52 protein-coding genes (1 of these 52 running past the window's edge) are annotated in these 56,582 nt (G+C 69.0%); 39 read left to right on the top strand and 13 right to left on the bottom strand.

Annotated features, from left to right (window positions below; translation table 11 throughout):
- Positions 1–81 precede the first annotated feature (81 nt).
- From C1926_RS11140 to C1926_RS11125, 4 genes are all read left to right on the top strand, one after another.
- Positions 82–1,629, top strand: coding sequence for a VWA domain-containing protein (locus C1926_RS11140; RefSeq protein WP_108759232.1), 1,548 nt, complete (start codon positions 82–84; stop codon positions 1,627–1,629).
- Between the two features lie 516 nt (positions 1,630–2,145).
- The gene (locus C1926_RS11135; RefSeq protein WP_079224263.1) at positions 2,146–3,372 is read left to right on the top strand and encodes an RtcB family protein; all 1,227 of its coding nucleotides are present in this window, start codon (positions 2,146–2,148) and stop codon (positions 3,370–3,372) included.
- A gap of 83 nt (positions 3,373–3,455) precedes the next feature.
- Positions 3,456–4,472: an RNA 3'-terminal phosphate cyclase gene (rtcA, locus tag C1926_RS11130; protein ID WP_108759231.1), complete on the top strand. Its 1,017-nt coding sequence runs from the start codon at positions 3,456–3,458 to the stop codon at positions 4,470–4,472.
- Positions 4,473–4,615: 143 nt separating this feature from the next.
- Positions 4,616–5,062, top strand: a complete 447-nt coding sequence (locus tag C1926_RS11125; RefSeq protein WP_079224261.1) for a universal stress protein — start codon at positions 4,616–4,618, stop codon at positions 5,060–5,062.
- 102 nt (positions 5,063–5,164) lie between these two features.
- Here the strand turns inward: C1926_RS11125 and C1926_RS11120 are convergent, their stop codons facing one another.
- Both C1926_RS11120 and C1926_RS11115 read right to left on the bottom strand, forming a co-directional pair.
- Positions 5,165–5,608 carry an AraC family transcriptional regulator gene (locus C1926_RS11120; RefSeq protein ID WP_079224260.1) on the bottom strand — a complete coding sequence of 148 codons (444 nt, stop codon included), beginning with the start codon at positions 5,606–5,608 and terminating at the stop codon, positions 5,165–5,167.
- A 109-nt stretch (positions 5,609–5,717) separates the two neighbouring features.
- The gene (locus C1926_RS11115) at positions 5,718–6,002 is read right to left on the bottom strand and encodes a DUF2782 domain-containing protein (protein ID WP_079224259.1); all 285 of its coding nucleotides are present in this window, start codon (positions 6,000–6,002) and stop codon (positions 5,718–5,720) included.
- 97 nt (positions 6,003–6,099) lie between these two features.
- On the opposite strand from C1926_RS11115, the gene polA reads away from it, so the two are divergent.
- Together polA and C1926_RS11100 are read left to right on the top strand one after the other, a co-directional pair.
- Positions 6,100–8,874 (top strand): DNA polymerase I, encoded by a 2,775-nt coding sequence (polA, locus tag C1926_RS11110; RefSeq protein ID WP_108759230.1) that lies wholly within the window; start codon positions 6,100–6,102, stop codon positions 8,872–8,874.
- Between the two features lie 369 nt (positions 8,875–9,243).
- A complete protein-coding gene (locus C1926_RS11100; RefSeq protein WP_108759228.1) occupies positions 9,244–9,726 on the top strand; it encodes a YetF domain-containing protein in 483 nt (160 codons plus the stop codon).
- A 39-nt stretch (positions 9,727–9,765) separates the two neighbouring features.
- On the opposite strand, the gene C1926_RS11095 is transcribed toward C1926_RS11100, so the two are convergent.
- The 6 genes from C1926_RS11095 to C1926_RS11070 all read right to left on the bottom strand — a co-directional run bounded on the left by C1926_RS11095 (position 9,766) and on the right by C1926_RS11070 (position 17,143).
- A complete protein-coding gene (locus tag C1926_RS11095) occupies positions 9,766–10,929 on the bottom strand; it encodes a hypothetical protein (protein WP_108759227.1) in 1,164 nt (387 codons plus the stop codon).
- A gap of 95 nt (positions 10,930–11,024) precedes the next feature.
- Complete coding sequence (hemF, locus tag C1926_RS11090; RefSeq protein ID WP_108759226.1) at positions 11,025–11,921, bottom strand: oxygen-dependent coproporphyrinogen oxidase; 897 nt, start codon at positions 11,919–11,921, stop codon at positions 11,025–11,027.
- A gap of 123 nt (positions 11,922–12,044) precedes the next feature.
- Complete coding sequence (locus C1926_RS11085) at positions 12,045–13,610, bottom strand: hypothetical protein (RefSeq protein ID WP_108759225.1); 1,566 nt, start codon at positions 13,608–13,610, stop codon at positions 12,045–12,047.
- A 142-nt stretch (positions 13,611–13,752) separates the two neighbouring features.
- On the bottom strand, positions 13,753–14,316 hold the full coding sequence (locus C1926_RS11080) for a hypothetical protein (protein WP_108759224.1): 564 nt from the start codon (positions 14,314–14,316) through the stop codon (positions 13,753–13,755).
- A gap of 30 nt (positions 14,317–14,346) precedes the next feature.
- Positions 14,347–14,766, bottom strand: a complete 420-nt coding sequence (locus C1926_RS11075; RefSeq protein WP_108759223.1) for an NUDIX domain-containing protein — start codon at positions 14,764–14,766, stop codon at positions 14,347–14,349.
- Between the two features lie 10 nt (positions 14,767–14,776).
- Positions 14,777–17,143, bottom strand: coding sequence for a S9 family peptidase (locus tag C1926_RS11070; RefSeq protein WP_108759222.1), 2,367 nt, complete (start codon positions 17,141–17,143; stop codon positions 14,777–14,779).
- Between the two features lie 150 nt (positions 17,144–17,293).
- Between C1926_RS11070 and C1926_RS11065 the strand changes: the two genes are divergently transcribed.
- The 27 genes from C1926_RS11065 (at position 17,294) to C1926_RS10935 (ending at position 42,527) form a co-directional block, all read left to right on the top strand.
- Complete coding sequence (locus C1926_RS11065; protein ID WP_108759221.1) at positions 17,294–17,740, top strand: hypothetical protein; 447 nt, start codon at positions 17,294–17,296, stop codon at positions 17,738–17,740.
- A 79-nt stretch (positions 17,741–17,819) separates the two neighbouring features.
- Positions 17,820–18,149 carry a hypothetical protein gene (locus C1926_RS11060; protein WP_079224246.1) on the top strand — a complete coding sequence of 110 codons (330 nt, stop codon included), beginning with the start codon at positions 17,820–17,822 and terminating at the stop codon, positions 18,147–18,149.
- A gap of 36 nt (positions 18,150–18,185) precedes the next feature.
- The gene (locus C1926_RS11055; protein ID WP_108759220.1) at positions 18,186–18,830 is read left to right on the top strand and encodes a sigma-70 family RNA polymerase sigma factor; all 645 of its coding nucleotides are present in this window, start codon (positions 18,186–18,188) and stop codon (positions 18,828–18,830) included.
- Positions 18,827–19,042 carry a hypothetical protein gene (locus C1926_RS11050; protein ID WP_108759219.1) on the top strand — a complete coding sequence of 72 codons (216 nt, stop codon included), beginning with the start codon at positions 18,827–18,829 and terminating at the stop codon, positions 19,040–19,042. Before C1926_RS11055 ends, C1926_RS11050 begins: the two co-directional genes overlap by 4 nt.
- Before the next feature lie 183 nt (positions 19,043–19,225).
- Entirely contained in the window at positions 19,226–20,623 is a 1,398-nt protein-coding gene (locus tag C1926_RS11045; protein WP_108747673.1) for a cytochrome ubiquinol oxidase subunit I, read from the top strand.
- Between the two features lies 1 nt (position 20,624).
- Positions 20,625–21,638: a cytochrome d ubiquinol oxidase subunit II gene (cydB, locus tag C1926_RS11040; RefSeq protein WP_108759218.1), complete on the top strand. Its 1,014-nt coding sequence runs from the start codon at positions 20,625–20,627 to the stop codon at positions 21,636–21,638.
- A 218-nt stretch (positions 21,639–21,856) separates the two neighbouring features.
- The gene (locus tag C1926_RS11035) at positions 21,857–22,600 is read left to right on the top strand and encodes a beta-ketoacyl synthase chain length factor (RefSeq protein WP_108759217.1); all 744 of its coding nucleotides are present in this window, start codon (positions 21,857–21,859) and stop codon (positions 22,598–22,600) included.
- Positions 22,593–23,390 carry a lysophospholipid acyltransferase family protein gene (locus tag C1926_RS11030; RefSeq protein WP_108759216.1) on the top strand — a complete coding sequence of 266 codons (798 nt, stop codon included), beginning with the start codon at positions 22,593–22,595 and terminating at the stop codon, positions 23,388–23,390. Before C1926_RS11035 ends, C1926_RS11030 begins: the two co-directional genes overlap by 8 nt.
- Positions 23,377–23,634, top strand: coding sequence for a phosphopantetheine-binding protein (locus C1926_RS11025; protein ID WP_005411610.1), 258 nt, complete (start codon positions 23,377–23,379; stop codon positions 23,632–23,634). Before C1926_RS11030 ends, C1926_RS11025 begins: the two co-directional genes overlap by 14 nt.
- 16 nt (positions 23,635–23,650) lie before the next feature.
- A complete protein-coding gene (locus C1926_RS11020; RefSeq protein ID WP_025878014.1) occupies positions 23,651–23,908 on the top strand; it encodes an acyl carrier protein in 258 nt (85 codons plus the stop codon).
- A 22-nt stretch (positions 23,909–23,930) separates the two neighbouring features.
- A complete protein-coding gene (locus C1926_RS11015) occupies positions 23,931–24,482 on the top strand; it encodes a hypothetical protein (protein ID WP_108759215.1) in 552 nt (183 codons plus the stop codon).
- The gene (locus tag C1926_RS11010) at positions 24,475–26,160 is read left to right on the top strand and encodes an AMP-binding protein (protein WP_108759214.1); all 1,686 of its coding nucleotides are present in this window, start codon (positions 24,475–24,477) and stop codon (positions 26,158–26,160) included. Before C1926_RS11015 ends, C1926_RS11010 begins: the two co-directional genes overlap by 8 nt.
- On the top strand, positions 26,150–26,920 hold the full coding sequence (locus C1926_RS11005; RefSeq protein ID WP_108759213.1) for a glycosyltransferase family 2 protein: 771 nt from the start codon (positions 26,150–26,152) through the stop codon (positions 26,918–26,920). The genes C1926_RS11010 and C1926_RS11005 overlap by 11 nt, the downstream gene beginning before the upstream one ends.
- 1 nt (position 26,921) lies before the next feature.
- Positions 26,922–27,863: an acyltransferase gene (locus C1926_RS11000; protein WP_079224227.1), complete on the top strand. Its 942-nt coding sequence runs from the start codon at positions 26,922–26,924 to the stop codon at positions 27,861–27,863.
- Positions 27,853–29,403: an aromatic amino acid ammonia-lyase gene (locus tag C1926_RS10995; RefSeq protein ID WP_079224225.1), complete on the top strand. Its 1,551-nt coding sequence runs from the start codon at positions 27,853–27,855 to the stop codon at positions 29,401–29,403. Before C1926_RS11000 ends, C1926_RS10995 begins: the two co-directional genes overlap by 11 nt.
- A complete protein-coding gene (locus C1926_RS10990; protein WP_079224223.1) occupies positions 29,390–29,821 on the top strand; it encodes an acyl-CoA thioesterase in 432 nt (143 codons plus the stop codon). The genes C1926_RS10995 and C1926_RS10990 overlap by 14 nt, the downstream gene beginning before the upstream one ends.
- Positions 29,818–30,447 (top strand): outer membrane lipoprotein carrier protein LolA, encoded by a 630-nt coding sequence (locus C1926_RS10985; RefSeq protein WP_108759212.1) that lies wholly within the window; start codon positions 29,818–29,820, stop codon positions 30,445–30,447. Before C1926_RS10990 ends, C1926_RS10985 begins: the two co-directional genes overlap by 4 nt.
- A gap of 1 nt (position 30,448) precedes the next feature.
- The gene (locus C1926_RS10980) at positions 30,449–32,803 is read left to right on the top strand and encodes a hypothetical protein (protein ID WP_108759211.1); all 2,355 of its coding nucleotides are present in this window, start codon (positions 30,449–30,451) and stop codon (positions 32,801–32,803) included.
- A 56-nt stretch (positions 32,804–32,859) separates the two neighbouring features.
- Positions 32,860–34,128 (top strand): NAD(P)/FAD-dependent oxidoreductase, encoded by a 1,269-nt coding sequence (locus tag C1926_RS10975; RefSeq protein ID WP_108759210.1) that lies wholly within the window; start codon positions 32,860–32,862, stop codon positions 34,126–34,128.
- Positions 34,116–34,673: a DUF3261 domain-containing protein gene (locus C1926_RS10970; RefSeq protein ID WP_108759209.1), complete on the top strand. Its 558-nt coding sequence runs from the start codon at positions 34,116–34,118 to the stop codon at positions 34,671–34,673. Before C1926_RS10975 ends, C1926_RS10970 begins: the two co-directional genes overlap by 13 nt.
- The gene (locus C1926_RS10965) at positions 34,670–35,860 is read left to right on the top strand and encodes a beta-ketoacyl-[acyl-carrier-protein] synthase family protein (RefSeq protein ID WP_108759208.1); all 1,191 of its coding nucleotides are present in this window, start codon (positions 34,670–34,672) and stop codon (positions 35,858–35,860) included. Before C1926_RS10970 ends, C1926_RS10965 begins: the two co-directional genes overlap by 4 nt.
- Positions 35,857–36,315, top strand: coding sequence for a hotdog family protein (locus tag C1926_RS10960; protein ID WP_079224217.1), 459 nt, complete (start codon positions 35,857–35,859; stop codon positions 36,313–36,315). The genes C1926_RS10965 and C1926_RS10960 overlap by 4 nt, the downstream gene beginning before the upstream one ends.
- On the top strand, positions 36,312–37,043 hold the full coding sequence (locus C1926_RS10955; RefSeq protein ID WP_079224216.1) for a 3-ketoacyl-ACP reductase FabG2: 732 nt from the start codon (positions 36,312–36,314) through the stop codon (positions 37,041–37,043). Before C1926_RS10960 ends, C1926_RS10955 begins: the two co-directional genes overlap by 4 nt.
- Positions 37,043–38,281 carry a beta-ketoacyl-ACP synthase gene (locus C1926_RS10950; protein ID WP_079224215.1) on the top strand — a complete coding sequence of 413 codons (1,239 nt, stop codon included), beginning with the start codon at positions 37,043–37,045 and terminating at the stop codon, positions 38,279–38,281. Before C1926_RS10955 ends, C1926_RS10950 begins: the two co-directional genes overlap by 1 nt.
- Before the next feature lie 54 nt (positions 38,282–38,335).
- Positions 38,336–38,776: an excinuclease ATPase subunit gene (locus C1926_RS10945; RefSeq protein WP_079224214.1), complete on the top strand. Its 441-nt coding sequence runs from the start codon at positions 38,336–38,338 to the stop codon at positions 38,774–38,776.
- 159 nt (positions 38,777–38,935) lie between these two features.
- Positions 38,936–39,196 (top strand): YcgL domain-containing protein, encoded by a 261-nt coding sequence (locus C1926_RS10940; RefSeq protein ID WP_108759207.1) that lies wholly within the window; start codon positions 38,936–38,938, stop codon positions 39,194–39,196.
- Positions 39,189–42,527, top strand: coding sequence for an ankyrin repeat domain-containing protein (locus C1926_RS10935; protein WP_108759206.1), 3,339 nt, complete (start codon positions 39,189–39,191; stop codon positions 42,525–42,527). Before C1926_RS10940 ends, C1926_RS10935 begins: the two co-directional genes overlap by 8 nt.
- A 107-nt stretch (positions 42,528–42,634) precedes the next feature.
- Here C1926_RS10935 and C1926_RS10930 read toward each other — a convergent pair whose 3' ends face one another.
- A complete protein-coding gene (locus C1926_RS10930) occupies positions 42,635–44,413 on the bottom strand; it encodes a monovalent cation:proton antiporter-2 (CPA2) family protein (protein WP_108759205.1) in 1,779 nt (592 codons plus the stop codon).
- A gap of 406 nt (positions 44,414–44,819) precedes the next feature.
- Between C1926_RS10930 and mgtE the strand changes: the two genes are divergently transcribed.
- A complete protein-coding gene (mgtE, locus tag C1926_RS10920; RefSeq protein ID WP_108759203.1) occupies positions 44,820–46,190 on the top strand; it encodes a magnesium transporter in 1,371 nt (456 codons plus the stop codon).
- A gap of 157 nt (positions 46,191–46,347) precedes the next feature.
- Positions 46,348–49,074 (top strand): bifunctional acetate--CoA ligase family protein/GNAT family N-acetyltransferase, encoded by a 2,727-nt coding sequence (locus tag C1926_RS10915; protein ID WP_108759202.1) that lies wholly within the window; start codon positions 46,348–46,350, stop codon positions 49,072–49,074.
- A 48-nt stretch (positions 49,075–49,122) separates the two neighbouring features.
- On the opposite strand, the gene C1926_RS10910 is transcribed toward C1926_RS10915, so the two are convergent.
- Positions 49,123–49,503 (bottom strand): YbjQ family protein, encoded by a 381-nt coding sequence (locus tag C1926_RS10910; protein ID WP_079224204.1) that lies wholly within the window; start codon positions 49,501–49,503, stop codon positions 49,123–49,125.
- Positions 49,504–49,685: 182 nt separating this feature from the next.
- Between C1926_RS10910 and C1926_RS10905 the strand changes: the two genes are divergently transcribed.
- Complete coding sequence (locus C1926_RS10905) at positions 49,686–50,393, top strand: alpha/beta hydrolase (protein ID WP_108760678.1); 708 nt, start codon at positions 49,686–49,688, stop codon at positions 50,391–50,393.
- A gap of 116 nt (positions 50,394–50,509) precedes the next feature.
- Here the strand turns inward: C1926_RS10905 and dkgB are convergent, their stop codons facing one another.
- Together dkgB and C1926_RS10895 are read right to left on the bottom strand one after the other, a co-directional pair.
- The gene (dkgB, locus tag C1926_RS10900; protein ID WP_079224202.1) at positions 50,510–51,319 is read right to left on the bottom strand and encodes a 2,5-didehydrogluconate reductase DkgB; all 810 of its coding nucleotides are present in this window, start codon (positions 51,317–51,319) and stop codon (positions 50,510–50,512) included.
- Between the two features lie 88 nt (positions 51,320–51,407).
- Positions 51,408–52,622 (bottom strand): MFS transporter, encoded by a 1,215-nt coding sequence (locus C1926_RS10895; protein WP_079224200.1) that lies wholly within the window; start codon positions 52,620–52,622, stop codon positions 51,408–51,410.
- 105 nt (positions 52,623–52,727) lie between these two features.
- On the opposite strand from C1926_RS10895, the gene C1926_RS10890 reads away from it, so the two are divergent.
- Entirely contained in the window at positions 52,728–53,630 is a 903-nt protein-coding gene (locus C1926_RS10890) for a LysR family transcriptional regulator (RefSeq protein WP_108747659.1), read from the top strand.
- Positions 53,631–53,782: 152 nt separating this feature from the next.
- Here the strand turns inward: C1926_RS10890 and C1926_RS10885 are convergent, their stop codons facing one another.
- The gene (locus C1926_RS10885; protein ID WP_108759201.1) at positions 53,783–55,903 is read right to left on the bottom strand and encodes a methyl-accepting chemotaxis protein; all 2,121 of its coding nucleotides are present in this window, start codon (positions 55,901–55,903) and stop codon (positions 53,783–53,785) included.
- A 183-nt stretch (positions 55,904–56,086) separates the two neighbouring features.
- Here C1926_RS10885 and C1926_RS10880 point away from each other — a divergent pair, with 183 nt between their 5' ends.
- A complete protein-coding gene (locus tag C1926_RS10880) occupies positions 56,087–56,542 on the top strand; it encodes an Rrf2 family transcriptional regulator (RefSeq protein ID WP_108759200.1) in 456 nt (151 codons plus the stop codon).
- Positions 56,532–56,582, top strand: the 5' portion of a protein-coding gene (locus C1926_RS10875) for an NAD(P)/FAD-dependent oxidoreductase (RefSeq protein WP_079224192.1). 855 nt of this gene lie beyond the right edge of the window; the window shows 51 of its 906 coding nt (coding positions 1–51); the start codon lies at positions 56,532–56,534; the stop codon falls past the right edge of the window. Before C1926_RS10880 ends, C1926_RS10875 begins: the two co-directional genes overlap by 11 nt.

Genomic DNA, 56,582 nt, shown 5'->3' with positions numbered 1-56,582 from the left:
CGTCATGGAAAAAGTTGGCACGGCCATTGCTCTATTCCTCCCAAGACACGAAGCGGGGCCGTTCCCGCCGAGGACACCACGATGGCCAACCTGACGCTCTTCTCCACCCCGCGTGCCCCGGCACTGCCGCCGGCCACCACCGTCAATGAAGCCGGTGGCCTGGCCTACCGCCGCGACCCGCGCGCTGCCCTGGCCCTGTATGCGGCCACCGGCTGCCTCAACAACACGTTCTACAGCGCTGCCGACGCACAGCTGCAGCAGGTGCTGGCGCTGACCGCGCAGGTCGAGCCGCGCTTCATTGCCCGCACGGCGGTCTATGCCCGCCAGGTGGCGCATATGAAGGACATGCCGGCGCTGCTGCTGGCCGTGCTCAGCCTGCGCGACCCGGAGGCTTTCGCCCAGGTGTTCCCGCGGGTGGTCGACAACGGCCGCCAGCTGCGCACCTTCGTGCAGATCATGCGCAGCGGCCAGGTCGGCCGCCGGTCGCTGGGGTCGCTGCCGAAGCGCCTGGTACGCGAGTGGATCCAGCAGGCATCGGCGGAAACCCTGGTGCGTGCGGCCATCGGCCAGCAGCCGTCGCTGGCCGACCTGATCCGCATGGTGCACCCGAAGCCGGCCGATGCCGAGCGCAAGGCGCTGTATGCGTGGATCGTCGGTCGCCCGTACGAAGAGGCGCAGCTGCCGGCGCTGGTGCAGGCCTACGAGGCGTTCAAGCGTGACCCGCGTGGACTGCCGCCGGACCTGCCGTTCCAGTACTTCAGCACGCTGCCGCTGGATGCGGCGCAGTGGTCGGCGCTGGCGCGCAGTGCGTCGTGGCAGTCGATGCGGATGAACCTCAACACGTTCGCCCGCAACGGCGTGTTCGATGACCCTGCGATGGTGTCGGTGATCGCAGCGCGGCTGCGTGATCCGGCCCAGGTGCGCCGCGCCCGGGTGATGCCGTACCAGCTGCTGATGGCCTACCAGGCCAGCGCCAGCCTGCCGCAGCAGATTCCGGAGGCGTTGCAGGACGCGATGGAAACGGCCACGGCGCAGGTGCCGGTGCTGCCAGGCCGGGTGGTGGTGGCGGTGGACGTGTCCGGTTCCATGCAGTGGCCGGTGACCGGCTACCGCAAGGGCGCCAGCTCGGCGGTGCGCTGCGTGGACGTAGCGGCGCTGATCGCGGCCTGCGTGCTGCGCGGCCAGCCGCTGGCCACCGTGCTGCCGTTCGATACCGAGGTGCGCCCGGTGCGGTTGAACCCGCGCGACAGCGTGATGACGCTGGCAGCGCAGTTGGCGATCAATGGCGGTGGTACCTCGGTCAGTGCACCGCTGGAACACCTCAACCGTCGCCGCGAGCAGGTGGACCTGGTGGTGCTGGTGTCGGACAACGAGAGCTGGCGTGACACCCGCAGGGGCGGCGCGACGGCCACGATGCAGGCCTGGGACGTGCTGAAGCAGCGTTGCCCGCAGGCACGGCTGGTCTGCATCGACCTGCAGCCGGTAGCCAGCAGCCAGACCGTGCAGCGCGAGGACGTGCTGCACATCGGCGGCTTCAGCGATGCGGTGTTCGACCTGCTGGCGCAGTTCGCGCAGGCACCGCGCGATGGTAGCGGCTGGGCCGAGCGCATCGAGGACATGCCGCTGTAAACACGATGTTGGACGGCGGCAAGGATGTCGCCAGGGACCGCCCGGCTGGCAATGGGGCCAGCCGGGCAGGACCAGGAATTCACGTTTTTCGCGGTGAATGCTGGTGGAACTACATGGGTTGTCCCTTCGGGGTCGGGTTCGAATCCCGCGTGTCCTGCCGGTTGTGGGGAGACGATGTTCCACCCCTCTTTGTCACCGCACCTGTTTCAACGCCGGCACTGCGAATGCCGGAGGAACTACAGCCTTCTAAGCTCCGGGTCGCGGGTTCGAGCCCCGCCCGCTGTGGCAACACAGCGGTAGCTCAGTGGTAGAGCAGGATGTTCCTCCACCCCTCGTCGTGCTGCCGGCACCTTCGCTTTCGTTGCGCGGGGAATGCAGGCCGAACTACATCGGTAGCCCTTCAGGGTCGGGTTCAAGTCCCGGCCGCCTGCCACGGCAACGTGGCAGGCGGAATGTTCGGCCATCGTTGTCACCGCACCTTTTTTGTTTTTGTATTGGATGAAAGGAAACATCACCATGACCACCTTGAACCATGACGTGATCCAGCAGCCGGGCGCTGCACCCATCAAGCTGTGGACGCGCGGCGTGCCGCTGGAAGACCAGGCACGCGAGCAGCTGCAGAACATCGCCAGGCTGCCGTTCATCCACAAGTGGATTGCGGTGATGCCCGACGTGCACCTGGGCAAGGGGGCAACCGTGGGCTCGGTGGTGCCGACCGTCGGCGCCATCATTCCGGCTGCGGTGGGCGTGGACATCGGCTGCGGCATGATGGCCGTGCGCACCACGCTGGATGCCAGCGACCTGCCGGACAACCTGTCGGCGGTGCGCAGCGCGATCGAGCGGGCCGTGCCGCATGGCCGCAGCGTGACCCGTGGCGGCCGTGACAAGGGCAGCTGGGACACCCCGCCGGAGCTGGCCATCGAAGGCTGGAAGCAGCTGGTCGATGACTTCGCGCTGATCTGCGAGCGCCACCCGCGCCTGAAGAACACCAACAACCTCAAGCACCTGGGCACCCTCGGCACCGGCAACCACTTCGTTGAAGTGTGCCTGGACCAGGACCAGCGCGTGTGGTTCATGCTGCACTCCGGTTCGCGTGGCGTGGGCAATGCCATCGGCACCTACTTCATCGAACTGGCCAAGCAGGAAATGCGCCGCTGGATGATCAACCTGCCCGACCAGGACCTGGCGTACCTGCCCGAGGGCAGCCAGCACTACGGTGACTATGTGTTCGCGGTGGAATGGGCACAGCGCTTCGCACGCATGAACCGCGAGGTGATGATGCGCAACGTGGTGGCGGCCGTGCGTACGGTCATCAGCAAGCCCTTCGAGGCCCAGGCCGAGGCGGTGAACTGCCACCACAACTACGTCAACCGCGAAGTGCACTTCGGCAAGGAAGTGATGCTGACCCGCAAGGGCGCGGTGAGTGCGCGCAAGGGCGAGCTGGGCATCATCCCGGGCAGCATGGGCGCCAAGAGCTTCATCGTGCGCGGGCTGGGCAACGAGGACAGCTTCCACAGCTGCAGCCACGGTGCCGGGCGCGTGATGAGCCGCACCCAGGCGCGCAAGCTGATCACCGTGGATGAGCACGCCAAGGCCACCGCGCACGTGGAATGCCGCAAGGATGCGGAGGTGGTGGATGAATCGCCGGCGGCCTACAAGCCGATCGAGGCGGTGATGGAGGCCCAGCGCGATCTGGTCGAGATCGTGCACACGCTGCGCCAGGTGGTGTGCGTGAAGGGATGAAGCGGGCCGCGCGCGGCGTACAGTGCGCCGCGCGCGGCAGGACGACCTGCAGACGAAACCGCAGGCATGGAGGAACAGAACAGATGGACATGATCGAACTTGATGGCGGGCATGGCGGCGGACAGCTGCTGCGTTCGGCGCTGACCCTGAGCCTGTGCACCGGCATCGGCTTCACCCTGCAGAACATCCGCGCGATCCGCCGCAAGCCCGGGCTGATGCGCCAGCACCTGACCGCGGTGAATGCCGCGGCGCGGGTCGGCAACGCCTGCACGCACGGTGCCACGCTGGGCGCGACCTCGCTGCGCTTCGAGCCGGGCGTGGTGAGCGCGGGCGACTACCACTTCGCCACCGGCAGTGCCGGCTCGGCCACCCTGGTGCTGCAGACCGTGCTGCCGGCGCTGTGGCGCGCGCAGGGGCCGTCGCGGCTGCGCCTGGAAGGCGGCACCCACAATCCGCTGGCGCCCAGCGCTGATTTCATCGCCGACAGCTACCTGCCGTCACTGGCGCGGATGGGCGTGCAGGCCTCGCTGCAGCTGCTGCAGCACGGCTTCCACCCGGCCGGCGGCGGCGTGATCGAGCTGCAGGTGCAGCCGTGCGACACGTTGCAGGTGCCGTGCATGGAGCAGCGCCCGGCACTGGATTCGATGCAGGCCCAGGTGGTGATGTCCGGCCTGTCCAGCAGCATCGGCCTGCGCGAACTGCAGGTGCTGGCCGATGAGCTCGGCGTCGACCCGCACCCGCGCCACGTGCAGTCGGTGCGGCCGGCACTGGGCCCCGGCAACGTGGCGATGGTGCGCGTGCGCCACGGCGACCACGTGGAAGTGTTCGATGGGCATGGCGAGCGCGGCGTGTCGGCCGAGCAGGTGGGCGCGCGCCTGGCTGGCCAGGTACGCACTTACCTCAGCGGTGGCGCGTGGGTCGGCGAGTACCTGTCCGACCAGCTGCTGTTGCCGATGGCCCTGGCCGGGGGCGGCAGCTTCACCACCCACGTCATCAGCGACCACCTGGCCAGCAACGCACGCCTGATCGAGAAATTCCTGCCGGTGGAGTTCGACTGGCAGCCGCATGCAGGGGGCTGGCGGGTCACCGTCGAGGCGTGAACACACCGCCGGGCATGGCCCGGCGCTGCCGATGGGCACGGGCATCAATCCCGCGCCAGGATTGATCCTGCTCAAGGCGCGGCGTGCACATCCGGTGTGCAATGGTGATGTTCCCAACTGGCACCCCGCCAAGGAGGCCCACCATGTACACCCGCATCCTGATCGCCACCGACGGCTCCGAGCTGTCCGACAAGGGCCTGGCCAAGGGCCTGGAGCTGGCGAAGGATCTCAACGCCGAGGTCGATATCGTGACGGTCTCCGAGCCGTGGGCGGTGGGCATGTACGACGCCATGGGCTGGAGCGTGGGCTACATGAACAGCCCCGAATACAAGGCCGACCGCGAGGAAGGTGCGCAGAAGGTGCTGCAGCCGGCGCTGGCCAAGGCCGCCGAGCAGGGCATCCGCGCCAACCCCATCCATGTGCTGGACCGCTACGCCGCCGACGGCATCATCGAGACGGCCGGCGAGCGCAACAGCGACCTGATCGTGATGACCTCGCACGGTCGCCGCGGGGTGACCCGCGTGCTGCTGGGCAGCCAGACGGCCGAAGTGCTGGCACGCAGCACCCTGCCGGTGCTGGTCATCCGCTGATCAACATCCACTGATCCGCGCGTTCCCGGGGAGGGGACCTGGTGCCGGTACGCAGGATGCGTGCCGGCACCAACTTCCTCCAGGCCGTCCCAGCGGGTCCGCTCAGGACAGCAGCGAGCCCCGTGCGCGCTGCCGGCAGGCCTGCCGCCAGTCGGCCGGCGACATGCCGAACTGCGCCAGGAACGCGCGCTGGAACTGGCGCTCGGACGCGAAGCCGACTTCATAGAGCAGCCAGGTCAGGCGGCAGCCCGGCTCCCGGGCCAGGTGGCGGTGCGCCAGCCAGGCCCGGCATTCACGGATGTAGCGCGCCACCCCGCCGTGGGCCTGGAACAGCCGGTAGACCGTGGAGCGGGACATCGCGAACGCGTCGCAGATCATCTGCTCGCCCAGCTCGCAGTCGCCCAGGTGGGCATCGATGTAATCGACGATGCGCAGCAGGCGCGGGTCGGCCGTGCCGCCGCAGGTGACGCGCTGGCGTGCGCTGCTGCGGCGCAGGTCGGCGGCAAGTGATGCAACCACCGAAGGGGTGGCCTGTTGCAGGTTCATGGCAGCGTGATCCCGGCCCACCTCCGGGGCCTGTCATGGGATCAACCGGCAGTTGCGTCGGGAACCTATCAATCGGCCGGCTGCGCTGCCGGGGCCGGCCGCGGATGCATCACCAGCTGTACAGCTTCCAGTACACCGGCGAGACGCCGTCCTTGTCGTTGTCCATGCGGCCATCGCCGTTCTTGTCGTACATGTAGAACGGTGCGCCGCGCGACGGGGTGACCTTGACCATGCGCAGCTGGCCGGACACGCGGTATTCCTCGATGACATCGCCGTTGTCCATGGTGCGGCTGGACACATCGGCGCCCTTCACGTCCACCGGGGGAGCGCCTGCACCGCCCATGCTGGCGCAGCCAGCAAGCAGCAGCAGGGAAGCCAGCATCAGGGTCTTCATCGGCAGGGCCTTCGCATCGATCGGACCTTGATTATGCCCCATCGACGCGTCGCGGCCGTGTCGCCGCGGTGCAGGCGCGGGCGCGTAGAATCGTCGCATGAGCAGATTAGTCCTGATCGACGGGTCCAGTTACCTGTACCGCGCGTTCCACGCGCTGCCGCCCCTGTCCAATGCACAGGGCGAGCCCACCGGCGCGCTGTTCGGCGTGGTCAACATGCTGCGCTCGACGCTGAAGGAGCGCCCGGCCTACGTCGCCTTCGTGGTCGATGCCCCGGGCAAGACCTTCCGCGACGACCTGTACGACCAGTACAAGGCCAACCGCCCGCCCATGCCCGATGAACTGCGCAGCCAGGTCGAGCCGATGTGCCGCATCGTCGAAGCGCTGGGCATCAGCATCCTGCGCATCCCCGGCGTGGAAGCCGACGATGTGATCGGCACGCTGGCCCTGCAGGGCGTGGCGCAGGACCTGAAGGTGACCATTTCCACCGGTGACAAGGACTTTGCCCAGCTGGTGCGGCCGGGCATCGAACTGGTCAACACCATGACCGGCAGCCGCATGGATTCGGACGCGGCGGTGATGGACAAGTTCGGCGTGCGCGCCGACCAGATCATCGATCTGCTGGCGCTGATGGGCGACACCGTGGACAACGTGCCCGGCGTGGAGAAGTGCGGCCCGAAGACCGCCGCCAAGTGGCTGGCCGAGTACCAGCACCTGGACGGCGTCATCGCTGCCGCGCCGACCATGAAGGGCAAGATCGGCGAGAACCTGCGCGCCGCGCTGGAGCGCCTGCCGCTGAACCGCGAGCTGGTGACCATCCGCACCGACGTCGAGCTGGACGCTTCGCCGGCCACTCTGGCCCTGCGCGAGCAGGACGTTCCGGTGCTGACCGAGCTGTATGCCCGCTATGGCTTCACCCAGGCGCTGAAGGAGCTGGGCGGCCCGCTGCCGGCACCGGCCGCCGCCAGTGAAGCCACCCCGAGCCTGCGCGGCACCGCCGCCGGCTTTGCCCGGGGCAGCGCTGAAGCGCTGCCGGCCGCCGGGATCGACCCGGCGCTGTCCGCGCCCGGTGAGTACGAAACGGTACTGACGGCCGAACAGCTGCAGGCCTGGGTGGAGCGCGTGCAGCAGGCCACGCTGATCAGCTTCGACACCGAAACCGATGCGCTGGACGCCATGCGCGCGCGCCTGGTCGGCATCAGCCTGGCAGTGGAGCCGGGCAAGGCCGCCTATATCCCGGTTGGCCACGATTACCCGGGGGCCCCCGCCCAGCTGCCGCTGCAGCAGGTGCTGGACGCACTGCGCCCGGTGCTGCAGGACCCGGCGAAGCAGAAGCTGGGCCAGCACGGCAAGTACGACCTGCACGTGCTGCGCCGCCACGGCGTGGACGTGCAGGGCTACCACGACGACACCATGCTCGAGAGCTTCGTGCTCAATTCCACGGCCACCCGCCACGACATGGATTCGCTGGCCCTGCGCTACCTGGGCTACAACACCATCAAGTTCGAGGACGTGGCCGGCAAGGGCGCCAAGCAGATCCCGTTCTCGCAGGTGGGCATCGACGAAGCCAGCCGCTATGCGGCCGAGGACGCCGACATCACCCTGCGCCTGCACCATGCGCTGCAGCCGCAGCTGCTGGCCGAACCGGCGCTGGACAGCGTGTACCGCGACATCGAGATGCCGCTGGTGCCGGTGCTGGCCAGCATCGAAGCCAACGGCGTGCGCATCGACACCGATGAGCTGCGCCGGCAGAGCCATGACCTGTCCTCGCGCATGCTGGCCGCGCAGCAGAAGGCCACCGAGCTGGCCGGGCGCAGCTTCAACCTGGATTCGCCCAAGCAGCTGCAGGCAGTGCTGTTTGACGAGCTGAAGCTGCCGGCGGTGGTGAAGACCCCGAAGGGCCAGCCCAGCACCAATGAAGAAGCGCTGGAGGCGATTGCCGACCAGCACGAGCTGCCGCGGGTGATCCTGGAATACCGCGGCCTGGCCAAGCTGCGCAGCACCTACACCGACAAGCTGCCGGAGATGGTCAACCCGGACACCGGCCGGGTGCACACCAGCTACCACCAGTCCGGCGCCGCCACCGGCCGCCTGTCCTCGTCGGACCCGAACCTGCAGAACATCCCGATCCGCACCGAGGATGGCCGCCGCATCCGCCGTGCCTTCGTCGCGCCGGAGGGCTTCCAGCTGCTGGCGGCCGACTATTCGCAGATCGAGCTGCGGATCATGGCCCACCTGTCCGGGGACCCGGGCCTGGTGCGTGCCTTCGAGCAGGGCGCCGACGTCCACCGTGCCACCGCCGCCGAGGTGTTCGGGCGCACGCTGGAAGAGGTGACACCCAACGAGCGCCGCGCCGCCAAGGCCATCAACTTCGGCCTGATGTACGGCATGAGCGCCTTTGGCCTGGCCCGCAACCTGGGCATCGACCGTGGCCAGGCGCAGGATTATGTGGCGCTGTACTTCAGCCGGTATCCGGGCGTACGCGACTTCATGGAGCGGATGCGCCAGCAGGCGCGTGACCAGGGGTATGTGGAAACCCTGTTCGGCCGCCGCCTGTACCTGAATGACATTCATGCCCGCAACCAGGGCCTGCGTGCCGGCGCCGAACGCGCGGCGATCAACGCGCCGATGCAGGGCACCGCCGCGGACATCATCAAGCGGGCGATGGTGTCGGTGGACCAGTGGCTGCACGACAGTGGCGCCCCGGCGCGGATGATCCTGCAGGTGCACGATGAACTGGTATTCGAAAGCGAGGCCGGTTTCACCGAGGAACTGCGTAAAAACGTGATCGAGCGCATGTCGCAAGCGGCGCAATTGCGGGTGCCGCTGGTCGTCGATACCGGTGTTGGGGTTAACTGGGACGAGGCGCACTGATTCGCATTCAGGCTAAAAACGCCATGAATGGTTCATTTGTACGATTTATCTGACTCGAAGATGAATGTTTTGGGTAGCGGCCTACAATAAATTGGGCCCCTTCACGAACCGTTAGTGTTCGGGGTGTTTCTATAACTCTCGACAGGCGCAACGCCTGTCGTGGATCTCTCCCATCCCCTGGAGCAGATCTCGGAACGGGGGCTCCTCCCCAAGCGCCCGTTCCCCGGCCCCGTTGACCTCCCCCTGGTCAGCGGGGCTTTTTATTTGCGCCGCCTGAATCTCGGATGGGGTCAGATCCCTTTGCCCGTCGGGCAAAGGGATCTGACCCCGGATGATAGGCTGGGCCATCGCTCCGCAGGGGAAGCCGCAATGCCCGATCTGTTCGCACTGGCGATGCCGTGGTGGGAATTCGTCCTGCGCGCGGTGGTGGTCTATGCCGTCGTGCTGGGCATGGTCCGGCTCAGCGGCAAGCGCGCGCTGGGGCAGATCACCCCGTTCGATGTGCTGCTGATCGTGCTGCTGGGCAATGCCGTGCAGAACGCGCTGCTGGGCACCGACACGTCGCTGGGCGGCGGCCTGCTGCTGGCGGCCACGCTGATCCTGCTGAACTATGGCGTGGGCTGGCTGACCACGCGCAACCGGCGCATGGAACGGCTGATCGAAGGCGAGCCGGTGGTGATCGCGCGCGACGGGCGCCTGCTGGAGGCCGTACTGCGGCGCGAGCTGGTCAGCACGGCCGATTTCGAAGCCGCACTGCGCCAGCAGGGCTGCCTGCGCGTGGAGGATGTCGAACTGGCGCTGCTGGAAACCACCGGCCACATCACCATCATTCCACGGCCGAAGTCTTCGTAGCGCCCAGCCGGCTGCACCGCGTGGCGCGGCACGCTTGGATCATGGCGTGCAGCGATCGCCGCCTGCGGCCGGTCTGCGCTGGTAATAGGCAAAACGGTTGCCGCCATCAATACCGACCAGGTTGCCGTTCTGCAGCAGTTGCAGAACGAAGTCGCTGCCGAGTTCGCGATGGATGAGGATGCGGCCGTCGCGCAGGCTCGCATGCAGGCGTTGTTCGCGGTCGCCGGCCTGGACCACGCCGCCTTCGAGGAAACGAATCTGCGACAGCACGCTGCGCTCGGCCTCAAAGCTGCCACAGGGCAGCGCGGAAGCCGGCACCGGCGTGAGCGCTGAGGCGGCAGCGTTGGCGAGAACGGCAAGGTCCTTGGCTGGCGCGCAGGCCGGGGCGTCCGCGCGCTGGGCACAGGAGCGCTGCAGTGCATCGCGGGCCTGCTGCAGGCGGCCATTGCTCCACAGGGTTTCGGCGGCATCGGCGCAGAACGTTTCGCCCTGCTGCGCGCGGCACAGCGCGTGCAGCTCGTCAAGCTGTGCCGATGGCAGCGGTGCATCCACCGAATGCTGCAGGCCGAGCAATGCCTTGCCCATCATTTCCGAGGCAGCTTTCCCGGCCGCCGCCATGCAGCCCTCGGCATCGAACGACGGCGACGCTTCCCTGCAGATCTCCGGCATCGGCGGCTCGTCCACTTCCGGTGCCGCATCCTTGGCCTGCTGCCGGTAGGTCTCCAGCAGCTGCATGCAGGCTGCGCCCACGCCTTCGGCGCACCAGGCATGCAGCTGCAGCGGTTCGGCTTCCGGCAAGGCCTCCAGGCACTCGGAGGTGTTCATCACGCAACCGCCCTCGATCGGCTGAGGCATGGTTCCGCACGCGGCGGCGCTTTCACGGGTGAACTCGCGATAGGGCGTGCTGACCGTGCGGTCACCATCGGAGAAGTACCAGTTTTCCAGGCGGCCGGTGGACAGGTTGCCGGTGCCGAGCACGTCTTCCTGGCGGACCATGCGCAGGTGTTCGGTGGCCTGGTAGGGGCCCGACAGGGAGCCGTGGCTCTCGCTCTCGATGGTCAGTGTGGTGTTGCCACTGCTGTCCTTGTAGGTACCACAGGCCATCGACTGCGCGGCCGCCGGCATGCTGGCCGAGGCCAGCGCGAACACCAGCAGGGAGCGCCAGCCCGCAGTGCGGGGGCGGGGGAGAACAGCAGCAGGCATGGGGTCGTCCTTGAACGAAAGTGCAGGGCCTGTCCGGTGCAGGGCACGGCGCAGGCGAGGGAACGATGCCACGGCTCAGGCGTGGCGCCAGGAGATCAGATCCAGTCGCGCGGCACCAGGTAATCGGCCAGGCGCGCTTCGGCGCTGCCGGCTTCCGGACTGAAGCCATATTCCCAGCGTACCCGCGGCGGCAGGCTCATCAGGATGCTCTCGCTGCGGCCGCCACTCTGCAGGCCGAACAGCGTGCCGCGGTCGTAGACCAGGTTGAACTCCACGTAGCGGCCACGACGGTACAGCTGGAATTCGCGCTCGCGCTCGCCATGCGCGGTGTCCTTGCGCTGCTGCACGATCGGCAGGTAGGCATCGAGGAAGCCGTCACCGACCGCGCGCAGGTAGGCGAAGTCACGCTCGAAATCGCCGTGCAGATCATCGAAGAACAGGCCGCCCACGCCACGCGTTTCGTTACGATGGCGCAGGAAGAAGTACTCGTCGCACCAGCGCTTGTGCGCGGCGTAGCGCTCCTCGCCATACGGCGCGCACAGGTCGTGGGCCACCTGGTGCCAGTGCTGCACGTCCTCATCGAAGGGATAGAACGGGGTCAGGTCGAAGCCACCGCCGAACCAGCTGGCCACCACCTCACCATCGCGCTGGGCCTGGAAAAAGCGCACGTTGGCGTGGGTGGTCGGCACGTAGGGGTTGAGCGGGTGGAACACCAGCGACACGCCGGTGGCGCGCCAGGAGGCGCCGGCCAGTTCCGGCCGGTTGGCCGAGGCCGACGGCGGCAGGCGGCTGCCGGACACATCGGAAAAGCCGATGCCGGCCTGTTCGAACACCGCACCGTCGCGCAGCACGCGGGTGCGCCCACCGCCGCCCTCGGCCCGCTGCCACAGGTCTTCCTGGAAGCGGGCCTGGCCGTCGGCGGCCTCGATGGCCGCACAGATGCGGTCCTGCAGGTCGGTGAGGTAGGCGCGTACGCGCTCGAAGTCGTTCATGGCGCGTACTTTACCGCAGCGCCCGGGCAGGCAAGCCCCTCACTGCTTGTGGTTGGGGGTGCGCGGTGCCGGTCTGGTGCGATCCTCGTCCGCCGACTGCTCTTGGACAGCACGCTCCAGGGCCTAGCCGAGATCCAACAGGCCCCAGTTGCGGGTCGCCAGCACATCGCACGCTACGTGGCGGCCATTGCCATCGGCCTCGCAGACGGCCTCAAGCATGGGGCGGACGTCCACCCTGCTGCTGTTCTCCATCAGGCCGACCAGGTTCTCACAGCCTTCGCGGATGCCGGCCCGGCAGACCTTCTGGTAGTGCTCGCTCGCCTCGACCCACTTCCCGCCCAGCGCGGCGCGACTACCCAGCACGTGGCAGCCCTGCATTCTCCCGGCCGTGCAGCAGGCTTCGGCTTCGCCGTCGATGGGCGCGCGCGGGCAGTCCTGCGGGAACGGTACTTCATTGAACTCCCGCGGCGCACTGCACTGCGCATCGCCCGGCTGCCGCTGGAAGCGCTCGAAACGCATCGAATCGTCCAGCCCCAGCAGATCGCCGTTGGCCAAGGGCTGCAGCACATAGTCACCCCCCAGCTCGTGGCGCATGCGGATCTGGCCGTCCTGCACGCGTGCACGCACCCGCGAGCCGTAACCGACCTCCACCATTCCGCCGTCGCCGAACGTCAGTTCGTCCAGCAGCCCGCCGGAGGCCGCATAGTGGCCGCATGGCACGGCGCTGGCGGCCTGCGGCACCAGCTCCCCATCCAGCGGCAGCAGTGCAGCCGCCTGCCGGCAGGACGTCTCGTCGCCGCCGTCGCAGGCCACCTGCAACGCCGCCCGGCCGTCCTGCAGATTGCCGGCGGTCCACTGCAGCGTGGCGACCTCCTTGCAGAAGTCACTTTCACCGACCTGCGTGCACAGCCCCTGCAGGCGCTGCAGCCGCGCGTCCAACAGCGCGGGCTTGGCGGCAGGCGAGAACACTCCAACCATGCTGGCCGCCACCGTGGCCCTGCGTATGGCGGTGTCGACTGCCTCGACCAGCTCCGGCCGCGCTTCCAGGATGGCCATGCAGGCCTCGGCGTCGGCCGCAGGATCATCGTCGCGACACTGCCGGGGGAAATCCATCTCGGCCATGGCCTTCTCCATGGTGGCCTGTATCACCGCGATCTGTCCTTGGGACAGCGTATCGCTGCCTGGGGCCTGGTCAGTCTCGCGATAGCGCTCGGGCAAGAGCTGGCACAGCCACGGAACCCCTTCGGCGCAGGCCGATTCCAGCGCCGACAGGCTCAGCTCACGATGGCGCCAGTCAAGGCAGTGCTGCGCGTCTGCCAGGCAGCTGCCTGGCGTGTGCTCGAGAGGGGGCAGGCACGCCGCTGGCTGGATCAGGCGGTAGCGCGCGTTGCCCTCCTGCAGGACGCGACCTCCACGCTGGACGTTCAGTCCAGATGAAAATCCGAAGGTGAGGTTGACGCGGTTGAGCTTGCCCTCGCTCCCTTGGACAACGAAGGGCCGATCTGGGATGTGCTCGCTCTTCTCTACCCCGCGGTCCGGCCCATCCACGCGAAGCTGGATGCCGCCGCCTTCGACCTCGAATACGCCACAGCGCGGCAGACCGGATGCAGCGGCCTGTTGGGCACAGAGCAGCAGGGACAGCAACGCGATGCAGCGCGGAAGCAGGGTGCGCGGGGCGAATGCAGACATTTCGAGGCCAGGGCAGAAAGACGCGGGCCACGATAGCCAGCCCCCACCGATCCGCAATCAAACCTGCTGGAACGCCTGTCCTGCGGTCACGATGCCTGTGCCGGGCAGGTCGTTCGCGTCAAAAACGCCAGCAGCCAGCGCTTCAGCGGAAGCGTGCGCGCATGTCCGGCCGCAGCAGGCGCCAGGCCAGCCAGCCCTGCAGGCCGGCAAACAGCACGGAACTTCCCAGCAGGGTCACGGTGAACATCAGGCGCTGCATGTCCAGTTCACGGGCCATCGACGGGTCGTCGGCGATCAGCGCGAACACCTGGCGCAGGACGCGGTCGCACCACCAGGTGATGACGAAGTTGGCCAGCGCGCTCAACAGCAGCGCCCAGACATAGGCCCACAGTCCCCAGCGCCGCTCGTGCCACAGCCCCCAGCTGGCCAGCGTGGACGCCAGGCAGACCAGGGCGGCCAGCAGCGATGTGGACACCGGGTGGACCAGCATCCACCACAGGGTGCGGTCCAGGCCGTGTTCCCAGGCCAGGCTGGCCAGGTGCTGCCACAGCGGCAGTGCGGCCAGGGGAATCGCCACCAGTGCCTGCAGCAGGCAGTAGACGGTCAGTACCAGGCACAGCCAGAACGAACCCTGCGCCAACGGCTTCAACCAGTGGGTGCGGGCAGTGGTCGGCGCGGTGGGGATGGGGGGAATGGGCACTGACATCCGTTGTCCTTGCAGGCAGGGCCCGCGTCTTCAGTGGGGCGTCGCCAGGGCGGCGACCGCCGGCAGGATATGGTGTTCGCTCAGGGGTGCCAAGCGCAGGCCGTGCGGCGGCCGCAGCGGAACCCAGGCCAGTTCGGCGATTTCCGCGCGTGCGGCTGGGGTGCCCAGCACCTGCACCCACCAGGCCTGGGCCTGTACGCGGTGGCCGGGCTCGTTCACCGCCCAGTCCTCGAACGTGCCCAGTGCGATGGCGGTCCCGGCGCGCAGCTGCACGCCGAGTTCTTCGTCCAGCTCGCGGGCCAATGCCTGCAGCGGCGCTTCACCCGCTTCGGGCTTGCCGCCGGGCTGGATGAAACGGTCGGCGCCGTGCTTGCGCACCACCAGCGCGCGACCGCAGTCATCCACGATGACCGCGGCCACGATGTGGATCGTGGCCGCGTCGCGGCTCATGCCAGCCGGCTCACTTCAGGTTCTGCTCGAACAGCTTGAGGATGCGCTTGTACTGGTCCAGCCAGGAGTCGGCACGGATGTAGCCGTGGCGCTCCAGCGGGTACGGGGCGATCGACCAGTTGTCCTTGTGCAGCTCGATCAGGCGCTGGGTCAGATGAACCGAGTCCTGGAAGAACACGTTGTCATCCATCATGCCGTGGGCGATCAGCAGGTTGTCCTGCAGGTTCTGCGCGTACTCGATGGGCGAGGACGTGCGGTACGCCTCCGGGTCGATGTCCGGGGTGTTGAGGATGTTGCTGGTGTAGGCGTGGTTGTAGTTCTGCCAGTCCAGCACCGGGCGCAGCGCGGCGCCGGCCTTGAACGTGCCCGGCGAACGGAACAGCGCCATGAAGGTCATGAAGCCGCCGTAGGAACCGCCGTAGATGCCGGCGTGGTCGCGGTCACCCTGCTGGGTGTCGACCAGCCAGTCCAGGCCGTCCTTGTAGTCTTCCAGTTCCGGGTGGCCCATGTTGCGGTAGATCGCCGTGCGCCAGTCGCGGCCGTAGCCCTCGCTGCCGCGGTAATCCATGTCCAGCACGATGTAGCCCTTTTCCACCAGCAGGTTGTGGAACATCTGCTCGCGGAAATAGGCCGGGTAGCGCTGGTGCACGTTCTGCAGGTAGCCGGCACCGTGCACGAACATCACGATCGGGTACTTCTTGCCCGGTTCCTTGTGCTCGGGTTCGTAGTACTTGGCCCAGACCACGCCGGCACCGTGCTTGGACGGCACCGCCACCAGCTTCGGCTGGACCCACTCGCGGGCCTTGTACTCGGCGGTGCGGGTGTCGGTCAGCACGCGCGCCTGGCCGCCGGCGCTCGGCACCACGGCCAGCTGGGTCGGCAGGTAGGCGGCCGAGTAGCGCACCAGCAGCTGCTGGCCATCGGGCGACAGCGAGAAATCTTCCACGCCGTTGAGGCTGGTCAGCTCGCGCACCTGGCGGTTGCTGCTGTCGACTGCGCAGACTTCATAGTCGTGCGGCGCCTGCTGGTTGCACAGGAAGTAGAAGCCCTTGCCGTCGGCCGACAGCACCGGCGCGGAGGTTTCCCACTTGCCGCTGGTCAGCGCCTGCGGCTTGGCCGTGCCGGCCTGGGTGTACAGGTGCGAGAAGCCCGATTCCTCGGACAGCAGCCACAGGGTGCGGCCATCGGCCATCCAGCCGAAATCGTTGAAGCCCCAGTTGATCCAGGCGTTGTCGGTCAGGCGGTGGCGGTTCTGCACGCGGCCATCGTTGCCGATGCTGACGATCCAGCGGTCCTTGTTGTCGTTGGCGCGCAGCATCACCGCGGCCTGCTGGCCATCGGCGCTCCAGCGCATGCCGCCGCCCATGAAGTCGCTCATCACCTGCACGCTGCGGTCGCCCTTCAGCGCGTCTTTGCCGGCCTTGCGGCGCAGCTCGGCCAGCGGGTCGGTGCCGATGCCCGGCAGGCCCGACAGCGAGAGCTTCTCGGCCTTGCCGGTGCGCACATCGACGTACCACAGGGTGTGCGGCTCGAAGCCGTTGCGGCCGACGCGGGTGCGGGTGTCCTCGGTTTCCTCGTAACCCGATTCGGTCACGTACAGCGGCATCTTGCTGGTGCGGCCGTCATCGAAATCCTTCGGCTTGGTCACCACGATCAGGTGGCCCAGGTCCGGCGACAGCAGGCTGTCGGCGATCTCCACGTCGGCGCCCAGGTAGACCGGCGCTGCGGCACGGGTCGGGTCGGCCTGGCGCCAGCGCTGGTCCTGGTCCTTCAGCGCTTCACGCTGGTCGCGGTCGCGGCGCAGGGTTTCCAGGGTACGCAGCTGCTGGTCGCGCAGCAGGTCGTCCTTGGGCTTGCTGGCCGGGTCTTTCTCGGCCTTCAGGCTGGCCACCTGCTGCACGCCGGCGGCGGCGGTCCAGTGGAACCATTCCTGGCCCACGCGCCAGATCACGCCGTTGTCGGCAGCGAAGTTGACCCCGGCCGCGCGTTCGTTGCTGCGGGTCAGCTGGGTCAGCGCGCCGCTGCGCAGGTCGCGCACGAACACATCGCCGTTGCGGACGAAGGCGCTGCGGCTGCGGCTGCGGTCGTAGACCGGCTCGGCCACGTCCAGGGTGCCGCGCTGGTCATCGGCCACCTGTGCGGCGGCGCCACCGGCCAGTGGCTGGCGGAAGGTGTCGCGCACCGGGCTGCCGTTGCGCTTGAGCTGGTATTCCACCTGCTGGCTGTTCCAGGACCACCAGGCCTTCTCGACCGGCGGACCGATCCAGTCCGGGTCGGCCATGGCCTGTTCGATGGTGATCGGCGTCGGCGCGGCATGCGCGGCCGGTGCGGCCAGCACGGCCGACAGCAGGAGGGACAGGGGCAGCACTCGGGACATGGGCGGACAGCACCAGATGAGGAAACCGGGCAAGGGTAGCAGCCGCCCGGGCCGGGGGAGGGGGCCACAGGTCATGCAGACCGCTTGGGCAAAGGCCCGGCGGGGCCTTGCGTGGCGCATGATGGGCGACCGAGCCGGAAGGAGCCGACCATGTACCCCTACGACTACCGCATTTCCCTGGGGGTGCAGCACCCTGCGGTCTCCAGCGCCGACATCTCCGCCCGGCTGGGGCTGGAACGGAGGTTCTTCCGTGATGCAGGCACCGACCTGCGTGGCGGTGATGGCCGCTTGATCCGGGTACATGGCTTCACCCGGGTGAGCTTTGAACTGGCCGCTGGCAAGGATGGCTGGCTGATGGACGCCTGGCCGCAGGTGGTCGAAATCCTGCAGGCGCGGGTGGAGGTGATCCAGGCATTGAACCAGGAGGGCGCCGACGTTGGCCTGCGTATCGCCGTTTTTGGCAAGCGTGCGTGGGCGGGTTTTGAACTGGATCCTGCACTGGTGCGGCTGATGGCCGACCTGCGGCTGGGCTTCCATCTGGAAACCTATTTTCCGGATGCACCGGTCGAGACCGAAGCCGACGACGACGAAACCTGAAACATCCACTGCAACCGGTTGCCGGGCCTGCGCATCCAATCTCCTGAACCCGCATCATTCACCGGACAGGAGCACAACCATGCAGGAACTCATCCCGATCACCCTTTTCCTCTGCATCGCCTACGCGATCCATGCCATTGCCGATGCGCGGGCGCGCAGCAAGCTGGTGGCCCCGCACGTGCCCGAGGAAGTGATCCGCTCGCTGGCGGTGCTGGAGGAGGAGCGCCGCCGCCAGGGCGCGCTGCGCTGGGGCATCAGCCTGGTCAGCCTGGCCGTGGCCCTGGCCCTGCTGGAAGCCATGGGTGCGCGCGAGCTGACCTTCGGCGCCGCCGCTGCGCTGGCCGGCAGTGCGGGCGTGGGCCAGCTGCTGGCGTGGTTCATCACCCGCCCCGCCGTGCGCAAGGGCTGACCGGCGCATGCCACGGGCACGGCGAGCGGCCAACGCATGAGCCTGCTGGGCGGCGCTTTGGCTGCACTGCGCGGGCGGCGTCGCGACGCCGCCGCCGAGGAACCGGCTGCGTGGGAAGACGACCGCGCGCTGGTGGTCGCCATCATCGATGGCTCGCAGGCAGCGTTCGCGCAGCTGGTGCAGGCCCATCAACGTACCTGTGCACACGTGATCGGGCGCATGGTCGGCGATCGCGACCAGGTGGCTGACCTGCTGCAGGAAACCTTCCTGGCGGTGTTCCGCCAGCTGCACCGGTTCCGTTTCGAATCCTCGCTGCGGACCTGGGTTTCGCGGGTGGCCTATACGACGACGCTGCAGCACCTGCGCCGCCGCCGGCTGGAGATGCAGTGGATGGTGGCGGTGGAGGTGCCCGAGGAGCTGGGGATCGGCGACGAGGGCCCCGGCCCGGCGGAGCTGAGCGAGGCGCTGCAGGCCGGCCGCCAGCTGGGCGCGGCGCTGGAGCGGCTGACCCCGCCGCAGCGGCTGATCGTGGGCCTGCATTACCTGGAGGATTTCGACCTGGCCGAGATTGAACAGGTGACCGGGATGGCGCGCGGTACCATCAAGAGCCACCTGTACCGCGCGCGGCAGACCCTGAAGCAGGAGTTGACGCGACGCGCCACCGCCGGAGAACTGCTGTGAGCGAAGCCAACGACCCCCGCGATGCCGATGCGCGCGCGCTGTCGCAGGCGCTGCGCGAGCAGGAACAACGGCACGCCGTGCCTGATGTGAACGAGGTGCTGCAGCAGCGGCTGCAGGCGGAAACGCGCGACAGCGGTGTGCTGTACGTGGCGGTGCAGGTGCTGTTGTTCGGCGCGCTGCTGGCTGCTGCGGCCTGGTATTTCTGGCACTGACATCTCTCGCCGGGCATGGCCCGGCGCTACCGGTGGAGATCCAGGTAGCGCCGGGCCATGCCCGGCGGCGCTTCACCGCCCCTGCGACATAGTGAAGCAGCGCGTCACCCGGTCGCATCCCGGCTTAACCAAATCCTCCTAAAGTGGTCCGGTATCCCACCCGTACCCGGCAGGAGGCGTCCCTTGGACGCGTTGTTGTTGTCGCGGATCCAGTTCGGATTCGTCATCAGTTTCCACGTGCTGTTCCCCGCCTTCACCATCGGTACGGCCAGCTGGCTGGCCTTCATCGAATGGCGCTGGCTGCGCACGAAGTTGCCCGTCTGGCGCGACCTGTATTTCTTCTGGCAGAAGATCTTCGCCGTGTCCTTCGGCATGGGCGTGGTCAGCGGCATCGTCATGGCCTTCCAGTTCGGTACCAACTGGCCGCGGCTGAGCGAGGTGGCCGGTACGGTCATCGGCCCGCTGCTGACTTATGAAGTGCTGACCGCGTTCTTCCTGGAAGCCAGCTTCCTCGGCGTGATGATGTTCGGCTGGGGCCGCGTATCGCCGCGCCTGCATTTCCTGTCCACCTGCATGGTGGCGCTGGGCACGCTGTTCTCCACGTTCTGGATCCTGTCGTCCAACAGCTGGCTGCATACGCCGGCCGGCTACGAAATGATCAACGGCATCGTGCACCCGGTGGACTGGTGGCAGGTGGTGTTCAACCCGTCCTTCCCATACCGCCTGGCGCACATGGCGCTGGGCTCGTTCATCACCACCTGTTTCGTGATCGGTGGCGTGGGCGCGTGGTACCTGCGCAAGGGCACGCACGTCGAAGCGGGCCGCCGCATGTTGGTCGCGGCGGTGGCGTTTGCCGCGCTGACCGTGCCGGTGCAGATCTTCGTCGGCGACATGCATGGCCTGAACACGCTCAAGCACCAGCCGATGAAGATCGCCGCGATGGAAGCGCACTGGCATGAAAGCAAGGCAGGCGAGGGCGTGCCGCTGGTGGTGTTCGCGCTGCCCAACGAGAAGGAGCAGCGCAACGATTTCGAAGTGGCCATTCCGAAGCTGGGCAGCGTGATCCTGACCCATTCGCTGGACGGTACGTTCGATCCGCTGACCTCGGTGCCGGCCAGCGAACGGCCGCCGGTGACGCCGGTGTTCTTCGCCTTCCGCATCATGGTCGGGCTGGGCACGCTGATGCTGCTGCTGGCCTGGGTCTCGGCGTTCCAGCTGTGGCGGAAGAAGCTGCTCGATTCGCCGTGGCTGCTGCGTGGCTGGAACTGGATGCTGCCCAGCGGGTTCATCGCGCTGGTGTCCGGCTGGTTCGTCACCGAGATGGGGCGCCAGCCGTGGGTGGTCTACGGCGTGCTGCGCACCGCCGATGCGGTGGGCCCGCAGAGTGCGTGGATGACCGCGCTGTCGCTGGCGGTGTACGTGGTCGGCTACGCCTTCGTGTTCGGCTGGGGCATCTGGTACCTGGTGAAGATCCTGCGGCACGGCCCGCAGCCGTATGTGGACGGCCCCTCGCTGGACCACGGCAGCCACACGCCGGCGCGCCCGCTGTCGGCCGCCGACGAACCGCTGGAGGAGCGCTGACATGGACCTGATGACCTGGCTGCCGGTGGCATGGTTCGCGGTGATCGGTTTCGGCGTGCTGATGTACGTGGTGCTGGACGGCTTCGTGCTCGGCATCGGCATCCTCGCCCCGTTCGCCGAGGACGAGGAACAGCTGGACCTGATGATGAACACCGCCGCGCCGATCTGGGACGGCAACGAGACCTGGCTGGTGCTGGGCGGTGCCGGCCTGCTGGCGGCATTCCCCAAGGCCTACGCGGCGCTGCTGTCGGCGCTGTACCTGCCGGTGCTGCTGCTGGTGGTGGCGCTGGTGTTCCGTGGCGTGGCCTTCGAGTTCCGCTTCAAGGCGCACCGTTCGCGGCGGCTGTGGAGCGTGGCCTTCGGCCTGGGTTCGCTGCTGGCGACCTTCGCCCAGGGCGTGATCCTGGGCACCCTGGTGCAGGGCATTCCGCTGGTGGACGGGGTCTACCAGGGCGGCGCGTTCACCTGGTTCAGCCCGTTCGCGATGCTGACCGGTGCCGCGCTGGTGGCCGGCTACGCGCTGCTGGGCAGCACCTGGCTCATCCTGAAGACCGAGGGCCGCGTACAGGCACTGGCGCGGCAGATGACCCGGCCACTGGTGGTGGCGGTGATCGCGGCGATGGGCCTGGTCAGCAGCTGGCTGCCGTTCCTCGATTCGCGGTTGATGGATCGCTGGTTCAGTGATGGCAATTTCTGGTGGCTGTCGCCGGTGCCGTTGCTGACCCTGGCGGTGGCTGCCGCGCTGTGGCGCAGCGCCACCCACCCGCGCCGCGACCTGCCGCCGTTCCTGCTCAGCCTGGCCCTGTTCGTGCTCGGTTTCGCCGGCCTGGTGCTGGGCATGTGGCCCTACCTGCTGCCGCCGTCGATGACGCTGTGGCAGGCCGCCGCACCGGCCTCCTCGCTGGGCTTCACCCTGGTCGGGCTGGTGGTGCTGCTGCCGGTCATCCTGGGCTACACGGCCTGGTCCTACCGGGTGTTCCGCGGCAAGGTACGCGCCGACGCCGGTTACCACTGAAGGATGTGAACGGGGAGCGGCCGGTGACTGCTCCCCGTTTCGGTTTGTGAAACATGTATTCCCTGCGCGGGACGTGCTAGCGTTCGCACCTTTCCGGCCGCCAGGGGGGCTGCCGGCGACGTCCTGGACGGACGCACGGCTGCAGGAATGGGGGGCCGCCGCGCGTCGCCATGCTGTTGGCCCGTGCCTGTCTTCCGCCCATCCAAACATCACCGGTAATGATCGAATTTTCCGTTGTCGACTGGGCCGCCTGGGCGCCTGGACTGACAGAACGTAGCCAATGGATGGGCTGGGCCGACGCGCCGTTCCTGCCGCAGGGCGAGGGCACGCCGTCGTTGGCGGAAGTGCCGGCCATGCAGCGCCGCCGCATCGAGCGCCTGGGCCGCATGGCCATCCAGGCCGCGTGCTGGTGCGAAGACGCGCAGGGCGCCGACAGTGAAGTGCCGCTGGTGTTTGCCAGCCGCCACGGTGACGTGGCCCGTTCGATGGACCTGCTGGGCTCGCTGGCCGCCGCCGAGCCGCTGTCGCCCACCGGCTTCGGCCTGTCGGTGCACAACGCGATCGCCGCCCTGTATTCCATCGCCCGTGGCCACCGGGGCAACTATCTTGCGCTGGCCGCCGGCCAGTCCACCGTGGAAACCGCCTGCCTGGAAGCCGCCGGCCTGCTGGCCGATGGTGCGCGGGAGGTGCGGGTGGTGGTCTATGAATCGTCGTTGCCCGACGTTTACGCCGAATTCGCCGACGAACCCGACCCGTTCTTTGCCTGGTGCTGGCGCCTGGCGCCGTCCGGCACGGCCGGCACCGGCCTGCGCCTGGCCTGGGAACCGGCCGCCGATGCGGCCGATAGCGCGCCCGGCCTGCTGCCGCACGCGCTGGACCTGCACCGGTTCCTGCTCTCGGCTGCACCCACCCTCGACCATGTGACCCAGGGCCAGCGCTGGCGCTGGAGCCGCCATGGCTGAAGCCCTGCGCCGTCTCGACCACGCCTGGCGGGTTGTTGGCACCGGCCTGAGCTTCGCCGCGTTCGGCGTGGGCGGGCTGCTGCTGGGCGTGTTCGTGATGCCGCTGCTGCTGTTGATGCGCGACCCGGTCGCGCGCCAGCGGCGGGCGCGGCGGCTGGTGCAGGGGGCGTTTGCCAGCCACGTGTGGCTGATGTGCCGGCTGGGCCTGATGACGCTGCAGGTGGAGGGCCGCGAGCGCCTGCAGCGCGATGGCCTGCTGGTGCTGGCCAACCACCCGACCCTGATCGACGTGGTGTGCCTGATCGCGCTGCTGCCCAACGCTGACTGCGTGGTCAAGCGCGCAGTGGCCTGCAACCCGTTCATGCGCGGCCCGGTCCGCGCCGCCGGCTACATCGCCAATGACGATGGCGCCGGCCTGGTCGATGACTGCGTGGCCGCCGTGCATGCCGGCGGCACCCTGGTCATTTTCCCGGAAGGAACCCGCACCGTGCCGGGGCAGCCGCCGCGCCTGCAGCGGGGCGCGGCCAACATCGCCGTGCGCGGGCGGCTGGACATCACGCCGGTGCGTATCAGCTGCACGCCCGCCACGTTGACGAAGGGCCAGAAGTGGTATCGTGTGCCCTCACGTCGTTTTCACGTTCGGCTGCAGATCGGCGAAGATATCGCCATCGCACCCTTCCTGGCCGAAGATGACGCGTCAAGGGGGGATGCCTTGGCGGCCCGTCGCGTCACCGACCACCTCACTCGTTATTTCGACCTGTCTGGAGACCCGACCCGTGCAAGCACTTGAGCACGAGATCAAGGAATTGATCATTTCCTCGCTTTCACTGGAGGACATCACGCCGGAGGACATCGATCCGACCGCGCCGCTGTTCGTGGAAGGCCTTGGCCTCGATTCGATCGACGCCCTGGAGCTGGGCCTTGCCCTGCAGAAGAAGTACGGTGTCAGCCTCTCGGCCGACTCGGAAGAAACCCGTCGCCATTTCTCCAGCGTGCGCGCGCTCGGCGAGTTCGTCGCCGCCCGCCAGTCGTAAGGCGCCAGGAACTGCCATGACCAAGAATGAACTGTTCGAGCGCATCGTCCGCATCCTGACCGACAGCTTCGAGATCGAACCTGCCCGGATCAGCCCGGAATCGCGCCTGTATGACGACCTGGACATCGACAGCATCGATGCCGTCGACCTGATCGTGCAGCTCAAGCCGCTGCTCGGCCGCAACCTGCAGCCGGAAGCCTTCAAGGCCGTGCGCACCGTGCAGGACATCGTTGATGTCGTGCACGGTCTGCTGCCGGGCCAGGCTGCCGCCTGACCGCAGGCCGGGCACCGCGACCATGGCACGGGCACGCATGGTCGTGGTGGCAGCGCTTTCGCTCGCCTATCCGGTGCTGGTCTACGTGGCCATGGGCCGCTTCGAGCCGCGCTGGATGTCGCTGCTGCTGTTCGGCCTGGCCCTGCTGCGTGCGCTGAGCACCCGGCAGCCGCTGTGGTGGGCCGCTGCGGCCGGTGCCGGCCTGCTGGCCGGCCTGGCCACCGTGCTCAACCAGGCCTTGCCGCTGAAGCTGTACCCGGCGCTGGTGAACGTGGTGATGCTGTCGGTGTTCGCCACCAGCCTGCGCTTCGGCCCGCCGCTGGTGGAGCGCCTGGCGCGCCTGCAGGAGCCGGACCTGCCCGCCTTCGCGGTGGCCTATACCCGTCGCGTCACCCAGGTGTGGTGCGGCTTTTTTGTTCTCAACGGTGGCCTGGCCCTGTTCACCGCGCTGTACGCGTCGGACCGGGTCTGGATGCTCTACAACGGATTGTTGGCGTACGTGATGATGGGAGTGTTGTTCGCAGGCGAGTGGCTGGTGCGGCGTCGGGTGAAGGCGGCCCATGCCCATGGCTGACTGGATCGCCCTGGACCGGTTGCTGGTCACCGCGCGGCCTGGCCGCGACATCGGTATCTGTGAAGGTGTCGCCCTGGACCACAGCGCACTGCGCCTGCGCGCGCTGGCCTGGCGCGATGCGTTCGCCGCTGCCGAAGGCCGCGACTGGGCGCTGTATTTCGACGATGCCATCGCCTTTGCCGCGGCCCTGTTTGGCGCCTGGCATGCCGGCAAGCGCGTGTTCCTGGCCGCCGACAACCTGCCGGCCACGCTGCAGGCGCTGCAGCCGCAGGTCAGTGGCTTAGCTGGTGATGTGTCGGCCGACTACCGCCCGTTGCTGCCCGCCGCCGTGGCGTCCGACCGCGCGCTGCAGGCGCTGGACGAACGTGCCTGCGAACTGTGCGTGTTCACCTCCGGCAGCACCGGCCAGCCCAGCGCGATCAGCAAGCGCATGGACCAGCTGGCACGCGAAGTCGATGCGCTGCAGGCCGCCTTCGGCGCCCAGCTCGACGGCGTGCAGGTGCACGGCACGGTGTCCCACCAGCACATCTATGGCCTGCTGTTCCGCGTGCTGTGGCCGTTGGCCGCAGGCCGCCAGATCCAGCCGCGGCGTTTCTTCCACGAAGACCTGGTCGGCACCCTGGCCGCCGCCGACAGCGTGCTGGTGGCAACCCCGGCGCACCTCAAGCGCCTGCCCGAACAACTGGACTGGGCCAGCCTGCACGGCCGCCTGCGTGCGGTCTTTTCCTCCGGCGGCCCGCTGCCGGAAGAGGCGGCGCGGCAGGTGCGGCAGTGGCTGGGCGTGGCGCCCACCGAGGTGTACGGCAGCAGCGAGACCGGCGGCATCGCCTGGCGCCGCTGGGACACCGACATGCCGCCGTGGCAGCCGCTGCCGGGCGTGCAGTGGCGCATCGAGGAGGGTTGCCTGGCGGTGGCGTCGGCGCACCTGGACAGCGCCGACTGGTGGCGCACCCAGGACCGCGTTGAAGCGCTGGCCGATGGCCGCTTCCGCCTGCTTGGCCGCGCCGACCGCATCGTCAAGATCGAAGAACGCCGGGTCTCGCTGGATGCGCTGGAACGCGCGCTGCGTGACGACCCGGAAGTAGAGGACGTGCGCGTGCTGGTGCTGTCCGGCCAGCGCGAGCAGCTGGCCGCGGTGGTGGTGCCGGCGGATCCAGCGCTGGTGGCGGCCGGCGATGCCGCGCGCCGTGCCTTCGGCCTGCGCCTTGGCGCGCGCCTGGCGCAGGGCCACGACGCGGTCACCCGTCCGCGTCGCTGGCGGCTGGTCGAAGCGCTGCCGATCAATGCGCAGGGCAAGGTCACCCAGGCCGCGCTGGCCGCGCTGTTCCAGCCGCTGATGCCGGTGCCGCAGTGGGACCACCGCGCGGCCACGTCGGCGACCCTGCGGGTGGCGCTGGATGGATCGCTGCGCGCCTTCCAGGGCCACTTCCCGCAGGCAGCGATCCTGCCCGGCGTGGCCCAGCTGGACTGGGCGGTGCGTTTCGCACGCCAGGCCTTCGACCTTCCGCGCGGCTTCGTGCGGATGGAGGCCGTGAAGTTCCAGCACGTGGCCCGCCCCGGCGACGAACTGACCCTGCAGCTGGACTGGGACGCCGGACGTGGCGTACTGATGTTCCGCTACACCTCCCTGCATGGCACGCACGCCAGCGGCAAGGTGGTCCTGACCGATGCGCACTGACGCTGTGGTGGCCGGTGGCGCCTTCGCGCCGCTGGTGGTCATTCCCGTGTACGACCACGAGCATGCCATCGGCGCCGTGGTCGACGGCGTGCAGGCCGCCGGCCTGCCGTGCCTGCTGGTCGACGATGGCTCGCGTGCATCGTGCGCCGAGGTGCTGCAGGCGCTGGCACAACGCGATGGGGTCGACCTTCTGCGGCTGGACGTGAACCAAGGCAAGGGTGGGGCGATGCTGGCCGGTTTTGCCGAGGCCGCGCGCCGCGGCTACAGCCACGTGCTGCAGATCGATGCCGACGGCCAGCATGACACCGGCGACCTGCCGCGTTTCATCGCCGCCGCGCAGGCGCGGCCGGACGCGGTCATCTGCGGCATTCCCGCCTACGACGCCAGTGTGCCCAAGGCCCGGCTGTACGGCCGCTACGCCACCCACATCTGGGTGTGGATCAACACGCTGTCGCTGCATCTGCGCGACACGATGTGCGGCTTCCGGGTCTACCCGCTGGCACCGGTGCTGCGCCTGATGGGCGAGGAAACCATTGGCCGGCGCATGGATTTCGATACTGAAGTGATGGTGCGCCTGTATTGGCGGCAGGTACCGGTGGGGCACCTGTCCACCCGCGTGACCTATCCGGCCGACGGCGTTTCGCACTTCGACGTGTGGCGTGACAACGTGCGCATCAGCCGCATGCACACCCGGCTGTTCTTCGGCATGCTGCCGCGCGCCCCGCGCCTGCTGTGGCGCCGCCTGCAGGGGCAGGGCTGAGATGAGCCGCGCGCACGACGCACCACACTGGGCCGACATCGGTGAATCCACGTCCGTGGCCGGCGTGCTGTTCCTGTGCTGGGTGCACCGCTGGTTCGGGCGCTGGCCGTTCCGCCTGTGCGTGTGGCCGGTGGTGCTGTGCCACTGGCTGGGCAACCGGGTGGGCCGCCGCGCCTCGCTGCAGTACCTGCAGCGGCTGCAGGCGCACACCGGCGCGCTCGGCCATGCGCCGGGCTGGCGCGACAGCCTGCGCCACTTCTTCAGCTTCGCCGACACGATGCTGGACAAGATCCTCGGGCTCGGCGGCCGCTACCCGCCCGAGCGCATCCACCTGCAGCGCGACCTGGTGCTGGACAAGATCGCGCGCCGCGAAGGCGGGCTGATCCTCACCGCGCACATCGGCTGCCTCGAGCTGTGCCAGGTGCTGGCCGAGCAGGTGCCGGGCTTCCGCATCACCGTGCTGGTGCACACCGCGCATGCGCAGCGCTTCAACCGCCTGCTGCAGCGGCTGGACCCGCTGGCTGCGGTGGAGCTGGTGCAGGTGACCGAAATGGGCCCGGCCACGGCAGTGATGCTGGCCGAAAAAGTGGCCTCCGGTGGCTTCGTGGCCATCGTCGGCGACCGCGTGCCGGTGCAGGGCGGGCGCAGCGTGATGGCCGATTTCCTCGGCCACCGTGCACCGTTCCCGATCGGTGCCTATGTGCTGGCTTCCGCGCTGGCGTGCCCGGTCTACACGATGTCCTGCCTGCACGAAGGCGATGGCTATCGCGTGGCCTTCGAACACTTTGCCGACCGCGTGGTGCTGCCGCGCGGGTCGCGTGATGCCGCACTGGCCGAACAGGCGCAGCGCTTCGCGCGCTGGCTGGAACTCCAGGTCATCCAGTCCCCGCTGGACTGGTTCAATTTCTTCCCCTTCTGGGATCAGGCTCCTCATGACGATTGACGCCGTACCCGTGTGCCGTTTCGGCGATGCACCGCTGACCATCGAAGACGTGGTTGCCCTGGCCCAGCGCCAGTGCGATGCCGCCCTGAGCGAGGCGCCGGCCTTCCGCGCGCATATCCAGCGCGGCGCCGATTTCCTCGACCGCCTGCTGCGCGAGGACGGGGTGATCTATGGCGTGACCACCGGCTACGGCGATTCGTGCACGGTGAACATTCCGCCGGCGCTGGTGGCCGAACTGCCGCACCACCTGTACACCTACCATGGCTGCGGCCTGGGCCGTTACCTGGACCCGGCCGAAACCCGCGCGGTGCTGGCCGCGCGCCTGGCCTCGCTGGTGCGCGGCATGTCCGGCGTCAGCGTGCCGCTGCTGGAAGGCCTGGCCACCCTGCTGCAGCACGACGTGCTGCCGTTGATCCCGGCCGAAGGCTCGGTCGGTGCCAGTGGTGACCTCACCCCGCTGTCCTACGTCGCCGCCGTGCTGTGTGGCGAGCGCGAGGTGCTGTTCGAAGGCCAGGTGCAGCCGGCCGGCCCGGTGCTGGCGAAGATCGGCATGGTCCCGCTGAAGCTGCGGCCGAAGGAAGGCCTGGCGATCATGAACGGTACGGCGGTGATGACCGGCCTGGCCTGCCTGGCCTGGCAGCGCGCCGACTACCTGGCGCGCATGGCCACCCGCCTGACCGCGTTCAACGTGCTGTCCAGCGATGGCAACGCGCACCACTTCGACGAAACCCTGTTCGCCGCCAAGCCGCACCCGGGCCAGGGCCGCATCGCCGCGCGCCTGCGCAGCGACCTGCACAGCGAACGCCCGCCGCGCAACGAACAGCGCCTGCAGGATCGTTACTCGCTGCGCTGCGCGCCGCACGTCATCGGCGTGCTGGAAGACAGCCTGCCGTTCCTGCGCCAGCTGATCGAAACCGAGCTGAACAGCGCCAACGACAACCCGCTGATCGATGCCGACGGCGAGCGCATCCTGCACGGCGGCCACTTCTACGGCGGCCACATCGCGCTGGCGATGGACACGCTGAAAAACACCGTGGCCAACGTCGCCGACCTGCTCGACCGGCAGCTGGCGCTGGTGGTCGATGCCCGCTACAACCACGGCCTGCCGGCCAACCTGTCGGCGGCCACCGGCCCGCGCGCGGCCATCAACCATGGCCTGAAGGCGCTGCAGATCAGCGTCTCGGCATGGACCGCCGAAGCGCTGAAGCAGACCATGCCGGCCAGCGTGTTCTCGCGTTCGACCGAATGCCACAACCAGGACAAGGTCAGCATGGGCACCATCGCCGCGCGCGACTGCCTGCGCGTGATCGAACTGACTGAACAGGTGGTGGCCGCGATGCTGATCGCCGCACGCCAGGGCCTGGCCCTGCGCGAGCGGGTTGGCCTGAACGCGCAGCTGCATGGCAGTCTGGCCGACATGTACGCAGACCTGGGGCAGCGCATCGCCCTGGTCGAAGAAGACCGCGCGCTGGATCGCGAACTGCGGGAACTGCTGGTGGAGATCCGCGCGCAACGCTGGGAGCTGTATGTCGGTGAATGAGGCAATCGAACTGGTCGGCGAGATTTCGCTGTCCCCGGCTTTCCATGACTGCGATCCGATGAACGTGGTCTGGCATGGCAACTACTTCAAGTACTTCGAGATCGCACGCTGCGCGCTGCTCAGCCGCTACGACTACGACTACCCGCAGATGCTCGAATCGGGCTACCTGTGGCCGGTGGTCGATGCGCGGGTGAAGTACGTGCGGCCGCTGCTGTTCAACCAGGCCCTGCGCGTGGTGTCGCGCATCGTCGAATGGGAGAACCGGCTGAAGATCGAGTACGAGATCCTCGATGCGGAAAGCGGCCAGGTGCTGACCCGTGCGATGACCATCCAGGTTGCGGTGGACGCGACCAGCAAGGAAATGCTGTACCAGTGCCCGCCGGTGCTGTGGCAGCGTCTTGGAGTGCCTGCCCCGTGAATCCCTTTACCCGCCTCCCGCGCGTGCTGCTGTGCGCGCTGCTGCTGTCCGCCGCGCCGCTGGTGCAGGCCGCAGATGCCAACGTCGATGCGATCACCCAGGCGGTGGCGCGCCCGGACGTGCTGCGTGGCCAGTTCACCCAGGAAAAGCAGGTCAGCGGCTTCAAGAACCCGCTGCGTTCGCAGGGCCAGTTCGTGGTCGCGCGCCAGCACGGCGTCATCTGGACCACGCTCAAGCCGTTCCCCTCCGAGGTGGTGGTCACCGCCGACCGCATCCTCAGCCGCCAGCGTGATGGCAGCACCCGCGTCGAACTGGACGCGCGGCAGCAGCCGGCAATGCGCTCGGTCAACGCGATCATGTTCGCGCTGATGAGCGGTGACGTGCAGGCACTGTCCAGCCAGTTCAACGTGCAGGCCAGCCGCGAGGGGCAGGGGTGGCGGCTGAAGTTGACGCCGAAGTCGGCGATGCTGGCCAAGGCCTTCGAATCGCTGACCCTGCAGGGCGACCGCTACGTGCGCCAGGTGGAGATCGTGGAGGCCAACAAGGACCGCACGCAGATCCAGTTCAGCGCGCTGAGCGAAGCGGCTGCCAGCCTGTCCGCCGACGAGGCGCGCCGCTTTGACTGAGGTGCCTGACGTGGCTGCGGGCAAGGGCTCGGAGCGCCTGCGCCGCTGGTGGCACTGGCTGGGCATCGCCTGGTTGCTGGTGCTGCTGGTGCTGGGCGCGCAGCAATGGCGCCTGTGGAGCCAGGAATCGCGGATCGACACCGACATCCTGGCCCTGCTGCCGCAGGATGCGCACGACCGCCTGCTGAGTGATGTCACCCGGCGCATCGCCGATGGCAGCTCGCGGCAGGTGGTGGTGCTGCTGGGCAGTGCCGATGGCGCCGCCGCCAAGCGCGCGCAGGCCGCCTTCGCCAAGGCGATGGCCAGCGATGCCGACAGCGGCCTGCTGGTGCCCAGTGGTTCGATCGAAGGCTGGTTCGATGAAGCGCGCGCGTTCTACGCGCCGTATCGCGATCGCCTGTTGACCCCGGCGCAGCGCGAACAGCTGCAGCAGGCCGAACCGGGTGCGCTGGCCGAACAGGCGCTGGGCGCGCTGTACGGCCCGATGGGCGCACCGCGGCTGACCGACTGGCGGCAGGACCCGCTGTCGCTGTGGCCGCAATGGTGGCAGCAGCAGGCACAGGGCTCCGGCCTGCGCCTGGGCGATGATGGCCTGCTCGAAGCCGAGGGCAAGCACTGGGCCGCGCTGCAGTTCGATACGCCCGGCTCGGCCTTCCAGCTTGATGGCGAGCGCCATATCGACGGCCTGCTCGAGCGCGCCGGCCTGGCCGCCAAGGCCGCCGCAGCGGATCTGGAGATCCTGCATGCCGGCGTGCCGCTGCATGCCGAAGCGGCCGCGGTGCAGGCCAACCAGGAAATCAACACGATCGGCTGGGGCTCGCTGGCCGCCGTGCTGCTGCTGGTCTGGCTGGCCTTCCGTTCGCTGCGGCCGATCCTGCTGGTGGCCGCCTCGCTGCTGATCGGCTGCGGCGTGGCGCTGGCGGTGACCGTGCTGGTGTTCGGCAAGGTGCACGTGCTGACCCTGGTGTTCGGCGCGTCGCTGGTGGGCGTGGCCGAGGATTACGGCATCCACTGGTTCGCCTCGCGCCAGGCCGAGCCGGCCGACCGCCGCTGGAAGCTGCTCAAGCACCTGCTGCCTGGCCTGTGGCTGGCGCTGGTGACCAGCGCGCTGGCCTACCTGGCACTGGGCCTTGCCCCGTTCCCCGGCCTGCGGCAGATGGCGCTGTTCTCGGTGGTCGGCCTGGCCGGCGCCTTCCTCACGGTGATCTTCTGGTTCCCGTGGCTGGACGGTGGCGAGATCCGCCGGACCCGCTTCTCGCAGTGGCTGGGCAACACCCTGGAGCGCTTCCCGCGCCTGCATGGCACGCGCCCGGTCACGGTGTTCATCGTGGCCGCGCTTGCGCTGTCGGCCATCGGCATCGTGCGCCTGCAGAGCAACGACGACCTGCGCAGCCTGCAGTCCTCGCCGCCGGCACTGATGGCCGAGCAGATCCGCCTGAGCCAGCTGCTGGGCATGCCCAGCCCGGCACAGTTCTACCTGGTGCAGGGCGCCGACGCGGCGCAGCTGCTGGAGCGCGAAGAAGCGCTGACCGGGCGCCTGCGCGCACTGGCCAGCGACAAGCGCATCGGCGGCTACCGCGCGATCAGTGACTGGCTGCCATCGCCGGCGCGCCAGCAGGCCGATGCCGCGCTGACCGCACAGGTGGAACCGGGCGTGTTGTCGGCGGTGTCCGAAGCCGTGGGCGAGCCGCTGCCGCGGCCGGCCTTCGCCGCTTCGCCGCTGACCGCCGAGGCCTTCCTGGCCTCGCCGGCCTCGCAGCCGTTCCGCCACCTGTGGGTGGGTGCGGTGGGCGGGCAGATGGTCAGCGTGGTGATGGTCGATGACCTGTCGCGCGCCGATGCGCTGGCCACCCTGCAGGGCGCGGCCGAGGGCCTGCCCGGCGTGCGCTGGGTCGACCGCACGGCCGACTTCTCCACGCTGCTGGGCCACTACCGCAAGCTGATGGGCGGGCTGCTGCTGGTCGGCATCGCGCTGGTGTTCGGCGCGCTGTGGCTGCGCTACCGCCGCCAGGCCTGGCGCGTGTTCGCCCCCACCCTCATCGCCGGTGCACTCACCCTCGGCCTGCTGGGCCTGTTCGGCCAGCCGCTGCAGCTGTTCAACGTGCTGGCGCTGATGCTGCTGCTGGGCATGGGCATCGACTACGGCATCTTCCTGATCGAGCACCGCGGCGATGCCAGCGCGTGGCTGGCGGTGTGCGTGGGTGCGGCCAGCACCTGGCTGTCGTTCGGCCTGCTGGGCCTGTCACAGACCCCGGCGCTGCGTGCGTTCGGCCTCACCCTGTTGTTCGGCATCGGCCTGGTCTGGCTGATCTCGCCGCTGTTCCGCCCGCCGCCGCACGACCTGCCGCCGGCCTGACCACGCTTCACCGCACACCCTTCCTTTCCACCTGATCGAGCAACAAGGACGCACCGATGACTACTGCCGTGGATGTTCCTGCAGATCCGACCGATGTCGAACGTACTGAAATCCTGATCATCGGCGCGGGCCCGGCCGGTTCGGTCGCCGCGGCCATGCTGCGCCAGCAGGGCCGCCAGGTGCTGATGCTGGAGCGCCAGCAGTTCCCGCGCTTCTCGATCGGCGAGAGCCTGCTGCCGCAGAGCATGGAGTACATCGAGGCCGCCGGCCTGCTGCAGGACGTGGTGGAAGCGGGCTTCCAGCACAAGAACGGCGCGGCCTTCGTGCATGGCGAGGCGCGTACCGCGTTCGACTTCCGCAGGAAGTTCTCGCCGGGCTGGGGCACCACCTACCAGGTGCAGCGCGCCGACTTCGACAACGTGCTGGCGCGCGGTGCCGAGCGCATGGGCACCACCCTGCGTTTCGGCGACGAAGTGCTGGCGGTGGAAGCCGGCGAGCACCCGGCGGTGAACGTGCGCCGTCCCGACGGCAGCGAGTACCGCATCGAAGCCGACTTCATTCTGGATGCCTCCGGTTTCGCGCGCCTGCTGCCGCGCCTGCTGAACCTGGAATCGCCGTCCAACTTCCCGGTGCGCGGTGCGATCTTCTGCCACGTGCGCGACAACATTCCGGCCGAAGCGGATTTCGATCGCAACAAGATCCTCATCACCACCCACCCCGAGCACATCGACGTCTGGTACTGGACCATCCCGTTCTCCAACGGCTGCTGCTCGCTGGGCGTGGTCGCCGAACCGTCGTTCTTCGAACGCTACGAGGGCGACGACCTGCAGAAGCTGCAGGCCATCGTCGGCGAGGACCCGAACCTGACCGGCCTGCTGGCCAACGCCGAATGGGCGGTGCTGCCGGTGCGCCGCATCACCGGCTACTCGGCCAACGTCAGCTCGCTGTGGGGCCCGGGCTATGCGCTGCTGGGCAATGCCGGCGAGTTCCTCGACCCGGTGTTCTCCTCCGGCGTGACCATCGCCTTCAAGTCCGCGCAGCTGGCCAGCGAATGCCTGAAGCGCCGCTACGCCGGTGAAAGCGTCGACTGGGAAAACGAGTTCTCGATTCCGCTGCGCGCCGGCGTGAAGACCTTCCGCCGCTTCGTGGAAAGCTGGTACGAAGGCGGCTTCCAGAAGATCATCTACCACCCCGACCAGCAGCCGGAAATCCGCGACATGATCTGCTCCATCCTGGCCGGTTACGCCTGGGACACCAACAATCCCTACGTGGCCGACCCCAGCGGCCGCCGCATGCGCGTGCTGGAGGAACTGTGCAGCGCCTGATCATCCGCTTCAGCGCGGTGCTGCTGTGCCTGCTGCTGGCCGCCTGTGCCAGCCGCATGCCGCGCCCGCAGGTTGAACTGCCGCCGCTGCGCCTGTCGCCGGCCAGCCTGCCGGCGCCGCTGGCGCTGCAGCAGCAACTGCATTTCCGCTTCGGCAGCCACGAACGTGACCTGGATGCGCTGCTGGAAGCGGACGCACAGCAGGTGCAGCTGGCCGTGCAGGCGATGGGCCAGACCGGCGTGCGCCTGCAGTGGGACGGCAAGCAGCTGACCCAGCAGCGTGCGCCCTGGCTGCCGCCGCAGGTGCGTGCCGAGCGCGTGCTGGACGACCTGCAGTTCGCGCTGTGGCCGACCGCCGCGATTGCCGCCGCGCTGCCGGCGGGCTGGCAGGTGGCCGACGATGGCCAGCAGCGCAGCCTCTCGCGCGACGGCCAGGTATGGCTGCAGCTGCAGCGCCTGGACGATGGCAGCGTGCAGCTGGACAACCGCGCCGAAGGCTATGCCCTGCGCATCGAATCGATCGACATGGCCGGGCAGGATAAATGACCGCACCGATCTACCTGAACGACCTGGGCGTGGTCTGTGCGCTGGGCGAGGGCCGTGCGGCCGTGGCGTCGGCGTTGTTCGCCGATGCACCGGGCGGGCTCAGCGACAACGACACCCTGCTGCCGGGCCAGACCCTGGCGCTGGGCGAAGTGCGCATGCCGCTGCCGGCGCTGGACGACCTGCCGGTGGCCCTGCGTGGCCGCAACAATGCGCTGCTGGACGCGGCCCTGGCGCAGATCGCGCCGTCGGTGCAGGCCGCCATCGCCCGTTATGGCGCATCGCGCGTGGCGGTGGTGCTGGGCACCAGCACGTCGGGCATCGGTGAATCCGAGCAGGCCCTGCGTACCCGCGCCGAAACGGGCGAGTGGCCGCCGGGTTTCGATTACGCGCAGCAGGAAATGGGCACGGCCGCGCAGTTCGTGCGCCAGCGCAGCGGTGCGCTGGGCCCGGCCTGGACCCTGTCCACCGCCTGTTCCTCCAGTGCCAAGGCGCTGATGTCGGCCGCGCGCATGCTGCGTGCCGGCATCGTCGATGCGGTCATCGCCGGTGGCGCCGATTCGCTGTGCCGCTTCACCGTGGCCGGTTTCAGCGCGCTGGAGTCGGTGTCGGCGCTGCGCTGCAATCCGTTCTCGCAGCACCGCTGCGGCATCAACATCGGTGAAGGTGCTGCCCTGTTCCTGCTGACCCGCGATGCCGGTCCGGTGCAGCTGGCCGGCTGGGGCGAATCGGCCGACGCCCACCACATGTCCGCGCCCGACCCGAAGGGCCTGGGTGCGATAGACGCCCTGCAGCAGGCGCTGCAGCGTGCCGGCTGGGACGCGCAGGACGTGGATTACGTGAACCTGCACGGCACCGCCACCGGCCACAACGATGCGATGGAGAGCGTGGCCGTGGCCCAGGTACTGGGCACCACGGTGCCGGCCAGTTCGACCAAGCCGCTGACCGGCCATACGCTCGGCGCCTCGGGGGCCATCGAGGCCGCCGTGTGCTGGATCCTGCTGGCTGAAAACCCGGGCCACCGGCTGCCGCCGCACTGGTGGGACGGCAGCGCGGACCCGGCGCTGCCGCCGCTGCCGCTGGTCGCCCCCGGCACCCGCCTGGCGCGGGCACCGCAGCGGGTGCTGAGCAATTCCTTCGCCTTCGGCGGCAGCAATGCCGTGCTGGCGCTGCAGGGGGTGGCCGCATGAGCCTGCCCCTGTTCGCAATCGAAGACGTGGTGCCGCACCGCCAGGACATGTGCCTGCTCGAGCGCATCGTGCGCTGGGACCAGGACAGCATCGAAGCGGAACTGGTGGTGCCCGCCGCGGGGCTGTTCATCGAGGACGGCGGCGTACCGGCCTGGGTCGGCATCGAGTACATGGCGCAGGCCATCGCGGCGTGGGCCGGCTGCCGCGCGCGCGTGGCCGGCAACCCGCCGCAGCTGGGCTTCCTGCTCGGCAGCCGGCGCTATACCAGCCCGCGCAGCAGCTTCCCCAGCGGCAGCCGGCTGCGCGTACACGCGCGCTGCGAGCTGTTGGGCGACAATGGGCTAGGGATGTTCGCCTGCCGGATCCTGGCAGGCGATGAAGAATGGGCGGTCGCCAACGTGTCGGTGTTCGAACCGGCCGACTCGATGGCATATCTGGAGAGTGGACAGGCATGACAGGGAATCGAAGCGTGCTGGTGACCGGCGCCAGCCGGGGCATCGGCCGGGCCATCGCGCTGCGCATCGCGCGCGACGGCTTCGACGTGGTGGTGCATTGCCGCAGCCGCGTGGACGAAGCACAGGCTGTGGCGGCCGAGATCCAGGCACTGGGCCAGCAGGCCCGCGTGCTGGCCTTCGACGTCGCTGACCGGGCGGCCGCGCGTGCGGCGCTGGACGCGGACGTGGACGCGCATGGCGCCTATTACGGCGTGGTCTGCAATGCCGGCATCGCCCGCGATGGCGCCTTCCCGGCGCTGTCCGAGGACGATTGGGACCAGGTCATCCACACCAACCTGGATGGCTTCTACAACGTGCTGCACCCGCTCATCATGCCGATGGTGCGGCGGCGCAAGCCGGGCCGCATCGTCACCCTGTCCTCGGTGTCCGGCGTGGCCGGCAACCGCGGCCAGGTCAACTACAGTGCCGCCAAGGCCGGCATCATCGGTGCCACCAAGGCGCTGGCGCTGGAACTGGCCAGCCGCCAGATCACCGTCAACTGCGTGGCCCCCGGCCTGATCGAGACCGACATGCTCAACGAAGAAGTGGTCGACCATGCGCTGAAGCTGATCCCCGCCGGCCGCGTCGGCCGCCCGGAGGAAGTGGCCGCCACCGTCGCCTTCCTGCTGTCCGAGCCGGCCGGCTACATCACCCGCCAGGTGATCTCGGTGAACGGGGGCATGATCTGATGGCCGCCGATCGTCGCGTGGTGGTCACCGGTGCCGCCGCCATCAGTCCGCTCGGCCATGACTGGCCGACCATCGAGGCGCACCTGCGCAGCTGCCGCAATGCGGTGCGCAGCATGCCCGAATGGGATGTCTATGCCGGCCTGAACACCAAGCTGGCCGCGCCGGCGCAGGACTACGACCTGCCGCCGAACTACAACCGCAAGACCACCCGTTCGATGGGCAAGGTCGCCATCATGTCGGTTCGCGCCACCGAAGTCGCGCTGCGCGAGGCCGGCCTGTTCGAGCACCCGGTGCTGCGCAGCGGCCGTGCCGGCGTGGCCTATGGCTCGTCTTCGGGCAGCCATGAAGCCACCGGCGAATTCGGCCGCATGCTGCACGAATTCACCACCGACGGCATCAGCGCCACCACCTACCTGAAGATGATGAGCCACACCGCGCCGGTCAACATCGGCGTGTTCTTCGGCCTGTCCGGGCGCGTCTACACCACCTCCAGCGCCTGCACCTCGGGCAGCCAGGGCGTGGGCGCCGGCTATGAAGCGATCCGCAGCGGCAAGCAGACGGTGATGGTGGCCGGCGGTGCCGAACAGCTCGATGCCACCGCCGCTGCGGTGTTCGACACCCTGTTCGCCACCAGCACGCGCAACGATGCGCCGCAGACCACGCCGCGCCCGTTCGATGCCGGCCGCGATGGCCTGGTGCTGGGCGAGGGCGCCTGCACGCTGATCCTGGAAGACCTGGAACACGCGCAGGCACGCGGCGCGACGATCCTCGCCGAGATCGTCGGCTACGGCACCAACAGCGACGGCCAGCACGTCACCCAGCCCAGCGCGGACACCATGGCCCAGGCCATGCGCCTGGCCCTGGAGGATGCCGGCCTGCAGCCCTCGCAGATCGACTACGTCAATGCCCACGGTACCGCCACCGACCACGGCGACATCGCCGAGACCCAGGCCACCGCCCAGGTCTTCGGCAGCCGCATGCCGATCAGCTCGCTGAAGAGCTACGTCGGCCACATGCTCGGCGCCTGTGGCGCGTTCGAAGCCTGGATGAGCATCGAGATGATGCGCGCCGGCTGGTTCGCCCCGACCCTCAACCTGGGCGAGGTCGACCCGCGTTGCGGCCAGCTCGATTTCATCACCGGACAGGGCCGCGAACTGCAGGCCGAGTACGTGATGAGCAACAATTTCGCCTTCGGCGGCATCAACACCTCGCTGGTGTTCCGTCGCTGGAGCGAATGAACCACCGCCCCACACCGCACCCCAAACCCGCACCCCGAACAAGGAGAAGTTTCGATGCGTCGTACCCTGATGATCGCCACGGCCACCGCACTGCTGGCCCTGACCACCACCGCCTCGGCCCGCGAAACCCGCGTCGAGCAGTCCCTGCGTGAGCTGGTCAGCTCGCAGGCCGCCAAGGATGCCGGCATCGACGGCAGCGTCCGCTTCTACCTGGCTGGCCAGTCGGTCAGCGTGCAGCAGCGCCTGGGCGAGGACGTGACCAACAAGAAGACCAACGCTGCCAACAAGAGCGACGAGGAAGCCTGCCGCTGGGTGGCCCTGTCGGCGCTGCGCGCGCTGCAGGACGGTGCCAAGTCGCGCGGCGCCAATGCCGTGGTCGACATTGTCAGCTACTACAAGAAGAACGAGTTCAAGAGCCCGAACAACTACGAATGCTACGCCGGCGCGATCCTGGCGGGCGTGGCGCTGAAGGGCACCTACGCCAAGGTGAAGTAAGCGCGGCCGATGGCGGGCCCAGCCTGAACGCCATCGCCACATTGCTGAACCCCATCGGGGAAACGCCGTCGATCGCGCCGTCATCGTCGCGCGATGGCTTTCCCCGGTGTCGGCTTTCCGACACAATCATGGCTCTTCCCGGGTTATCGTCCCGCGGACATGCACGCCTACGTCTATAAAAGCCAACTCAAGCCGGACACCTACGTCTACCTCGCCCGTCGTGATGACTTCAGCGCGCTGCCTGCGGCGCTGGTCACCTCGCTGGGTGCGCTTTCGTTCGTCCTCGAAGTGACCCTGGATGCGCAGCGCCGGCTGGCCCAGGCCGACCCGGTCAAGGTCCGCAGCGAGCTGGCCGAACGCGGCTTCTACCTGCAGGTGCCGCCCTCGGTGACCAGCATGATGCGGCGCCACTATGACTGAGCTGTCGCGCCCGCGCGCACTGTCGATCGCCTTCGCCCTTGGTGCCGTGCTGGCGCTGGGTTCGGTCGTGGGCGGGCTGCCGGGTGCCGTGCTTGCCGCACTGGCGCAGCCGGCGTTCGCGCTGGGCGTGTCGTGGTGGCGGCGCAGCCGCTCGCTGCTGCCACCGCAACTGATTGCGCGGCAGGACCTGCCGGCGCTGGCGGTGCTGTGGGCTGCTGCCCCGGCCGGCCTGGCGCTGCTGCTGGCATGGCCGTTGGCCGCGCTGCGCGACAGCGGCAGCCTGGCGGCCGTGCTCGGCCTGAGTGTGCTGGTCAGCGCCGGGTTGCTGGCCGCCTGGCGCACCTGGCCGCTGTGGAACGATGTCGAACGCCTTGATGGCAGCCTCGCCCAGCATTGGCAGGCCCTGGCCGGGCGTGACCTGACCGCCTGGCGCGGCCTGCTGGTGGCGGTGATCGTGGTCGCCCTGGCCGCGCTGATCGTGCTGCCGGCCTGGCCGGGCCTGTTGCCGGAAGGCGCCGGTTGGCCCGCCGCGCTGGCCACGCTGCTGCTGTCGCCGGCCCTGCACCTGCTGCTGCAGCGGGTGGCACCGGCGCCGATGATCAGCCTGCGCAGCAGCGCCCAGGACCTGCCGAGCGGCGATGCCGAGGCCCTGTTCAATGCCGCCGCCGAAAGCACGCCGCTGGAAGCGATGGCGCCGCAGGAACTGACCCCGGCGCTGTACGAGGCGGCCCGCCACGGCCGCATCGACCGCGCGCTGCAGCTGCTGCAGGCCGGTGCCGATCCGTACGCATTGCCGGACCCGCACTGGCGCGACCAGCGCAGCCTGGCCGTGCTCGCTGCCGTGTTGCCCGACCTGCGCCTGCTGCGCGAACTGATCGGCCGCGGCGTCGATGTGAATGCGCCGCACCGTGGCATGACCCCGCTGCTGGCCGCGACCCGCGACAGCTGGCATGGCCGCCCCGAAGCGGTGATGACCCTGCTGGCCAACGGCGCCGATTCGCGCGCGGTGGACAGCGATGGCAACACCCCGCTGCACCACGCTGCGCGCAGTTCCGACCCGGGCGTGGCCGCACTGCTGCGCGATGCCGCCGCCGAAGTGGATGCGCTCAACACCGAAGGCTGGTCGCCGCTGGCCGTGGCCTGCCAGGTCGGCAACTGGCGCCTGGCCCGCTTCCTGCTCGAGCGCGGTGCGCGCAGCGAACCCAGCGATGGCACGCCGGTGCTGCTGGCCGCCGCCGCCACCGAGGACGATGATCCGGCCGGCGTGCAGCTGCTGCTCAAGCACAAGGCCCGCGCCGACGCGCGCGACCGCCAGCGCCGCAGCGCGCTGCACGAAGCTGCCCTGGCCGGCCATGTCGAGATCATCGGCGTGCTGCTGGGGGCGGGGGCGAACCTGGAAGCGCGCGATGCGCTGGGCCGCACGCCGTGGCTGGAAGCCGCCCGCGCCGGCCGCGCCGCTGCCATCGAACACCTGCTGCCGCACAAGCCCGACCTGGTCGCTGTCGATGGCGAAGGCCGCAATGCCGTGCTGCTGGCCGCGATGGCCGAGGATGTCTCGCCGCTACTGGTCAAGCGCCTGGTCGATCTTGGCATCGCCGCCGATGCCAGCGATCCGCTCGGCCGCCGCGCCGTGGACTACGCCGCCGAGGCCGGCCGCTGGGCGATCGTGGCCCTGCTGGACCCGTCCTACCCGCTGCCGGCGGCGGTCAGCGATGGCCTGGCCGAACGCGGTGAAGCCGCCAGTGCCAGCGGCCTGCTGCCCGACCGCCCGCCGCTGACCCTGCTGCGCGAAGCGCTGGGCTTCGGCAATACCGAAGGCATGGCCGCGCTGGCCAAGCTGTGCCAGCCCGAAGAGCTGGGCGGGCTGCTGCTCGACCCGGAGCTGGCACTGGAACCGCGCGCGGTCGACTGGCTGCTGGGCCACGGCGCCGACCCGTACGTGCGCGACGCCTGTGCCGATACCCCCATGTTCGCCCTCCTGTCGCGTGGCATCGACGCGGTGCCGGCGCTGCAGGTGATGCTGCAGCGTGGCCTGTCGCCGGCCGGCCGCGGTGGCCTGGCCCGCTTCCTCGCTGCCTGCGCGCAGCACGACCAGGCCGCACGCGGCTTGGAGCAGCTGGCGCTGGAACTGCTCGAACGCGGTGCCGATCCGTTCGCCGCTTCGCCGGCCGGTGATCCGCCGCTGTCGCTGGCGGTGCGCCTGGGCTGGCTGCGCCTGCAGCAGGCCCTGCTCAATGCCGGTGTCGACCGCGAAGCCCGCGACAGCCACGGCATGACCGCCCTGCACCTGGCGACCGCGCTGGCCCGCGAAGGCGCCCTGAAGCTGCTGGTGCAGCACGGCGCTTCGCCGGAAGCGCGTGCTGCCGATGGCCAGACGCCGCTGGGCGTGGCGCTGTCGATCGGCCGCCGCGACCTCGCCGACTGGCTGGATTGGCGGGTGTGGCCGCTGCCGCGCCGCACCCTGCGCGACAGCGACCTGCCGGCTGCGGCCATGGTTGGTGACGTCGATGCCGTGCGCCGCTTGAACGATCTGGGCTTTGCCATCGACGCCGTCGATGCGCAGGGTTGCACCGCACTGCTGCGCGCCGCCGGCGGTGGCCACTTGGCGGTGGTCGACCTGCTGCTGGCGCGTGGCGCCGATCCGCAGCACGGCGCGGCCAGTGGCGCGACGCCGCTGTCGGCGGCGGTCAGCATGCGCCAGGTGGATATCGTCTCGGCCCTGCTCGACGCCGGTGCCCAGCTGGAACACCGCCTGCCGGGCGGGGTGACCGTGCTGATGCTGGCGTCCGCGCTGGGCCTGCCGGACATCGTCGCGCGCCTGCTCACCGCCGGTGCCGACGTGCATGCTGGCGATGCCCAGCAGCTGGGCCCGCTGCACTGCGCGGCGCTGTACGGCTTCAGCGCCCGCGACCGTTCGCGCCTGCTGGCCCTGCTGGATACGCTGCTGCTGGCCGGCGCCGAGCCGGACCAGGCCGCGGCCGGTTCGGTCACCCCGCTGCTGCTGCTGCTGGGCGCACGCGCCGAGCCGGGCACCGCCTGCGACGAGCAGGTGGTGATGGCTGCGGTGGAGCGCCTGCTGGATGAGGACGTGAGCCTGGACGTGCGTGACCCGCGCGGCTTCGGCCCGCTGCACCTGGCCGCCCTGCACGGCCTGCCGCTGCTGGTACAGCGCCTGCTGCGCGCCGGTGCCGATCCGGAAGTGCGCGACAGCCTCAACCGCAGCCCGCGCGAGATCGCAGTGATGCGCGGCTTCATCGACGTGGCGGGCGAGTTTGAACCGCGCGTGCCCGGCGTGTCCTCGATGGCCCGGTTCCTGCGCGATAACGGCTGACACCCCGCCGGGCATGGCCCGGCGCTACCGGATATCGCCACATGCGACGGTAGCGCCGGGCCATGCCCGGCGGCCCCAAGGTGGGTGCCGACCGTTGGTCGGCACGCCTATTTCTCGTCGCTTTCCGCGTCGGCTTCGAACAGGTGCATCAGGTCATTGCGCGCATCGCGCGAGGTCTGGATCACCGCGGCCTCATCGTCGTAGACCAGGTACTGGTCACGCAGCAGCTGCTCGTCATGCTCGCGGAACCGCTGTACATGGCGCTGCGCCACGTCCGCCGCCACGCCCAGCGCGGTCAGCACCCGCCCGCTCATTTCCAGGCTGGTGCCGAACACCTCGCGGAACGGTTCGGCCGACATGTCCATCAGGCGCCAGGCATGCTGGCGGTTGCGCGCACGCGCCAGCACCTTCGCATCCGGGTACAGGCGGCGCACCATCCGCACCGCGCGCAGGTTGGTCTCCGGGTCGTCCACGGTGATCACGAACACATCGATGTGCTCGCCCCCCGCCGCACGCAGCATCTCCGGCCGCGTCGGGTCGCCGTAGTACAGCTGGTTGCCGAAGCGGCGCAGGTCGGCCACGGTGTCCGGGTTCGCTTCCAGCGCCACGAAGGGCACCTTCTGCGCGGTCAGCAGGCGCGCGATCACTTGGCCGAAGCGGCCCATGCCGGCGATCAGCACCTTCGGCTGGTTGTCCGGCGCGACCTTGTCGGCCGGCGCGGCGTCGCGCGGCGCAGGCTTTTCCCGGCCCAGCAGCTTCAGCAGCACCAGCATCAGCAGCGGCGTGATCGCCATCGACAGGCCAACGATGGCCACCAGCCGGTCATGGTTGGCATCGCCCAGCAGGTGCGCACGCTGGGCTTCGTTGAACACCACGAAGGCGAACTCGCCACCCAGCCAGAGCACGCTGCCCAGCAGCAGTGACTGCCGCGAACCGAGCTTGGCGATGCGGCCGATGGCATACAGCAGGCTGAACTTCACCACCAGCAGCGCGGCCACGCCGGTGGCGATCAGCCATGGCTCGGCGGTGATGCGGTCCAGGTCGATGCCCATGCCCACGGCAATGAAGAACAGGCCCAGCAGCAGGCCCTTGAACGGCTCGATCTGCGCTTCCAGTTCATGGCGGAATTCCGAGTCGGACAACAGCACGCCCGCCAGGAATGCGCCCAGGCTGGGGCTGAGGCCGGCTTCCTGCATGAACCAGGCGGTGCCCAGCACCACCAGCAGCGCGGTGGCGGTGAAGACCTCGGGGCTGCGGGTGCGGGCGATGATGCCGAACACCTTGCGCAGCACCGGGCGCCCGCACAGGATCACCACCGCCAGCGCACCCAGTGCCACGGCCGCGTCTTCCCAGCGCAGGGTCTGGTTCTTGGCCCCGCCCAGCAGCGGAATGGCGGCCAGCAGCGGGATGGCGATCAGGTCCTGGAACAGCAGGATGGCAAAGCCCAGCCGGCCATGGTCGCTGTTGATCGCCTTGTGTTCGGACAGCAGCTGCAGGCCCACCGCAGTGGACGACAGGGCCAATGCGATGCCGACCACCAGCGCGCTCTTCCACTGGAAGTGGTCGAGCAGCAGCAGGCCACCCAGCAGCAGGCCGGACAGCGCCACCTGCGCCGCACCGGCACCGAACACCGAGCGCCGCATCACCTTCAGGCGCGCCGGCGACAGCTCCAGGCCGATGACGAACAGCAGCATCACTACGCCGATCTCGGCGGCGCCGAGGATGCGGTCGGCATCCTGCACGAAACCCAGCCCGTCCGGGCCCAGCACCACGCCGGCGGCGAGGTAGCCCAGCACCGCACCGAAGCCGAACTTCTTGAACACCGGCACCGCGATCACCGCGGCCAGCAGCAGCACCAGCGCCAGTTCAAGACCACCGCTATGCATGGGAATACCTGGTCATCGCGGGGGCCCGGGGTGCGTTCGTTCGGCTGGGGGACTGCGGCCATGCAGGCCGCCCCTTCATTATGCGCGCCGGCCCGTGCACGAACGACAACGGCGACGAAAGGCTGGGGTCAGATCCCTTTGCGCCGCAAGGGGCTCTGACCCCAGTGGCACCTGACTACCCGCCCAGGCCAGGGTTGACCCGGCGTGTCGGCAGGTCCAGACTGCCTGCCGCTGTCGGCCCACCCCTGTGGGGCGTGTCCGCCAGTACACCCATCCGGAGTCCCCAACCCATGTCCAGCGACAGTAGAAGTCGACCTCGTTCGACGCCAGCGATGGCCACCGCCTGACATCGGGACGGTTTGCCTGCGTTGGCGTTGCGCGAGGTCGCACCCCACAAGGCAAACCCATGAACCAGAAGCAATTGCTGCGCCCGGTGGCCGATGCCGCCGCACTGGCGGCACCCCTGGCCAACTACAACACCGCCGATGCGGTGGAGTTCCTCAACACGCTCGACCTGCAGCGCGCCGCCGAAACGCTGGCTGCGCTGTCGCTGCCGCGGGCGGTGAAGATGCTCGAAGCGCCGGAACTGCACCGCAGTGGCGAGCTGGTGGCCGCACTGCCGCCGGCCCGCGCCGCCGCACTGCTGGGCCTGATGGCCGACGACCGTGCCACCGACATCGTCCACGAGCTGGACGAAGAGGAGCGTGCGCGGCTGATCCCGCTGCTGGGCAGCGACGCCCGCCAGGCCATCCAGACGCTGCTGAGCTACCCGCCCAACACCGCCGGCGCGTTGATGACCACCGAGTTCGTCGCCGTGCCCGCCACCTGGACCGTCGCCCAGACCCTGCAGCACATCCGCCAGGTCGAGCGTACCCGCGAGACCGTGTACGCCATCTACGTGCTCGACCCGGCCAGCCAGCAGCTGCAGCAGGTGGTGACCATGCGCCGGCTGATCACCGGCCTGCCGGAGGAGTCGATCCTCGACGTGGCCCAGGTCAACCCGCCGGTCACCGTCGATGCGCTGCTGGACCAGGAAGAAGTGGCGCGGCTGATCCGCCGCCACGACCTGCTGGCCATTCCGGTGGTGGATGCGCAGCAGCTCCTGCTGGGCATCGTCACCGTCGACGACGTGCTCGACGCGCTCATCGAGGAATCAACCGAGGACGCACACAAGTTCGGCGGCATGGAAGCGCTGGACAAGCCCTACATGCAGATCGGCTTCTTCGAGATGCTGCGCAAGCGCGCCGGCTGGCTGAGCGTGCTGTTCCTCGGCGAAATGCTCACTGCCAGCGCGATGCAGCACTACGAGGACGAACTGGCACGCGCGGTGGTGCTGACCCTGTTCATCCCGCTCATCATGAGCTCGGGCGGCAACTCGGGTTCGCAGGCCACCTCGCTGCTGATCCGCAGCCTGGCCCTGCGCGAGCTGCGCCTGGGCGACTGGTGGAAGGTGGCGCTGCGCGAAGTGCCCACCGGCATGGTGCTGGGCGCCATCCTCGGCTGCCTGGCCATCGTGCGCATCGTCATCTGGCAGCTGGGCGGCCTGCACGACTACGGCGAGCACTGGATCCTGCTGGCCATCACCATCGGTGCGGCGCTGGTGGGCATCGTCACCTTCGGTTCGCTGTCCGGCTCGATGCTGCCCTTCATCCTCAAGCGCCTGGGCTTCGACCCGGCCAGCGCCTCGGCCCCGTTCGTGGCCACCCTGGTGGACGTGACCGGCCTGGTGATCTATTTCAGCATCGCCGCGATGATCCTGCACGGCACCCTGTTGTAGCAAAGCGTGCACGCCGGGGGCGGATCCCCGTGCTCTGGTAGGTGCCCACCTTGGTGGGCACACAAGAGTCATGCAGGGGTCAGAGCCGTTTCCTGCGAAAAGGGATCCGACCCCGCCTCCGACCCCCATCGCCATGGATTTTGGGTACCGTAGGCGCATGAGTACCTACCACCTGCAGTCCGTGTTCCGTCCGCAGTCGGTCGCGGTGATCGGCGGCAGCCCACGCGAGCGCTCCGCCGGCCGTGCGGTGATGCGCAACCTGCGTGGCACCGGCTTTCCCGGCAAGGTGGCGTGGATCAACCCGCGCCACGCCGAGATCGACGGCATCCGCACGGTCAAGCGGCTGAAGGATCTCGATTGGGTGCCCGACCTGGTGGTCATCACCGCGCCGGCGGCGATCGTGCCGCAGGTGGTGCGCACCGCCGCCGAGCGCGGCGTGCAGGCGGCCATCATCCTCACCGCGCACCTCGGCGAGGGCCCGGGCTCGCTGTCCGAACAGGTGGAAACGGTGGCGCGCAAGCACGGCCTGCGCATTCTCGGCCCGCATTGCCTGGGCGTCATCGCGCCGCATGCGCGGCTCAACGCCAGCATCGCCGCGCACTTCCCGCAGGCCGGTGACCTCGCCCTGATCTCCGAATCCTCGGCCATTGCCGCTGCGCTGGTGGAATGGGGCGTGGCCCGCTCGGTCGGTTTCTCCGCCGTCGTCTCGCTGGGCGACACGATGGACGTCGACTTCGGCGACCTGCTCGACTACTTCGCCACCGACTACCGCACCCGCGCCATCCTGCTCTACGTCGAGCACATCAAGGACGCGCGCAAGTTCATGTCGGCCGCGCGTGCCGCCGCCCGTGCCAAGCCCGTGGTGGTGGTGAAATCCGGCCGCGCCGAGCGCGTGCAGCCGGGCAGTGCCGATACCCACGTGCAGGCGCTGGCGCGCGCCGATGATGTCTACGGCGCGGCCTTCAACCGCGCCGGCCTGCTGCGCGTGAGCGCACTGGACGAGTTGTTCACCGCCGCCGAAACCCTGGGCCGCCTCGGGACATTCCCAGGCCGCCGCCTGGCCGTGCTCAGCAATGGCGGTGGCGTTGGCCGCCTGGCAGTGGACCAGCTGATCGCGCTGCGCGGCACCCTGGCGCAGCTGTCCGACAGCACGGTGGAAACGCTGGACAAGGTGCTGCCGCAGGGCTGGTCGCGCAGCAATCCGGTCGACATCGTGGTGGACGCCGACGGCGATCGCTACGCGGCCGCCATCGAAGCCCTGCTGGCCGACAACGAGAACGATGCGGTGATGGTGGTCAACGTGCCCACCGCGTTCACTTCGTCGGCCGATGCCGCGCAGGCGCTGACCCGTACCCTCGGCCTGCGCCCGCGCCACCACCGTGACAAGCCGGTGTTCGCCGTCTGGCTGGGCAACGATGACCAGGCCACGGCCACGCTCAACGCGGCGCGCGTGCCGACCTATCCCACCGAAGCCGAAGCCGTGCGCGGCTTCCAGCACCTGGTGCGTTATCGCGAAGCGCAGAACGCGCTGATGGAAACGCCGCCCAGCCTGCCGCAGGATTTCAGCGTGGACACCGCGCGTGCGCGTGCGCTGGTCGAAGCCGCGCTGAGCAATGGCCAGCAATGGCTGGATCCGCTGGCCACCCACGATCTGCTCAAGGCCTACGGCATTCCCTCCGCGCCGGTGATGCATGCGCGCGATGCGCACGAGGCGATGGACCTGGCGCAGCCACTGCTGGAGCGCGGTGCCACGGTCGCGCTGAAGATCCTCTCGCCGGACATTCCGCATAAATCCGAAGTGGACGGCGTGCGACTGAACCTGGCGACGCTGCCGGCGGTGCAGGCTGCGGCCACGGCCATTCTCGAACGCGCGCGCCAGCTGCGCCCGGAAGCGCGCATCGACGGCCTGCTGGTGCAGCCGACGATCGTCCGCCCGAAGGCGCGCGAGATCATCGTCGGCATCGCCGATGACGCCACGTTCGGCCCGGTCATCGTGGTCGGCCGCGGTGGCACCGCGGTGGAAGTGATCAACGACAAGGCGCTGGCGCTGCCGCCGCTGGACCTGCGCCTGGCCCATGAACTGATCGGCCAGACCCGCGCCTCGCGCATCCTCAAGGCCTATGGCGATGTGCCCGCCGCCGACGAGCGCGCGCTGGCGCTGGCACTGGTGAAGCTGGCGCAGCTGGCCGCCGACATTCCCGAAGTGCGCACGCTGGACATCAACCCGCTGCTGGTGGACGCCAAGGGCATCCTCGCGCTCGATGCGCGCGTGGCCATCGCGCCCTCGCGCATCCTGCACAAGGGCCGTGGCCATCCGCGTTTCTCGGTGTTCCCGTACCCGAAGGAGTGGGAGCGCACCATTGAGTTGTCCGACGGTGGCCGTGCCTTCGTGCGCCCGGTGCGGCCGGAGGACGATGCGCTGTTCCGCGCGTTCTTCGCCCGCGTCAGCGACGAGGACCTGCGCCTGCGCTTCTTCCAGTCAGTGAAGCACTTCAGCCACGAGTTCATCGCGCGCCTGACCCAGCTCGACTACGCGCGCTCGATCGCGCTGGTGGCCATCGACCCGCGCAACGGTGACATGCTGGGCGCGGTACGCCTGCATGCCGACGCCGACTACCACCGCGGCGAGTACGGCATCCTGATCCGCTCGGACCTGAAGGGCCACGGCATCGGCTGGCGCCTGATGGCGATCATGATCGAATATGCCAAGTGGCTGGGGCTGGACGTGGTGGAAGGCCAGGTGCTGCGCGAGAACAGCACCATGCTGGCGATGTGCCAGAGCCTGGGCTTCAAGACCAAGCTGGATCCGGACGACCCGACGGTGATGATGGTGACCCTGCCGGTACAGCAGGTCGACGTCGCTGCGCCCCCGCCGGTGGCGTGACCGTCACCGCATCGGTAGCGCCGGGCCATGCCCGGCGGAACGTCGGATTCAACGCAACGGTTCCACCACCACCGCCGTGCCATAGCACAGCACCTCGGTCAGCCCGGTCATCACGTCGGTGGCGTCATAGCGCATACCGATGATCGCGTTGGCGCCCAGCTGCCGCGCGTGCTTGACCATGTCGCGGTAGGTTTCCTCGCGGGCCTGCTCGCACAGTTCGGTGTAGATGGTGATGTTGCCGCCGAAGAGCGTCTGGATGCCGCCCAGGAAATTGCCGACGATCGAGCGCGAACGCACGGTGATGCCGCGCACCACGCCCAGGCTGCGGGCCACGCGGTAGCCCGGCAGCTCGAAGGCGGTGGTGACCAGGGAATCCTCGAAGCGCAGGGCCGGAGGGGAGGGGATGCCACTGTTGTAGGGGTCTGCCATGGTCGCGTCCGTGTCGGTGTCTTCGGTAGAGTCGAGCTTGCTCGACTGCCTTTTGTAGAGTCGAGCCATGCTCGACTGCCTTTTGTAGAGTCGAGCCATGCTCGACCGGCTGTGCTCGACTCTACAGCCCAACGGCCCGTTGCGGCATGGCCGTGCCCACCCCGCCGCGCGACAATACCCCCATGACCGATCGCATCCCCCTGCTGCTGCTCCCCGGCCTGCTCAACGACGCCGAGCTGTGGCGCGCGCAGCTGGCCGACCTGGCCGACATCGCCGATTGCACCGTGGGCGACCAGACCCGTGGCGAGACGCTGCAGGCGGTGGCCGAGGACGTACTGGCGCAGGCACCCGAGCGCTTCGCCCTGGCCGGTTTCTCGCTGGGGGGCTTCGTCGCCCAGCAGATCCTGCGCATCGCGCCCGAGCGCGTGCTGCAGCTGGCGCTGGTCGATACCTCGATCCATGCCGATTCGCCCGAGCGTGCCGAACAGCGCCGCAGCCAGCGCGCCAGCGTGCGCCTGCCCGGCAAGTTCCATGGCTTCGGTGATGCGCTGATGCGCAGCTACATCGATGCGTCGCGGCTGGACGACTACGTGCTGGTGCAGCGCGTGCGCGACATGACCGCGCGGCTGGGGGCCGAAGTGTTCCTGCGCCAGAGCGGGCTGGAACGGCGCGACGGCCATGACGTGCTGGCCGCGTACCGCGACCCGCTGCTGATCGTCTGCGGTGCCAACGATCGCATCACGCCGTTGGCGGTGAGCGAGGAAATGCACGCGCTGGTGCCGCACTCGCAGCTGGTGGTGGTGCCCGACTGCGGGCACCTGGCACCGATGGAAAAGCCGGACGACGTGAGTGCGGCGATGCGCGGCTGGTTGCTGCAGGCCGAGCAGTAGCTCCCTGCCTTTGGTAGGTGCCGACCTTGGTCGGCACGGTGTTTCATCGACCGACCAGAGGTCGGCGCCGACCAAGGTCGGCGTCTACCCATGCCAGTGCGCACCCGCGACGGGAATCAATCCCAGGCCGGGGCGATGCCTTCCGGGTTGGCCAGGCGCTGGCCGCGGTCGAGCTTGGCGATCTGCGCGATGTCTTCGTCGGTCAGGCGGATCGCGGCCGCTTCCAGGTTGCCGGCCAGGTTGTCGCGCTTGGTCGACGACGGGATGACTGCAAAGCCCTGCTGCAGCGCCCAGGCCAGTGCAACCTGGGCCGGGGTGGCCTGGTGGCGGCCGGCAATGGCCTGGATCACCGGGTCCTTCAGCACTTCGCCGTAGGCCAGGCTCATGTAGGCGGTGATGGCGATGCCGTTGTCCTGCAGGAACTTCACCAGCAGGCGGTTCTGCAGGTACGGGTGGATCTCGATCTGGTTGGTGGCGATGGCGCCGGCGCCGAGGATCTCGATCGCCTTGCGGGTCTGGGCGATGGTGAAGTTGGAGATGCCGATCTCGCGGGTCAGGCCCTGCGCCTTGGCCTCGGCCAGCGCCGGCAGGTATTCCTCCATCGGCACGTCCACCTTGTCATTCGGCGAGGGCCAGTGGATCAGGGCCAGGTCGACGTGGTCGGTGCGCAGCTTTTCCAGGCTGGTACGCAGGCTGGCCAGCAGCGCATCGCGCTTGAACTCGGTGATCCACACCTTGGTGGTCAGGTAGATCTCGTCGCGCGGCACGCCGGATTCGGCGATGGCCTGGCCGACCTCGGCTTCATTGCCGTAGATCTGCGCGGTGTCGATGGCGCGGTAGCCGACGTCCAGCGCGTTGCGCACCGAATCGATGACGGTCTGGTCTTTGAGACGGAAGGTGCCAAGACCAAAGGCGGGGACAGTCATGGAAAGCTCCAACGGGGGGAAAAGGAGTGAACGGGAAGGGTAGGGCAGGGACCGTATGCATGCCGGCAACGGTGCATTGCATGGCCGGTCAATGTGCCGCCACGGCGATGCCATCGGCACGGTGGTCAACGCCATCGCGACGGTCCAGGCGGCCGCTGAGCACGGTCAGCGCATAGGCCAGCACCACCACCAGCGCACCCAGCCACGGGGTATGCATCAGGCCGATGTGCTCCACCACCAGGCCACCCAGCGAGGCACCCAGGGCGATGCCGATGTTGAACGCGGCGATGTTCAGGCCCGAGGCGACGTCGGTGGCCTGCGGCGCATAGCGCTGGGCCTGCTTGACCACGTACACCTGCAGGCCGGGCACGTTGCCGAACGCCACCGCGCCCAGGGCCAGCACGGTCAGCAGCATCAGCCAGGTGTTGTAGGCGGTGAAGGTGAGCACGAACAGCACGATGGCCAGCAGCGCGAAGATGCGCTTGAGGGCCGGCACCGGGCCCAGGCGGTCGGCCAGGCGGCCACCCCACAGGTTGCCGATCGCCACCGACACGCCGTACACCAGCAGCACCAGACTGACCGCGTTGGCCGAGAAACCGGTGACGTCCTGCAGGATCGGCGCCAGGTAGGTGAAGGCCAGGAACGTACCGCCATAGCCCAGCGCGGTCATCGCATAGACCAGCAGCAGGCGCGGCTGCGCCAGTACGCCCAGCTGCTGGCGGAAGCTGGCCGGCGCGCTCTGCGGCACGTTGCGCGGCACGAACAGCAGCGCACCCAGCAGGGCCACCACGCCCAGCCCGGCCACGGCCAGGAAGGTCGCGCGCCAGCCCAGGTGCTGGCCGATGAAGGTGCCCAGCGGCACGCCGGTCACCAGCGCCACGGTCAGGCCGGTGAACATGATGGCGATCGCACTGGCGGCCTTTTCCTTCGGCACCACCGCGGTGGCGATGATCGAGCCGATGGAGAAGAACACGCCGTGCGCCAGGCCGGTGAGGATGCGGGCGACGATCAGCGAGGTGTAGCCCGGCGCCATCCAGGCGATGACGTTGCCCAGGGTGAACATCAGCATCAGCGCCACCAGCAGCTGCTTGCGCGGCACGCGGCCGGTCAGCGCGGTCAGCACCGGCGCGCCGATGGCCACGCCCAGCGCGTACAGCGAGACCAGCAGGCCGGCCGAGGGCAGGCTGACGTGGAGGTCGGCGGCAATGGTGGGGATCAGGCCGACGATGACGAACTCGGTGGTGCCGATGGCGAACGCGCCGAGGGTCAGCGCCAGCAGGGCGAGGGGAATGCCACGGGTCATGGCAGGCTCCGAAGGGAAGGAAGGCGCGCAGTGTGCGCGGCGCACCTTTGCCGAAAAACCAGTCTTCACGCCAATCACTCTTGCCTGGTGGTCAATAATGGCGGCATGAAGACCACCCTCGACGAAATGCAGGCCTTCCTGGCCGTCATCGACAGCGGCTCGATCAGCGCCGCCGCCGAACAGCTGGGACAGACCCCCTCCGGCGTCAGCCGCGCGCTGGGCCGGCTGGAGGAAAAGCTGGGCACCACCCTGCTGACCCGCACCACGCGCCGCCTGCACCTGACCGCCGAGGGCGAGGCCTACCTGCGCCACGCACGGGCGATCATCGATGCGGTGGAATCGGCCGAAGAGCAGATGGCCGCCCGCCGCGAGCGCCCGGCCGGGCGGCTGCGCGTGGATGCGGCCATGCCCTTCGTGCTGCACGTGATCGCGCCGCTGGTGGCCAGCTATCGCGCGCGCTACCCGGAGGTGCAGCTGGAATTGAACAGCTCCGAGCGCTACATCGACCTGCTGGAACGGCGCACCGACCTGGCCATCCGCATCGGCCCGCTGGCCGATTCGACCCTGCATGCGCGCGCGCTGGGACGCTGCCGGCTGCAGCTGGTGGCCAGCCCGGCCTATCTTGCCGCGCATGGCGAACCGTCCAGCGTGGCCGCACTGGGCCAGCACACGCTGCTCGGTTTCAACGAACCGGAATCATTGAACCGCTGGCCGCTGCCGGGCGATGCCGACGGGCAGCTGCTGGTGCGTCCGGATATCGCCGTATCCAGCGGCGAAACCCTGCGCCGGCTGGCGGTGGAAGGCGTAGGCATCACCTGCCTGTCCGACTTCGTGACCGACCGCGATCGCGCCGCCGGCACGCTGGTGCCGGTGCTGGCCGCGCAGACGCTGGATGTCTACCAGCCGATCCACGCGGTGTATTACCGCAACACCGCGGTGTCGGCGCGCATCAGTTCGTTCCTGGATCACCTGGGCGAAGTGATGGCGCAGGGTGATTACCTGCGCTGATCCTGCCGTCGCCCGACCAACGGTCGGGCGCTACCGGTGGGTGCGGCTCCCTCGGTGGGTGCGGATCGGACCCGTCGGTGGGTGCGGACCGTTGGTCCGCACTGAGCCTGCCGTCGCCCGACCAACGGTCGGGCGCTACCCATTCAACACCGTCATGCCGCGCGCGCGAAGCCGCCCTGCGTCGTCGCTGCACTCGACAGATCAAACACATCCACCGCTTCGATCAGCCGGTCGGCCTGCTGCTCCAGGCTGCGCGCAGCCGCACTGGCTTCTTCCACCAGCGCCGCGTTCTGCTGGGTGGTGCCATCCATCTGGATCACGGTCTGGCTGACCTGTTCGATGCCCGCGCTCTGTTCCTGCGATGCTGCGGAAATCTCGGCCATGATGTCGGTCACGCGCTGCACCGACGCCACGATCTCGGCCATCGTGTCCCCCGCCTGGCGCACGCGCTGCGCGCCGTGGCCGACCTCTTCCACCGAGGCTTCGATCAGGGTCTTGATCTCCTTGGCGGCCGCCGCCGAACGCTGCGCCAGGGTGCGCACCTCGCTGGCCACCACCGCGAAGCCACGGCCCTGTTCGCCGGCACGCGCCGCTTCCACGGCTGCGTTCAACGCCAGGATGTTGGTCTGGAACGCGATGCCATCGATGACGCTGATGATCGCCGCGATCTGCCGCGAGGAGGTCTCGATCGCACCCATGGTCGCCACCACCTGGCCGACCACTTCGCCGCCCTGCGAGGCCACGCCATGCGCGCCGATCGCCAGCTGGTTGGCCTGGCGCGCGTGCTCGGCGTTCTGGCGCACGGTGGAGGTCAGTTCCTCCATCGACGCGGCCGTTTCTTCCAGGTTGGCCGCCTGCTGTTCGGTGCGGCGCGACAGGTCGTTGTTGCCAGCAGCAATCTCGGCGGCAGCCGAATGGATGTTGCCCGAGGTGTGCTTGATGTCGGTAACAATCGTCGCCAGCTGTGCTGCCGTGGTGTTGGCATCGCTGGCGATGCGCGCGAACACGCCCTGGAAATCGCCGTGCATGCGCGCGCCCAGGCGGCCATCGGCAATCGCTCGCAGCATCGTCGAGACCTCACCGAGGTTCTGTTCGGTTCCCTGCATCAGCTGGTTCAGGCCATCGACCATCGCGCGGAAGTCATGCTCGAAACGCGCGGTGTCGCCGCGCTGGCTGAAATCGCCGGCCGCCGCAGCGCCGGCCAGGCGGCGGATCTCGCCGTTGATCGCGCCGAGGTTGCGCTTGACCGCATCCAGCGCCTCGGTGATCACCGCCTTCTCGCCCGGCAGGCGTTCCATGTCCTGGCTGAGGTCGCCCACCGCATAGCGGCCCATGACCGCGATCGCGCGCATCTTCACCTGGATGTGTGCGTCGACCAGCGCGTTGGTGTCGGCCACCATGCGCCCGTACGCGCCGGGGAACGCGGTGGCCTGCATGCGGTGGCTGATGGTGCCGGCGTCGTGCGCCTGCGCCATCGCCGCCTGTGCGGCAAGCACGTCGCGCAGGGTGCCCTGCACGGCCTGCATGGCCTGCGCCAGGCGGCCGATCTCATCGCGGCTGTGCACCTGCACCACATGGTCCAGGTCACCGGCGGCCACCGCGCGCGCGGCGGCTTCCACCGCCAGCACCGGTTGCACCACGGCACGCCGCAGCCACCAGCCCAGGCCGGCCAGCAACAGCACCGCTGCGGTGATGGTCAGCACCGCGCACACCACCAGGGTGCGCCGCGCCTGCTGCGAACGCGCGGCCACCGCGGCTTCGGCCACCTGCGAGGCGTGCGTGCCCAGCGCATCCAGCGCCGCCGCCACCGGGCGGTCCTTGCCGCGTACCAGCGTGTCACCGGCGGCAGGGTCGTAGCCGGCTTCGGCAAAGGCCTGCAGGGCGGCGTGGTAGTCCTTCTGCAGCTGCGCGTGCAGGGCGCTGAAGGCCTTCGCCATGTCGCGGGTGCGCGCATCGGGGCTGGTGGCCAGGCCGCTGGCCAGTGTCTCCACACGCTTGCCTTCGTCATCGAAGGCCTGCAGGTGGCGCTGGCGCAGCGCCTCGTCGTGGCCGCGCAGCAGCACGTTCTTCCATTCCTGCACCTGCCCGCGGAACTCACGCTGCAGGTGCTCGGCAGCGCGGCTGTGGGCGACCTCCGCGGGCACTTCGGTGGACAGCTTCAGCCACGCCGATGCCAGGCCCGCGAGGGCGCACAGCAGGACGATGGCCAGGCCGACGGATACAGCACCAAGCAGCTTCGACTGCAGCCGCGGCGCACGGGAGGAGGCGTTCATGGGGCGGACTCAAGGAAGGGGGGCGATGCGGTATCGACCGCGCTTGAGTCCTCTGAAGTGCGAAGCCGATCACATTACCGTTGCGTTTAGAGAGGTGAAGAAAATGTTTCATAGGACAGATGTGTCCATATGGAACGAAAGCGGACCCTCGACAGCGGGTTTAAATGTAACTATCGTAGTTACATGAAATCCGCCAACCCGCTCTCCGACGCGCTGCATGTGATGGCCCACCTGGTCGGCCAGGAAGGCCCGCGCACGTCCGAACAACTGGCTGCCTGCCTGCCGACCCATCCGGTGGTCATCCGCCGCCTGCTGGCACAGATGCACAAGGCCGGCCTGGTGCGCAGCACGCGCGGCCATGGCGGTGGCAGCCAGCTGGCGCGCGAGGCGGCGCAGATCAGCCTGCATGACATCTACCTGGCCGTCGGCGCGCCGCCACTGGTGCAGGTCGGCAACCGCGACAACGGCGGTGGCTGCCCCATCCAGCAGCTGGTCAGCCAGGCACTGCAGGACGGCGCGCGCGAGGCCCAGCGCCTGCTCGAAGCGCGCCTGCAGGCCAGCACCCTGGACCAGCTGGGCGCCGATTTCGCCCGCCATCTTGCCCATCACCGTTCCCTGGAAGGTCACCATGAATCCTGATGTCCTCATCGTCGGCGGCAGCTACGCCGGCATCGCCGCC

Origin of the sequence: Stenotrophomonas sp. ZAC14A_NAIMI4_1 (assembly GCF_003086915.1) — a bacterium.
GTDB lineage: Bacteria > Pseudomonadota > Gammaproteobacteria > Xanthomonadales > Xanthomonadaceae > Stenotrophomonas.
This window is presented reverse-complemented; position numbering and strand designations above follow the sequence as displayed.

Bases quoted from the DNA above. Each gene is read 5' to 3' on its own strand.
- C1926_RS11070 (WP_108759222.1), bottom strand. From the start codon at position 17,143: ATGTCCCGAGTGCTGCCCCTGTCCCTCCTGCTGTCGGCCGTGCTGGCC.
- C1926_RS11125 (WP_079224261.1), top strand. From the start codon at position 4,616: ATGTACACCCGCATCCTGATCGCCACCGACGGCTCCGAGCTGTCCGAC.
- C1926_RS10915 (WP_108759202.1), top strand. From the start codon at position 46,348: ATGAGTACCTACCACCTGCAGTCCGTGTTCCGTCCGCAGTCGGTCGCG.
- C1926_RS11140 (WP_108759232.1), top strand. From the start codon at position 82: ATGGCCAACCTGACGCTCTTCTCCACCCCGCGTGCCCCGGCACTGCCG.
- polA (WP_108759230.1), top strand. From the start codon at position 6,100: ATGAGCAGATTAGTCCTGATCGACGGGTCCAGTTACCTGTACCGCGCG.
- mgtE (WP_108759203.1), top strand. From the start codon at position 44,820: ATGAACCAGAAGCAATTGCTGCGCCCGGTGGCCGATGCCGCCGCACTG.
- C1926_RS11010 (WP_108759214.1), top strand. From the start codon at position 24,475: ATGGCTGACTGGATCGCCCTGGACCGGTTGCTGGTCACCGCGCGGCCT.
- C1926_RS11080 (WP_108759224.1), bottom strand. From the start codon at position 14,316: ATGTCAGTGCCCATTCCCCCCATCCCCACCGCGCCGACCACTGCCCGC.
- C1926_RS10965 (WP_108759208.1), top strand. From the start codon at position 34,670: ATGACCGCACCGATCTACCTGAACGACCTGGGCGTGGTCTGTGCGCTG.
- C1926_RS11135 (WP_079224263.1), top strand. From the start codon at position 2,146: ATGACCACCTTGAACCATGACGTGATCCAGCAGCCGGGCGCTGCACCC.
- C1926_RS11120 (WP_079224260.1), bottom strand. From the start codon at position 5,608: ATGAACCTGCAACAGGCCACCCCTTCGGTGGTTGCATCACTTGCCGCC.
- C1926_RS10945 (WP_079224214.1), top strand. From the start codon at position 38,336: ATGCGTCGTACCCTGATGATCGCCACGGCCACCGCACTGCTGGCCCTG.
- C1926_RS11035 (WP_108759217.1), top strand. From the start codon at position 21,857: ATGATCGAATTTTCCGTTGTCGACTGGGCCGCCTGGGCGCCTGGACTG.
- hemF (WP_108759226.1), bottom strand. From the start codon at position 11,921: ATGAACGACTTCGAGCGCGTACGCGCCTACCTCACCGACCTGCAGGAC.
- C1926_RS11085 (WP_108759225.1), bottom strand. From the start codon at position 13,610: ATGTCTGCATTCGCCCCGCGCACCCTGCTTCCGCGCTGCATCGCGTTG.
- C1926_RS10975 (WP_108759210.1), top strand. From the start codon at position 32,860: ATGACTACTGCCGTGGATGTTCCTGCAGATCCGACCGATGTCGAACGT.
- C1926_RS11100 (WP_108759228.1), top strand. From the start codon at position 9,244: ATGCCCGATCTGTTCGCACTGGCGATGCCGTGGTGGGAATTCGTCCTG.
- C1926_RS10880 (WP_108759200.1), top strand. From the start codon at position 56,087: ATGAAATCCGCCAACCCGCTCTCCGACGCGCTGCATGTGATGGCCCAC.
- C1926_RS11005 (WP_108759213.1), top strand. From the start codon at position 26,150: ATGCGCACTGACGCTGTGGTGGCCGGTGGCGCCTTCGCGCCGCTGGTG.
- C1926_RS11000 (WP_079224227.1), top strand. From the start codon at position 26,922: ATGAGCCGCGCGCACGACGCACCACACTGGGCCGACATCGGTGAATCC.
- C1926_RS10890 (WP_108747659.1), top strand. From the start codon at position 52,728: ATGAAGACCACCCTCGACGAAATGCAGGCCTTCCTGGCCGTCATCGAC.
- C1926_RS11030 (WP_108759216.1), top strand. From the start codon at position 22,593: ATGGCTGAAGCCCTGCGCCGTCTCGACCACGCCTGGCGGGTTGTTGGC.
- rtcA (WP_108759231.1), top strand. From the start codon at position 3,456: ATGGACATGATCGAACTTGATGGCGGGCATGGCGGCGGACAGCTGCTG.
- C1926_RS10930 (WP_108759205.1), bottom strand. From the start codon at position 44,413: ATGCATAGCGGTGGTCTTGAACTGGCGCTGGTGCTGCTGCTGGCCGCG.
- C1926_RS10885 (WP_108759201.1), bottom strand. From the start codon at position 55,903: ATGAACGCCTCCTCCCGTGCGCCGCGGCTGCAGTCGAAGCTGCTTGGT.
- C1926_RS10955 (WP_079224216.1), top strand. From the start codon at position 36,312: ATGACAGGGAATCGAAGCGTGCTGGTGACCGGCGCCAGCCGGGGCATC.
- C1926_RS11115 (WP_079224259.1), bottom strand. From the start codon at position 6,002: ATGAAGACCCTGATGCTGGCTTCCCTGCTGCTGCTTGCTGGCTGCGCC.
- C1926_RS10940 (WP_108759207.1), top strand. From the start codon at position 38,936: ATGCACGCCTACGTCTATAAAAGCCAACTCAAGCCGGACACCTACGTC.
- C1926_RS11065 (WP_108759221.1), top strand. From the start codon at position 17,294: ATGTACCCCTACGACTACCGCATTTCCCTGGGGGTGCAGCACCCTGCG.
- C1926_RS10935 (WP_108759206.1), top strand. From the start codon at position 39,189: ATGACTGAGCTGTCGCGCCCGCGCGCACTGTCGATCGCCTTCGCCCTT.
- C1926_RS11075 (WP_108759223.1), bottom strand. From the start codon at position 14,766: ATGAGCCGCGACGCGGCCACGATCCACATCGTGGCCGCGGTCATCGTG.
- C1926_RS11055 (WP_108759220.1), top strand. From the start codon at position 18,186: ATGAGCCTGCTGGGCGGCGCTTTGGCTGCACTGCGCGGGCGGCGTCGC.
- C1926_RS11060 (WP_079224246.1), top strand. From the start codon at position 17,820: ATGCAGGAACTCATCCCGATCACCCTTTTCCTCTGCATCGCCTACGCG.
- C1926_RS10895 (WP_079224200.1), bottom strand. From the start codon at position 52,622: ATGACCCGTGGCATTCCCCTCGCCCTGCTGGCGCTGACCCTCGGCGCG.
- C1926_RS10950 (WP_079224215.1), top strand. From the start codon at position 37,043: ATGGCCGCCGATCGTCGCGTGGTGGTCACCGGTGCCGCCGCCATCAGT.
- C1926_RS10990 (WP_079224223.1), top strand. From the start codon at position 29,390: ATGTCGGTGAATGAGGCAATCGAACTGGTCGGCGAGATTTCGCTGTCC.
- dkgB (WP_079224202.1), bottom strand. From the start codon at position 51,319: ATGACTGTCCCCGCCTTTGGTCTTGGCACCTTCCGTCTCAAAGACCAG.
- C1926_RS10995 (WP_079224225.1), top strand. From the start codon at position 27,853: ATGACGATTGACGCCGTACCCGTGTGCCGTTTCGGCGATGCACCGCTG.
- C1926_RS10905 (WP_108760678.1), top strand. From the start codon at position 49,686: ATGACCGATCGCATCCCCCTGCTGCTGCTCCCCGGCCTGCTCAACGAC.
- C1926_RS11015 (WP_108759215.1), top strand. From the start codon at position 23,931: ATGGCACGGGCACGCATGGTCGTGGTGGCAGCGCTTTCGCTCGCCTAT.
- cydB (WP_108759218.1), top strand. From the start codon at position 20,625: ATGGACCTGATGACCTGGCTGCCGGTGGCATGGTTCGCGGTGATCGGT.
- C1926_RS11095 (WP_108759227.1), bottom strand. From the start codon at position 10,929: ATGCCTGCTGCTGTTCTCCCCCGCCCCCGCACTGCGGGCTGGCGCTCC.
- C1926_RS10910 (WP_079224204.1), bottom strand. From the start codon at position 49,503: ATGGCAGACCCCTACAACAGTGGCATCCCCTCCCCTCCGGCCCTGCGC.
- C1926_RS11020 (WP_025878014.1), top strand. From the start codon at position 23,651: ATGACCAAGAATGAACTGTTCGAGCGCATCGTCCGCATCCTGACCGAC.
- C1926_RS10960 (WP_079224217.1), top strand. From the start codon at position 35,857: ATGAGCCTGCCCCTGTTCGCAATCGAAGACGTGGTGCCGCACCGCCAG.